Source organism: Streptomyces sp. NPDC047061, assembly GCF_040643955.1.
Lineage (GTDB): Bacteria > Actinomycetota > Actinomycetes > Streptomycetales > Streptomycetaceae > Streptomyces.
Window position 1 is genome coordinate 138943 of sequence record NZ_JBEYVI010000005.1, and the last position, 57671, is coordinate 196613.

The following is a 57671-nucleotide window of genomic DNA, read 5'->3' on the forward strand; positions in this document are numbered from 1 at the left end:
TTTGACCAGGACACTGGGGTCTCCCGCCTTCGCCGCTTCTTGATAGAGGGCTTCGGCCCGCTCGTGGTCCCCGGCCGCCTCCCGCCGACCCGCGAGTTTGACCAGGACACTGGGGTCTCCCGCCTTCGCCGCTTCTTGATAGAGGGCTTCGGCCCGCTCGTGGTCCCCGGCCGCCTCCCGCCGACCCGCGAGGTCGACCAAGGCAACGTCCCTGCCCTCAGCGGCCCGATACCGAAGGTGGTAGGCCCACTGCAAACGACACCGCGTCTCGGCCGCATCGGCCAGGTTGACGAGGTCGTCGCGCTGCGTGAGGTTGCTGTGGGCGGCGTGCCAGAACGACCCAGGAGGGCAAAGGGCTCGGCGAGTACTTCGACCGTGCTGCTCAAGGTAGTCCGCGAGCCGGTACGTCGGCCCGTCGTCTTGGCCAGGGATAGTGGTTTCCAGTGGGCTGCCGGGCGGACGTCGCTGCGGGCGTGAACGAGTGCGGCGGAGAGGAGCATGCTTGCCGTGCACAGGTCTGGCGAGTTCGGAGAAAGCTGCCTCTGCCCAGTCGTCGCTGATCTGGTCGAAGTCGTGCACGCTGAGATAGTCGGTTGCGGCATCGGTGAGAAAGTCCTGCGGCAGATAGACTCCTGCGCCGAGTCGGCGTGCATCCATCGCCGCTTCCAGCACTGCTCTGGCAGCCGGTGTGCTGTGTTCATAGCGGCGCAGCAACTCGGGGGCTCCAGCGAGATCTTGTGTCACTCGTCCATCGGCCGCTGTCCGGTTCAGCGCATCGGCCAGAGCCCTGTCACCCTTGTGACCGAGAGCCTGTGCCTGGCGCAATGCCTCCTGGTCGAAGGTCTCCGGAGTGGTGAGTATCCGTCCGGACAGGAGCTCCCGTACGCGGCTGTGGGGGTCCTCGCCGCCGGGCGACGGAAGGGCCGTGTACTGGTCGACGTACTCGGGCCAGAGTGTTCCGAGCACGAGAACTGGCTGGCGCCCGGAGTCGTTGAGCAGACTCTGCACAGCGGCGGCAACCTGCTCACCCACGCGGGAGTGACCGAGATAATGCTGAGCCTCGTTCAGCCAGACGACCGTCTTCCGTGGCACTCGCGAGAGATCCTCAAGGGCGGCTTCGGCTCGCGTGGGGTCGAAGGGATGCCACAGGTTCCACTCCCGGTCAGCGAGCGGCTGAACAGCTTCCCAGCATGCTCTGGTCTTGCCGGTTGACGATGTGCCGACCAGAACGACGATGCGGCTCCGGCCCTGCGAGGCATCCCGAACGACCTCAGCAAGGACCCGGTCGTGGGCACGTGGTACATAGGTGGGCAATGACGGCTCCAACGCGGTGCCCTGTCCCTGCCCGTCTATCGCAAGACCAGCAGGGTGAACCTCCAAGTCGTGCGGACTCCACTCGCTGATCGGCTTGCCCAGACCGTCTGACCCTGCGGACGGAGCCGACACACCGCATGCCAGCCGCCGTAAGTCCATCAGCTCCATCCCTGGGAGACGGAGAACTCGGGCGAGAGCCGCAACAGTTTCGGCCGACGGAATTGAGGCGCCGGCCTGGAAGGCCTGCTGCACCGTAGTGCGGCCCAGCCCGGCCTGCTTGGCGAGCTGCGTCTTGCTCAGCCGCGCGTGTGCCAGCCCATCGGCCAGCCTCCCGCGCAGTTGGATGAGTGCCTCATCGCGTTGATCCTGCTCGTCGTACACCTATCCGCCCCCGACCCGGTGTGTTCGTCAGTGTTCATCTTCATCCGGCCGAACCCCGCCGAACAGCGTTTCCAGGACCTTGGGGCACGTCAACACCTCACCGCCCTCAGGGAGTTTGTCGTGTCCGTACTAGCTGTCGTTCTGCTCGTTGTCGGGCTGCTGCTTGCTCTGGCCCTGCTGGCTGCCGCCGCGGCGGGCACCCTCGCCCGCATAGATGGCGCCACCTACCCGGCCGCCCTTGCCCGGGCCGCCACCGCATTCCTGGCAGTCCTCACACTGGCGGCCGCTGTGACGGGAGCCCTCGCCTCGGTACTGAGGTGATCGGGTTCCGTAAGCAAGCCGCGGTGAACAAACGGGCACCCCAGGGCAGGCCCTCCCCGGCCCCGCGCAAGCCGCCTGATCAGGAAGCGTCGCTGGTCCGAGACAGCGTCGGCCGCCCTACCGGCCTGACTACCCAGCGCCGGCAGGAGCCGTGACCGGCCCCCTGCCCCGGTCACGGCCTCGCTGGTGTCGAGGTTGGTCATCGGCTGATCGGCAGCAGCCCGCGACCGCGGTCCGCGCCAGGGAGGCGAGACTCCTAGAACGGCGTAAGGTCCCCCAAAGAAGAAAAAACGGTAGTAGATGGGGTACCCGATTGTCATCCTGATCGGGTGGACGGAGCAGAGAACTGGTTGAGCCTGCCCCGGCCCCAGTGGTCGCATCATGAGATCGCCATCTGGGGCGGGGCCAGCGAAGATGATCTCGCCATCGCAAACGGCTACCTGGAGGTAGCCGAGAACGCCGCGCGGCACTGGATCACCCACGGCCCGAACGACTTCTTGCCCATCCCGATCCTCTAGAACTACCGACACAGCATCGAACTGACGCTGAAGTGGCTGATCCGCACTGCGGCACGCTGCGCGGTTCAGGAGGGCTACAGGGGCCCCGAGGACCTGAGCCCCGCCAAGCTGGATGAGCGGCTGCGCACCCACAACATCAGAAAACTGGCGGACTGTCTCAACCGCTACCTTGCGCTCCTAGATCTGCCGAAGCCGGAGCAGCGCATCGACCCGGAGTCCTGGAAACAGCTGAACTGGCTGGACAGCGAGGACGCGACGGGCGAGACCTTCCGCTACGCCGTGGTCGGCCATGGCCCCCACCGTGCTGCGGCCCGCCCTGTTCAGTAGAACGTGAACTTCTACGAGCAGGTGAACGAGCTGCACAAACTGGCCCACCTGCTGTGGGGCGGCTACGCCTCTCACCTCAGCGTCTACGAGTACTGGCAGATGGAGTACATCGAGGAGATGCGCGCTGCCGGGTATGGAACCAGTCGCAGCCGTCGCTACGGCGTCGGCTTCTTGTGGCGGTCGAGCAGTTCAGTGAAGAAGTCGGCAAGGACCTGCGGGCTTTCTGACTGAGTGAGTTCCCAGCCGCCGAAGCGGTAGATCTCGTAGCCGGCCAGTCGCAGGCGGCGGTCCTCGGCGACCATCTCCGAATAGAGCCTGGGCGAGGCGGTGTAGGTGACGCGGCCGTTCTCGTCGGCCGGGTTCTTGGTGCCGTAGTGGTGGGCACCGTCAACCTCGATGACGATCCGGGAGCGGTCGGGAGCCAGCAGGAGGAAGTCCATGCGCTGCCGGTACACGGCACCGCTGTGCTCGCTGCTTCTACGGGTGTAGGGGTCGTAGTGCAAGTAGACCTGAGGGATCAGGGCAGGCAGGTCGAACCCATCGGGTTCGGCGTAGCGGGTGCAGTAGGTACGCAGAAGCGTCTGCTCGGGCAGCGAGTCCAGGGAACGGTACAGTCGTCGGTACAGGGCATCAGCAGCCGTGGGTTCATCGGCGTACGGCTGGTGGTTCGTCACCCACCAGGTGACGATCTGCCGCCAGGTCAGGCCGTGCGCCGGCAACGGGTCGCTGTACACGAGGCAGTTCTCTGCGTTCTGGACGATCTCCACGTCGTTGTTCACGGCGTCCCGCAGCACGATCTTCGGCTTCGGGCCGACCGCTGCGAAGATCAGGTTCTTGAAGGTTCCGCGGGGACCGTTCGTGAAGCGCCGCTCGTATTCGATCTCCTGCAGTTCCTCCAGGGCCTCGCGGGTCGGCCCGAGCAACTCTTCGATGCACTCGCGGCGTGCCTGCCAGCCGCCCCCGCCGGACATGTCGTTCTTGCGCCAGTAGTCGTAGAACCCGCTGTGGTGCCGGAACGGCAACTGCGGAGGCTCCAGTCCCAGGCGACTTAGGACCGCTCGGTGCGCCTTGACGGCAAGGACGACCTCCTCGTCGTTCATTCGCTCGTCGTGGCTGGTGCCCCTGGCGACGAAGTCTTCGTGCAGCAGCCGGGTCAGGGCCACGGCCACATCCAGGTCCGCCTCGGCGGGCAGCGGACCGAAACGTAGGGACTCCATCAGTTCGACATCGAGCCTCCAAAGCTGACACATCCACTCGCCAGGCCGACGCTCGGCCCAGTTCACCGTGTCGTCGGGCTTGGTGCGGAAGAAATCGTCTGTGTGCACGCCTGCGCCTCCCCATACCGCCAGCGATGTGATTGTCTCCGCCTCCACTGACAACGCGAGACCGTTCTCGCCGATGGGCCCTATGTGACGGTGGATCGCTGCCGCTCCGCTGATCCTCGTGCGGCCGGGTCCTACGGGAACAAGCCGATGATCTCTCTGGCGGGACACCCAACCCCGATGAAGATGGCGGAGGGGGGCGGTCCAGTCGCCTGCCGAGCAGGTGCAGGCGTGGCTCGTCCACCACCTAGGATCCCTCGATGACGATGTGGCCGCGTCGCCCTCGGAGTTGGTGCGGCACGAGGTGGGACGGAGCGAGCCGGAAGCCTGTGCACCAGATGATCGTGTCGGTCTCGGCGCGGGCGCCCTCGACCCCTTCGACCGGGGATGAGTCGCGTGAACATCCGACTCACCTTGAGCAGACCGGGCTCTCGGGCCTGGCAAACAGGCGGGACAGCAACGATGCCCTCGATGGAGGCGCGCCCCCGGCGTCGGTGTGTTCCGGGTCGAGAGCGCGGCGGCGGGCAGTCGTCACACCGAGGTGGGGCCCGTCGATGTCGTCAGAGAGGAGGCACGGCGGGCACCGGGTGACCCGGGTCAGGTTTCATCGTCCGGCAGTTCGGGCCAGTCAAGCTCCATGAAGCCGGTGTTCTGATCTGCCCACATGTGCCGAAGGTCTCGCACGAACTCGTCTGGCGTGATCGCCTTTTCCGCATTCAGATCCCCTTCGATTGAGAAGGAGAGGCACTCGCCAGGTTCATTGATAAATGGAGGTGGAGAGCTTAGGTCATTCCAAATGCCGTATCCACCGCGAGCCAAGTCACGAACGAACCAGACCAGGTACTCCGTTGTGGCCCAGCCATCACGGTGAGGGCCAGCGTCGAATACGCGCGCACCCTCCTCGGCAGGGAGAACGCCCCACCCGATTCGCCACCACCCAGAGCGGGGGTGCGAATCATGGACGTCGGGCATTTCGAAGTACAGCGGGACGATACCCGGCAGAACAGCAAAGACAGCTGCGGCGCGGCGCATGGCGTCAGGAACTCGATCTTCGTCTGGGCCTTTCTCTGCCAGGGGACGCCTCCACGCCTCAAGCGGCGGTGGCTCCATTCCTGCGGAACGGTGGATGTACCGAGCCCGGTCTTCCGCCTCCTCGAGCACGGAGAACTCGTCGTCACTGACAGCATTGACGTCGTAGCTGTTCCGGCCTCGGAGGAGAACGCGAGCCTGCATGAGCACATCGCGTGCCCGAAGACCCGGGGCTAGCTGATCCGCCGGCACCTCACAAACCCCAGGGCGCATGAGAATCTCCAACGCGTTCCGAAACAGTTGGCGATCCCGAGCTCGCGACTCAGAGACAGCTGCAGAGACTGCTTTGGCGCTGATGCCTAGCTCAGCAGCGACGGATTCGCCTGTATGCCCAGGCCGCAGCGTCGCTTCGTAGATCGCTTGGCGGCGCACCCGCCCAATGGCACCTTGAACGCTCCGCGCCTGCTCAGCCAAGTCGTCTGCACTTCGAACTCGAGCAATGGGGTCCGCGATGGCCGCCAGCCTTGCCAGAGCGCGCTCCGTACGCAGGCCCTGGGTGTAGTCGTCGACGCCATGCGTGGGCGCGACGTCAAGCGCATCCCTGTCGCGCTGATCGGCCATCCTGAAGCCCACCGTTCCGGTTGAGGTGCCCCGCCCAGGACACACATTACCCCCGCCCTGGACTTTTTTCCAGGGCGGGATCTACCATTTCGACGACGGCAGCGCCACACCCTCCTGGAGCCGAGCCGACCATGACCTGAGGACTGTGACCGATGAGCGACAACGCTGGTGTACGTGTCCTACTGCTCCTAGTAGCAGCCCTGATCAGCCTGGTCGTCGCCTTGGTAACTGGTGCACTTGCCCGCTCGGGTGGAGCGAATATGAGCAATGCGATCCAACGCGCGGGTGTCACCTTCGGAGGCACAGCAACCTTGATCATTCTTGCCATGAACGCCGTCGGCCTGTTCCCCTCTTGAGGGAGACAGGCCGTCTTTGCAGTCATGAAGTTCATGCCGCTACTCGCGGTCCAAGGTGAATAACTGCCATCGATCAACATCGCTACTAGGTTGTGTGCGCGGGAGGATCGTGGGGCTTGGCACGCCAAGGATCGTTGGCTCCGGGGAGACGGCAGTCGAGAACCTTCGCCGCGACAATGGCACCGTACTGGTCGCGCTGTTCCTGGGCGCGTACATCCTGTCCATGCTGCAGGTCACGGATAGTGTGATCCTCTGATGCGTGGTGTCGCTTCCTGCGCATTTCGCGGTTCCAGCGGTCGCAGTCGAAGTAGCCGATGAGGTAGATGCCTGCGGTACCGGGGGTACGCAGGTAGTCGCGGACAAGCTGGTCGGCCAGGGCAGTGGACAAGTCTCGGTGCCAGCATCCTTTGCATTCGATGACTACCGTCAGCGTGCCGTCGCTGCTGCTGGTGGGCGGGGTCGTGGCTTGGATCTGAATGTCGGTACGTCTGCCGGGAAACCCGGAGCGGTCGACTTGGACCTCGCGGTTGATCACGACGCGGTTTCCACCGATGTCCTGGCGCAGGAGAGCTGCGACCATGTCGCTGAAGTCTTCTTCCCAGCACGGCCACCAGTCGGTGTGATCCACTGTCCACTTGTCCCGGTTCCACAGGTTGACCACAAGGCCGTTGGACCCCTGAAGCACAGCCTGGAGGCGGTCGAGGCTGGCCAGCACGATGTCCTGGAGATGCCGTGCGTCGGTGGCGGTGCGCAGATTGGTGTCTGCGGCCAGGCGCCGAAGTTGCTCCGGAACCAGGGGTTGAGCCTGAAGTTCGGCGACCTCGCGGGCCGTGGCCTTAACGTGCCGACGCAGGTCTGCAAGTTCGGGATAGTGAGTCGCGAGACCGGTCAGCTCTCGGACCGCTTCCGGGCTGGTCTTGGAGATCAGCAGGCCCAGCAGCCCTCGGTGCAGGTTGCTGCGAGCGTCGGTGTAAAAGCCACCCTCGAACTCGTAATCCCGGAGACGGGTGATACCGATGTGGTCGGTAACCATGGTGTACAGGTCAGCGAGGTCAGTCTCGGGCAACTGGCCGGTCCCGGACGGCCAGTTGCCCTTGGGGTCGGCGACGATAAGGCGTTCCAGGAAAGCAGCCAGAACGCCGGCGGTATCCAGGGTTGCCCTGATGACGGGCCAGATCTCGGGCAGTTGTGGTTGTCCCATTAGCGCCGCGGCGGCGCGGGTCCATCGCGAGCTGCTCCGCGCGGCGTCTCGTTGAACGTCGGGGTCGGTCACCGCGGCGGACAGGATTTCTTGGGCCGTTCGGTCTCCCGCCAACGCGAGTGAGGTCAGGACGCCGGCCCACTGCAAGTCGGTGCGGCCCGGATCGGTGGCCCAGTCGCGCAAGGTCTGAACCGCATCAGGAACGGCGGTACGGGCGAACGCGGTTGCCAGACTGTTCAGTTCCGGCTCGCTGCAACCGCCTAGCGCCTGGTGGAGCAGGGTCGGCAGTTCGTGGCCGGCCAGCCGGGCGCACTGTGTGATGAGGCTGCGCCGTAGTGCGGAGTCGTCGGAGTCGTGGCAATCGTGGGCCGCCAGTGCCACGGCAGCCACAGCCGCTCGACGGGTATGGTGGTCGAATGCCTCGGCCAGGTGCGAGGCATCAAGCAGGGCCAGCGCGGTCAGAGCAGTGGCTGCCCGGTCCCAGTCTGCTGTGGCTGGAGTGGCCGCTACGCCATTGAGGGCTGCTGAGCGGCGGGCGACGGTAACAGCCGCGTCCAGCAGCAGACGGTGCAGTTCGCTGCCTTCATGTGGGAAAGACGGTGCAGCAGCCACGACGCCCAGCCTGTCCTGCGACGCCTCGCTGCCGTCCGCGGTGCGGTACAGCTCGGTGGTGATGTCTTGCCACAGCCGCTCGGGGGATCCCTCTCCGGCGCTGAGCGCGGTGAGGGCAAGCCGTAGGCGGGCTTCGTTGAATGCCAGGCGGTGGCACTGTTCTTCCTGCTCGCGCTGTTGCCGGGCTTCTTCCTCCGCGCGGGTGTCCCACCGTGCAGTGGCGGCCTTCAGATCCGGGTGACGCTCGCGCAGTTCAAGAGCGGACGGCAGGTCCGGATCCGCTGGATCGGGCCACGCCGTCACCAGCCACTCAGCGTGCCGGCGTGCGTCAGGGCTCAGTGTGGGCCACTGCAGAGTCCAGTACACCGAGTCGTCGGTGGAGAACAGGGCAGGGCTGCCTGACCAGGATAGGAGCCGAGTGACCTGGTGGTCATCACCGCGTTCCAGGACACGCTGGCCCAGCTCTCGGCGGATGCCCGGCCGACTTAGCAGCACCTCGCCCACCGGTTGCGCAAGCTGGTGCCGGTCGTCAAAATCGGCACGTCCCGCCAGGGTGAGCAGAGCATCGGCGACTTCGTCGAGCCGCCTGTTCCGTTGTGCAGAGTCACTGTTGGTGTCGCCTTCGTCGAAGAGCGCGATCGCCTGGGCGAGAATGCGAACCGGCAGCCGCACGGACAACTGCGACTCGCCGGACAGGGTCAGACCGGCCCGGGGGTGCCGCGAACCCAGAGTCCGTGTCGCCCACGCCACGGCTTCGTCAACGTCTTCGGGTCTCAGCAGGTTCGGAGCCTTATGGATCAGGAGCCATGCGGAACGGACCTGCGTGGGGTCCTCGGCAGGCGGGATCAGGTCCAGAAATTCGGGCAGCCGCAGATACTGCGGCCACAACCGCTCCAGCGCGGCCGCCGCCAAGTCCGCATCACCGCGCCAGGCCAGCGCCCTCAGCAAGGCCAGCCGCTCCGGGTCTTGTTCCAGGACCGGCAGCCGGCCCAGGTCCGCATCGTTGTGCTCGGCCAACGCCGTGAGGCGGGCCACATGGTCCGCGTCCAGTTCGTTGCCGAGTGCTTGGACGGCCAGGCGGCGCAGTTTCGGATCGATCCCCTGGGTCTCGGCCACTGTCAGCAACTGGTCGTTGAGCTCCGGTAGTTGGCAGGCTCGCGCGATGCGGAGCACTGTGGAGAGCAGCGGAGGTGCAGCCGCAAGAGACAGGTGAGGACGCAGCTGAGAGGACAGCCCGGGGTGCTTCAGTCGGTGCAGCACCTCTCGGTCCAGTTGGACCGTGTCATCGCTGGACACGAGGCCGAGGAGCCGGTCCACCACGGCCTCGCGCTCCTGATCGCGGAGTGCGGTGAGGTCGGCCAGCAACAGCACTTCGGGGTCGTACCGCAGGACTTCGGCGAACAGCTCTGTATCGTCCACCACCCGCCATGCGGCCACCTCGCGGTGTCGTTCCACAACATGACGGGACGTTCCATCACCGATCCACAGCAACTGCCCCTGCGCGGCGTCGTGCATGTGGTGCCGTGCCAGGAACTGGGCAGCCAGGTACTGCTGGTAGCTGTCATGGGCGAAGGCCCAGCGACGCAGCCCGACCTCGACCATCAGCCCGGAATCCACCAACGCCAGCAGTTCCTGCATCCCGCAGTGGTAGGAGACCCCCGCCGCTCCCGGCTCGTCACCGCCGTCAAGATCAGCCAGTGCCACGTCAGTCTCCATGGCACTCGGGGTGTCGTGGATCGCTGCATAGTGGCCGAACTGCATGGCGGCGGCCACTCGGCTCGCGAGTGCCGTCAGGTGATCGGGGGTCAGCGGATTTCCGTCACGGTGGCCGTGGGAGCTCAACTGTCGGCAGGCAAGCCGGTAGGCGTCAGCTACCGTCGAAGGCAGGCCCCACCCTTCCCGTTCGGCTTCAAGCAAGGGTTTCAAGGTGATCGGAGACCAGGCCAGAGCCACCGCACCCTTCTGCTCCAGCCGCCGAGTGACTCTACGGCCGTCGAGGCCATCCCAGGCGGCGGCCGTCTCCACATCGGAACGCGACAGCGGCGTCACACCAACTACCGAGACCTCCTCAGGCGCCCACAGTGACTGGAGGTGCCCTTCCAGACCGCGGGGCCACCGGCCCGAACGGCAGGCGATACGCAGCCGTAGCTGGCTTCTCCGCTCACGACCGAGCTCTTCCAGACAGCCGACCAGAATGTCATCCAGAACCCCGAGTCGGTCCATCCCCTCGTCGAGGCTGTCTAGCAGGACGTATCCGGGGTCACCCGCGGAAACTCGCTCCAGTACTACGGCCAAACTCTGTCGCGCAATGCTCGCTTCGTAGAACCGTCCCCGCGCACTCAGGTCGACCCGCTCCACGACGTGTCCCTCGGACTGCAGCGCCTCGGCTTCCTCGATGAACAAGTCACTCTTGCCGCATCCGCGCTCGCCCAGGACCACAAGCAGTTTGTCCTCACGTCGACCGGCAAGGGGTACCCCTGCTGTCGCCCACGGCAGGTCTACCAGCCAGCCAAAGCGGTCAACTTGGAGCGCCGAGGTGATCGCATGCACGCGGCGGACCCAGGGGTACCGGCCCCCGCCGTTCCCGACCCCGGCCATACGGCTTGCCCCATCCATGCCCGCAGACATTACGCGCGGTATGACCCCACAGGGGCCAGAAGCACCGGACCGTTCTCCGCACTCGGAGACAGAGCACGCCGCCCATCGCCGCAGTGACCGCCAGAACAGGCCCCGGAGGACATCACAGCGCCGCGCGTATCCGCACTGATGTTCACGGACAGCTACGCCCGCCGCCGCAAAGGCAGGCCATCTCCATCGTTTTCGCAACCTTGTTCGGCGATCGAAAATATAGACATAGGCGACTTATCGCAGCTTCGATGTTCCCAGGATGTTCCCATCCGGGCACGAAAAAGGCCCCTCGCGATCCCCACGAGGGGCCACCACTGCCCTGACCTGCACTTTTAAGAGCCGCTTTCGGGATTCGAACCCGAGACCTACGCATTACGAGTGCGTTGCTCTGGCCATCTGAGCTAAAGCGGCGCGTCGCCCGCACTATGGTGCGATCAGCGACTTCGGTAAGTCTACACAGTTTCCGGGGGTGCTCCGTACACGCCCCGGAGCGGGGTCTCCCGGGCTCGTCGCAGGGGCTATGAGCAGCGCTTTCCCTCCGCCGGTGGGGTGCCGTCGAGGAGGTAGGCGTTGATCGCCGAGTCGATGCACGTGCTGCCCCGGCCGTAGGCGGTGTGGCCGTCGCCGACGTAGGTGAGGAGGCGGGCCGAGGAGAGCTGGCGGGCCAGGGACTGGGCCCAGCGGTAGGGGGTCGCGGGGTCGCGGGTGGTGCCGACCACGACGATGGGGGCGGCGCCCTTCGCCTCGATCCGGTGCGGCTCGCCCGTCGCCTTCACCGGCCAGTACGCGCAGTTCAGCGACGCCCACGCCAGGTTCGGGCCGAACACCGGCGATGCCTTCTCGAACTCGGGCAGCGCCTTCTCGACCTGCTCGGGGCCGGTGAAGGCGGGCGGCAGGTCCAGGCAGTTCACCGCGGCGTTGGCGAACATCAGGTTCGAGTAGCGGCCGTCGGCGTCCCGCTCGTAGTAGCTGTCGGAGAGGGCGAGCAGACCCGCGCCGTCGTTGTCCTTCATCGCCGAGCGCAGGGCGTCGCGCAGCTGCTCCCACTCGGCCTGGTCGTACATCGCCGCGATCACGCCGGTCGTCGCCAGGGACTCGGTCAGCTTGCGGCCGTCCGGGGCGCCGGTCGGGACGGGGTGCGCGTCCACCTTCTGGAAGAACGTGCTCAGGTTGTCCGCGATCTGTGTCGGCGTGCTGCCCTTGGGGCCGAGCGGGCAGTCGGTGCGCTTCGCGCAGTCCCTGGAGAAGGACTGGAACGCCGTCTCGAACCCGGCCGTCTGCTGGAGGTTCAGTTCACGCGCGGACAGGGACGGGTCCATCGCACCGTCCAGGACCATCCGGCCGACCCGCTCCGGGAAGAGGCCCGCGTAGGTCGCGCCGAGGAACGTCCCGTACGACGCCCCCACGTAGTTCAGCTTCGGGTCGCCGAGCACCGCCCGCAGGATGTCCATGTCCCGCGCCGAATCCACGGTGGAGACATGGCGCAGCACCTGCGCCGAATGCGCCCCGCAGGCCTCCGCGAACGTCTTGTACTCCCCGACCAGCTGGTCCGTCTCCTTCTGGTCGTCGGGGGTCATGTCGGTCTCGGTGAACCGGTCCATCTGCGGGCCGTTCAGGCACTCGACGGGCTCGCTGCGGGCGACTCCGCGCGGGTCCACGGCGACCATGTCGTAGCGCGCCCGCACCTCGGCGGGGTAGCCGATGCCCGCGTACTGCTGGAGGTAGTCCACCGCCGAGCCGCCCGGCCCGCCCGGGTTGACCAGCAGCGAACCGAGCGGCTTCGCCTTGCCGGTGGCCTTCTTCCGGGCGACCGCCAGCCGGACGTCACCCGCGCCGGGCCTGGCGTAGTCCAGCGGGGCCTTCATCGTCGCGCACTGGAAACCGGGGACCCCGCAGTCGCGCCAGGTGAGCTTCTGGCCGTAGTACGGCGCCAGCGCGGACGGCGTCGAACGGGGCAGTGCGGCCAGCTGGGCGGTGCCGGCCGAGGTGGCCGCCGACGTCGACGCGTCCCCCGAGGAGGAGCACGCGGAGACGAGCAGCGCGGCGGCCGAGAGCAGGGCGGCTGCCATGGTCCGGGTCTGGGCCCGGTGCCGATTTCGGGTCCGGCGGGGGATTCGCCTGATGTGCATCAATCGAGCGTAACGCCGAGAAATGATCTCTGTGCCGTGCGTGAGGACTGTGGCTCGTACGGGTGACCCCGGTCAACGCCGTGCACACCCGAGCGCCGGACGTCGTCCCACGCCCGAGCCCTGGACGTCGTCAGCCCGCTCTGAGCGCCATCGTCATCGCCTCCACCGCCAGCAGCGGCGCCACATTGCGGTCCAGGGCCTCCCGGCAGGCGCCGATCGCCTCGATCCGGCGCAGCGTGGCCTCGGGCGAGCCGGCCCGGGCCAGCCGCTCCAGGGCGTCCTCGGCGTCCGCGTTGGCGATCGCGACCCTGGATCCCAGCTGGAGGGCGAGGACGTCGCGGTAGAAGCCGGTGAGGTCGGTGAGGGCGACGTCGAGGCTGTCGCGCTGGGTCCTGGTCCGGCGGCGCTTCTGCATGTCCTCCAGGTCCTTGATCACGCCCGCCGTCCCGCGCGGCAGCCGCCCGCCCTGGACCGCGCCGAGCGCCGCCTTCAGCTCCTCGGTCTCCTTGCCGTCCATCTCCTCGGCGAGCTGTTTGGCGTCCTCCGCCGCCGCGTCCACCAGCTCCTGGGCCGCCTTCAGGCAGGCGCCGACCTCGTCCAGCCGCAACGGCAGCTTCAGCACGGCCGCGCGGCGCTCACGGGCGGCCGGGTCGGTGGCCAGCCTGCGGGCCCGGTCGACGTGCCCCTGGGTGGCGCGGGCGGCGGCGGCGGCCACCTGGGGCTCGATGCCCTCACGCCGGACGAGCATGTCGGCGACCGCCTCCACCGAGGGCGTGCGCAGGTTCAGGTGCCGGCAACGGGAACGGATCGTGGGCAGCACGTCCTCCAGGGAGGGCGCGCAGAGCAGCCAGACCGTGCGGGGGGCGGGCTCCTCGACGGCCTTGAGGACGGCGTTGGCCGACTTCTCGTTCAGCCGCTCGGCGTCCTCGACGAGGATGATCTGCCAGCGGCCGGTCGCCGGGGACGTGTACGACTTGCGGACCGTGTCGCGCATGTCCTTGACCAGGATCTCGGCGCCGACGGCGGCGACGGTGGTGACGTCCGCGTGGGTGCCGACCAGTGCGGTGTGGCAGCCGTCGCAGAAGCCGCAGCCGGGGGCGCCGCCCAGGGCCCGGTCGGGGCTCACGCACTGGAGGGCGGCGGCGAAGGCCCGTGCCGTCTGGTTGCGGCCGGCGCCAGGCGGGCCGGTGAACAGCCAGGCGTGCGTCATCTTCGACGACTCCGGCAGCGGCCGGTCGGTCGCGGCGGCGGTGACGAGGGCGTCGGCGTCCCGGGCGGCGGCGGTGAGCACCTCACTCACCCGCTCCTGCCCGACGAGGTCGTCCCACACGGTCATGGGTCACGCCGCCCTTTCGTCATAGGTACCGGTCCCGACAGGCACCGGTTCCGACAGGTACCGGTCCCGGAGCCCACCGGTTCCGTGGTCCGGACTCCATTGTGCGGGTGCCCACTGACAGCGGGGTCCGCGGGCGACCGGGACAGCCGGTTCCCCCGCCCGCCCATGCAACGGCAACGGGGGCGGCACCGGCCGGCAGTCCCGGCCCGCACCGCCCCCGCGCACCGGAGCCTCAGCCGCGCCGACCGCGACCCCGGCGGCCCCGCTCGTCGTCGTGATCCGACTCGTCGTACGACCCCAGCAGCTCGTCCGCCAGCGACGGCAGGTCGTCCAGCGGGGTCTCCTCGGCCCAGTCGGGCCGGGGACGCCGGCGCGGGGCCGGAGCGTCGGTGTCGACCTGCGGCAGCTCACGGGTGCTGCCCTCGGAGCCGTCGGGGTTCCCGCCCGCCCGCTCGTCCCGGAAGAACCCGGGCGGCATCCGGTCCGCCGGGGCGTCGGCGGGAGCGGCGGCATCGCCACGCACGGGAGGCAGTACGGCGGTCTCGTCGGCCGCGCCGGACGGCACCGGCGGCAGTACGGCCGTCTCGCCGGCAGCGCCCACCGAAGGCAGCACCGCCGTCTCGTCCACCGCGCCCGGCTTCACCGGCGACAGCACCGCCGTCTCGTCGGCCGCACCCGCGGGCCGCCCCGGCGGCTGCGGCAGCTCCGCCGTCACCTCGGCGTCGGACTCCCGGGCCGCGGGCGCCGACTCCTCCCGCACCGGGCGCAGCACCTTCGTCTCGTCGTCCCGGGCCTCCGGCGAACGCCGCCCGGCCTCCGACGCACCTCGCCCGGCCTCCGACTCGCCCCGCCCGGCCTCCGACTCGCCCCGCCCGGCCTCCGACTCGCCCCGCCCGGCCTCCGGCCTCACCACCGGCGTCGGCACCGTCATCGCCTCCGGTGTGACACCGGGAGCCGTCGGCGGCCGTACGGCGGACTGCTGGGCGGCCACGTCGGCCGCTGCCGCCGCCTCCGCCGCGGCGCGCCGCGCCTGCTCGGCCTTGAGAAGGGCCTCCTCGGCCTTGCGCTGCTTCTCCAGGCGCCGTTCCTCGGCCTCGGCACGCAGCCGGGCCTCCTCCTCGGCCTGCCTGCGGCGCTGCTCCTCCTCGGCCTTGCGGCGGGCCTCGGCCTCCGCACGGGCCTTCTCCTCGGCGAGCAGCCGGGCCTGTTCCTCCTCGGCCCGCTTACGCGCCTCCTCGGCCCGCAGCCGGGCCTCCTCCGCCTGCCGTTCGGCCTCGCGGCGCTGCGCCTCCTCCAGCTCGCGGCGCTTGCGCTCCTCCTCCTCGGCGCGCAGCTTGGCGAGCTGCTCCTGGCGCTCGCGCTCCAGGCGCTCCTCCTCGGCCTTGCGCGCGGCCTCTTCCTCGGCCTTGCGGCGGGCCTCCTCCTCGGCCTTCCTGCGCGCCTCCTCGGCGGCCTTGATCTCGGCCTCGGAGAGCGGCAGCACGGTGTCGAGCCGGGCCCGGATGACGGTGGTGACCGACTCGGGCTCCTGGCCGGCGTCGACCACCAGGTAGCGGCCGGGGTCGGAGGCGGCCAGCGTCAGGAAGCCGGCCCGTACGCGTGCGTGGAACTCGGCGGGCTCCGACTCCAGCCGGTCGGGCGCCTCGGTGAACCGCTCGCGGGCGGTCTCCGGCTCCACGTCCAGCAGGACGGTCAGGTGCGGGACGAGTCCGGCGGTCGCCCAGCGGTTGATCCGGGCGACCTCGGTCGGGGACAGGTCGCGGCCGGCGCCCTGGTAGGCGACGGAGGAGTCGATGTACCGGTCGGAGATGACGACCGCGCCGCGCTCCAGGGCGGGCCGGACGACGGTGTCGACGTGCTCCGCGCGGTCGGCGGCGTACAGCAGCGCCTCCGCGCGGTGCGAGAGACCGGCGGACGAGACGTCGAGGAGGATCGAGCGCAGTCGCTTGCCGACCGGGGTGGCGCCCGGCTCGCGGGTGAGGACGACCTCGTGGCCCTTGGCCCGGATCCACTCGGCGAGGGCCTCGGCCTGGGTGGACTTCCCGGCGCCGTCGCCGCCCTCCAGGGCGATGAAGAAACCGTTGGCCGTGGGGGCCTGCACCGGGTCGTCGCCGCCCAGCAGCGCGTCCCGCAGGTCGTGGCGGAGCGGTACGCCCGCGCGGTCGTCGACCTTGGCGAGCACCAGGGCGGCCACCGGCAGGAGCAGCGCGCCGACCAGCATCAGCGTGAAGGCGGCGCCGCCGTGCGCGAACACGAACTTGCCGTTCTCCAGCCGGTGCGGCCCGATCAGCGCGGCCACCAGGGGGGCGATCAGCGCGCCGAGCGCTATGGCGACCCGGACCACCGCGTGCAGGTGCTCGGTCGTCCGCGTCCGGCGGAAGTCCTCGGTCTCCTGGTCGAGCAGGGTGTGCCCGGTGTTGGCGGCGACGCCCGCGCCGATGCCGGCCAGCGCGACGATCAGCAGCACGCTGGTGACGTCCGGGACCAGGCCCGCGGCGAGCAGCGCGATGCCGGTGAAGGCGATCGCGAGTGACAGCAGCCGGCGGCGGGAGAGCGTCGGCAGCAGCGAGGGCGCCGTACGGATGCCGACGGCGACCCCGCCGGTCAGGGCGAGCACCAGCAGGCCGTACAGCACCGGGCCGCCGCCCAGGTCCTTGGCGTGCAGCACGGAGACGGCGACGGCGGCGGAGATCGCCCCGGCGACCGCGGCGCAGGCCAGCACCAGGAGCGGGATGGCGCCGGTGCGGCCGGTGTCGGTGCCGGCGGCGGTCTTGGGGCGGCGCAGGCCCTCCAGCGGCGACCGCGCGCGCGGGGTGCGGGTGCCGGGCACCTCCAGGTAGACCAGCACCGAGAGGGACGCGGCGAACAGGCCCGCCGCCACGTACGAGGCGAGGGCCGCCTGGTGCTGGGCGAACCATGCGATGCCCGTGCCCAGCAGGTTGTTGACCAGGGACGCGACGACCAGGGCGGCGGCCGCGAGCGGGATCGCCAGGAACGTCGTCCGCAGCGAAAGGCGGCGCAGGGCGTCCAGGTGGTCGGGCAGCGGTCGTACCGTCGCGCCCTCCGGGGGCGGGGCGGGCAGCAGCGCGGGGGCCGCGCTCTCCCGGCAGACGGTCCAGAAGCGCTCGGCGACTCCGGTGACGAAGGCCGTCACCAGGACGAGCGTCAGGGCGTTCGCCGGGGTCCAGTCGATCCACAGGGGCGCGATGATCAGCAGGACGGTGCGCAGACCGTCGGCGCCGACCATGGTCCAGCGGCGGTCGAGCGGGCCGTCCTGCCCGGTCAGCGTGGTGAGCGGGCCCAGCAGGACCGCGCCGAAGAGCAGGGTGGCCAGAATGCGCACCCCGAAGACGATCGTCACCGCGAGCGCCGCACCGCGGTAACCACCGCCCAAGGAGCCCTGGGCGACGGCCGCCTGGAGCGTGAGCACGACAAGGACCAGCAAGGCCAGGCTGTCGCCGATCCCGCTCACGAGCTGGGCGCTCCACAACCGCCTGAGCTCGGGTCGGCGCAGCAGCGAGCGGACCGCGCGCTCGCGGGAATCCGCTACCAGCGCGTCGTCCGGATCTGTCTGGGGGGCCGTTGGCTGCTCGGCTCGCGTCATGCTTTCAGCCTATCGGCAGCCACGGACAGCCCGCCGCGCCGTCCACAGGTACACACGCCCCGACACCAAGTTGATGCCGGGGCGTGCACAATGCGAAGCCGATGTGAGGGCCGGAGGCCTTTTCAGACCCCTCGGTCCTCGCTCAGCTCGATCCGAACTCAGTCCTCCGCGGACGCCGTCCGGGAAGCCGTCGCCTTCTTGGCCGCCGTCTTCGCCGCGGTCGTCGTCTTCTTCGCGGCGGTCTTCTTGGCGACCGCCTTCTTGGCCGGTGCGGCCTTCTTCGCGGCCGCCGTCTTCTTCGCGGGCGCCTTCTTCGCCGTCTTCTTGGCGGGCGCCTTGGCCCGCTTCTCGGCGAGCAGCTCGTAGCCGCGCTCCGGGGTGATCTCCTCGACGCTGTCGCCGGAGCGCAGGGTCGCATTGGTCTCGCCGTCGGTGACGTACGGGCCGAAGCGGCCGTCCTTCACCACGACCGGCTTCTCGCTGACCGGGTCGGTGCCCAGCTCCTTCAGCGGCGGCTTGGCGGCGGCCCGGCCGCGCTGCTTGGGCTGGGAGTAGATCTGGAGCGCCTCTTCGAGGGTGATCGTGAAGAGCTGGTCCTCGGAGGTGAGCGAGCGCGAGTCCGTGCCCTTCTTCAGGTACGGCCCGTAGCGCCCGTTCTGCGCGGTGATCTCCTGGCCCTCGGCGTCGGCGCCGACGACGCGCGGCAGCGACATCAGCTTGAGCGCGTCCGCCAGGGTGACCGTGTCCAGGGCCATCGACTTGAAGAGCGACGCCGTGCGCGGCTTGACCGCGTTCTTCCCGGTCTTCGGGGTGCCCTCGGGGAGCACCTCGGTGACGTACGGGCCGTAGCGGCCGTCACGGGCGATGATCTGGTGGCCGGTCTCCGGGTCGGCGCCCAGCTCGAAGTCGCCGCTCGGCTTGGCGAGCAGCTCCTCCGCGAGCTCGACGGACAGCTCGTCGGGGGCCAGGTCCTCCGGCACGTCCGCGCGCTGGTGGCCCTCGGAGTCCTTCTCGCCGCGCTCGATGTACGGGCCGTAGCGGCCGACCCGCAGCACGATGTCGTTGCCCACCGGGAACGACGACACCTCGCGCGCGTCGATCGCGCCCAGGTCGGTCACCAGTTCCTTGAGGCCGCCGAGGTGGTCCCCGTCGCCGTTGCCCGCGTCGGCCGCGCCGCCCGTGGGGGTGCCTTCGCCGCCTTCGCCGAAGTAGAAGCGCCGCAGCCACGGCACCGCCTGGGCCTGGCCGGCCGCGATGCGGTCGAGGTCGTCCTCCATCTTGGCGGTGAAGTCGTAGTCGACCAGCCGGCCGAAGTGCTTCTCCAGGAGGTTGACCACGGCGAAGCTCAGGAAGGAGGGCACCAGGGCCGTCCCCTTCTTGAACACGTAACCCCGGTCGAGGATCGTGCCGATGATCGACGCGTACGTCGACGGGCGGCCGATCTCGCGCTCTTCCAGCTCCTTGACGAGCGAAGCCTCGGTGTAGCGGGCCGGGGGCTTGGTGGCGTGCCCGTCGACCGTGATCTCCTCGGCGCTGAGCGCGTCGCCCTCGGCGACCTGGGGCAGCCGGCGCTCGCGGTCGTCCAGCTCGGCGTTCGGGTCGTCGGCACCCTCGACGTAGGCCTTCAGGAAGCCGTGGAAGGTGATCGTCTTGCCGGAGGCGCTGAACTCGACGTCCCGGCCGTCGGCGGCGGTGCCGGCGATCTTCACGGTGACGCTGTTGCCGGTCGCGTCCTTCATCTGGGAGGCGACGGTCCGCTTCCAGATCAGCTCGTAGAGCTTGAACTGGTCGCCGGTGAGGCCGGTCTCCGCGGGGGTGCGGAAACGATCACCCGAGGGGCGGATCGCCTCGTGGGCCTCCTGCGCGTTCTTGACCTTCGCGGCGTACGTCCGCGGCTGGGCCGGCAGGTAGTCGGCGCCGTACAGCTGCGTGACCTGGGCGCGCGCGGCCGCGATCGCGGTGTCGCTCAGCGTCGTGGAGTCCGTACGCATGTACGTGATGTAGCCGTTCTCGTACAGCTTCTGGGCCACCTGCATGGTGGCCTTCGCGCCGAAGCCGAGCTTGCGCGAGGCCTCCTGCTGGAGGGTCGTCGTACGGAACGGGGCGTAGGGCGAGCGGCGGTACGGCTTGGACTCGACCGAGCGGACCGAGAACCGGGTGTTCTCCAGGGCCGCGGCGAGCGCGCGGGCGTTCGCCTCGTCGAGGTGGAGGGTGTTCGCGCTCTTCAGCTGCCCGAGCGAGTCGAAGTCACGGCCCTGGGCGACGCGCTTGCCGTCGACGGCCTGGAGGCGGGCGACCAGGGACGACGGGTCGCTCGGGTCACCGGCCCGGCCGGTCCCGAAGGTGCCGGTCAGGTCCCAGTACTCGGCGGACCGGAAAGCGATGCGCTCGCGTTCCCGCTCCACCACGAGCCGGGTCGCCACGGACTGCACACGGCCGGCCGACAGGCGCGGCATGACCTTCTTCCACAGGACCGGCGAGACCTCGTAGCCGTAGAGGCGGTCGAGGATGCGGCGGGTCTCCTGGGCGTCGACGAGCTTCTGGTTGAGCTGGCGCGGGTTGGCGACGGCGGCCTGGATCGCGGACTTCGTGATCTCGTGGAAGACCATCCGCTTGACCGGGACCTTGGGCTTGAGCACCTCCTGGAGGTGCCAGGCGATCGCCTCGCCCTCGCGGTCCTCATCGGTGGCGAGGTAGAGCTCGTCGGAGTCCTTCAGCAGGTCCTTGAGCTTCTTGACCTGGGCCCGCTTGTCCGCGTTGACCACATAGATCGGCTCGAAGTCGTGCTCGACGTCCACGCCGAGGCGCCGGACCTCGCCGGTGTACTTCTCGGGCACCTCCGCGGCGCCGTTGGGAAGGTCACGGATGTGCCCGACGCTCGCCTCGACGACGTATCCGGGGCCCAGATAGCCCTTGATCGTCTTCGCCTTGGCGGGCGACTCGACGATGACGAGTCGGCGGCCGCCCTGTGCGGTCTCGCTGGTCGGGGACAACTTCGCTCTTCTCTCCGGTCGACGCTGGGGCCTCCCCAGGCCTTGCTCCCGGGGCTGTGGCACGGGCACGGACGCCCGCTCACTTGGTGACGCTGCGGAGTGTGACGGTACATCCCGCCCCCGTGTCAAACGGGAAAAGCTCACAACGGCCACTCGAACGGTAACCCGACTACCGCCATTCCTGCCGCCCGGAGTCCCCGGTCGCTCTTCCGGCCCCGTCCGGAGCGTGACGCTCCGATTACCGACGGGTTGCCCTCAGGGGCGGGTCAGGCAGTACGCCGCGAGGCCCAGCGCGACCACCGCGGCGAGGCTCGCGAGGGTCGCGGATGCGACCTGGCTCACACCCTGGGCGACGGGCTCGCCACGCCGGAGCCGGGCCCCGGTCCACACCAGCAGTGCGCCTCCGAACAGGGCGAACACCACCCCCGCGAAGATCGCCGGTCCGCTCTCCATGACCCGCGCACCCCTTCCCTGCCGCCTGCGACTGCCCAGCGCCCGGAGACTGGCACGTGCGGGCGGCGGGCGGGAGGCCGACGGGCGAAATCGAGGTGAACGGGCAGCCGTAAGTCGCTCGAACATCCGATCGACGGACTAACGATGAGCCGCCCGCCAAACGTTCCGGCCACATTTTTCCGGCCTTTTTCTTGTTCCGGCGTGTCCTACGGGCTTCCCGTGGACCTTCCCGAAAACCTTCCGAGGGCCTCCCCGTGGACCCTCGTACGGATCCACGGGGCACGTCTTCCGGTCCGTCAGGCCGTCGACCCGTCAGACCGCCGGCTCCAGGAACCCCTGCTCCACCAGCAGCCGGATCTGCGCGGGCGTGCGGTCGCGCAGCAACACCGGGTCCTCGCCCATCAGTTGCGCGATGGCGTCGAGAATCCGGCCCGCGCTCAGCGTGCCGTCACACACCCCCGCGAACCCGGCGCCCACCGTGTCCACCTTGGTCGCGCGGCGCATCCCGCGGTGCTGGCGCAGCACCACATGCTCCGGGTCCTCGGCGCCGGGCAGCCCGACCTGCTCCTGGACCACCTCGACGGCGAGCCTGAAGTGGCCTTCGAGGAGATCCGCGTCGTCGTGGTCACGGAGGTAGTCGAGGCGGTCGAAGTGCGCGCGGATCGTCTCGCCGAGCGGCTGTTCGATCGGATGCGGCCACTCCTCCACGGTGACCGAGGGCACCGCGGCGCCCGTCCTCCGCAGCGTGATCCAGCCGAATCCCACCCCCTTCACCTTGCGCGCCTCGAACTCGTCGAGCCACGCGTCGTACTGCGCCTGGTACTCCGCCGGGTCCCCGCGGTGCTCGCCGGAGTCCCTGAGCCACAGCTCGGCGTACTGGTTGACGTCCTGCACCTCGCGCTGCACGATCCACGCGTCGCAGCCGCGCGGCACCCACGACCTGACCCTGTCCTGCCAGTCCTCCCCCGCGATGTGCTGCCAGTTGGCGAGGAACTGCGCGAACCCGCCCTCGTTCAGCCGTTCCCCGGCCTGTTGAACGAGCGAGCGGCACAGATCGTCCCCGCTCATCCCGCCGTCCCGGTACGTCAGCCGGGCGCCGGGGGAAATCACGAACGGCGGGTTGGAGACGACCAGATCGAACGTCTCCCCCTCCTTGACCGGCTCGAACAGCGAGCCCTCGCGCAGGTCGGCCGCCGGTGCGCCGGAGAGCGCCAGCGTGAGCGCCGTGATGTGCAGCGCGCGGGGGTTGAGGTCGGTCGCGATCACGCGCGTGGCGTGCTGGGCGGCGTGCAGCGCCTGGATCCCGGAGCCGGTGCCGAGGTCGAGGGCGGCGGCGACGGGCGTACGGACGGTGATGCCGGCGAGCGTCGTGGACGCGCCGCCGACCCCGAGGACCACACCCTCGTGCCGCTGCCCGATGCCACCGGCGCCGCCGACCGCGCATCCGAGGTCGGACACGATGAACCAGTCCTCGCCGTCGGGCCCGCCGTAGGGCCGTACATCCACGGTGGCCGCGAACTCGTCGCCGCCCACACGGGTCAGCCAGCCGCTGTCCACGAGGTCGTCGAGGGGCAGCACGCCGGCCACGCGCGCGTGCGGCACGGGCTGCTGGAGCAGGAACAGCCGGACGAGCGTCTCCAGGGGCGTGTCCCCGCGGGTCGCCCGCAGCGCGGGCACCGTCTCGCTGCGGGCCAGCGCCGCGTACGCGGGTGCGCCGAGCAGGTCGAGCAGCCCGTCGGCGGTGAAGGAAGCGCCCAGCAGGGCGGTGCGCAGCCGGGCGGCGACGTCGGGGCGGTCGGAGACGGGCAGAGTGGCGAGGCCGGAGTCAGTCACGCCCCCCATTGTGGCCCGCGGCCCCGCCCGGCCGCGGGCTCAGCACACGAGCCCGGACCGCGGAACTCCGGCCTTGACTCCGAGGCTCCGGCCCGAACCGCGGGACCTCAGCCCGAACCGCGGGACCTCAGCCCGGACCGCCGGACTCAGCCCCAGGCCACCGGACTCCGGCCCGGGCCACCGGGCTAAGCCCCGGACCGACGGACTCAGCTCGGCCCGACGGATTCGGCACACGGCTCCGGACCGCCGGAGCGCCGAGGCTCGGTACCCGGCCTCGGCGCACAGCGCCGGCTTCAGCTCCCGGCGCCGCCCGGTCCCGCCCGACCCCACCCCGGCCCCCGGCGCCGACCCCGGCCCCGGAGGCTCGGCAGCCCCTGTCTCAGCCCGCGGTCGACGCCGACGAAGACGACGAGGACGAAGAGGCCGACGAAGAGGCGGGCGAGGACGGCGTCGACCCCGACGCGGGTGTCGACGCCGGATCCGTCGTCGCGGCGACCTTCTTGCAGCTGGCCTGTTCGGCGATGGCGTCCTTGACCTCGCCCTGTTCCAGGGCGTTCAGCGCCGCGGTGCCGCTCTTGCTCTGCGCCTCCAGCTGTGTCGTCTGGGAGGCGATGTCCTGCAGGCCCGAGGCGAACTTCGCCTGGTTCTTGGTGTCGAGCGCGTCGACCTTCTTCTTCAGGTCGGCGTACGACGCGGAAAGACTGTTGAGGGTCGTGACGACGTTCTGCTGCCGCTTGGCGCCCTCCTCGACCCCGGGGGGCGCGCCGGCGCCGCTGATGGCGGAGGCGAGCGCCTTGTAGGCGTCGGACATGTCCTGGAACGCCTGGGAGTCGGTCTTCTGGATGGTCGCGGGCGAGCTCGTGGTGTCCGAGACCGCCGTGGAGATCGCCTCGTTCGCCGCCTTGATCTTCGCGTCCTGCGCCGGCACCGCGTCGCACACGGTCTTGGCCCAGGCGATCAGCTTCGGGTCGGTGCCCTTGTTGCTGCTGCACCCGGACAGCGCCACCACCAGTACCGCACCGCCGGACAGTGCGGCCGCGAGCTTCTTGTTCACCGGATCGGTCCCTTCCATGGCTCTCGGCCCCCGGAATCTACACGGCGGACGGACAGCGCCCTCACGGAAGTACCCACTAAGTACGCTTTTGTGCACCTTTGCACCAAGAGAGAGAAGGCTCACGACGAGACGACGCGCACATCCCCCGCTCCCCGAGCACGCTCCGGCACACCCCGGCGCACGCCGGACGGCGAGCGCCTCGGCATACGAAACGGGCGGACGGCGTGTCAGCACACGCCGTCCGCCCGCTCGTTGACCGGTCCTCCTCGCGAGCACCCTCGCGAAGGCTCCGGTGGGCGTCGTAAGACCGCCTACGAAACCACCGCGGGATCGGCCGACTTGGCCACGTGTTCGGCACTGTCCTCGTCGTCGCCGACGGCGATACCGCGCCGCTTGGAGACGTACACCGCGCCGACGATCACGGCCAGCGCGAGGACCGCGACCAGGATCCGGACGCCGATGCTCTTGTCATGCCCGTAGGAGAACTTGATCACCGCGGGCGCGATGAGCAGGGAGACCAGGTTCATGACCTTGAGCAGCGGGTTGATCGCGGGGCCCGCGGTGTCCTTGAAGGGGTCGCCGACCGTGTCGCCGATGACCGTGGCGGCGTGGGCCTCACTGCCCTTGCCGCCGTGGTGGCCGTCCTCGACGAGTTTCTTGGCGTTGTCCCAGGCACCACCGGAGTTGGCCAGGAAGACGGCCATCAGGGTGCCCGCGCCGATCGCGCCCGCGAGGTAGGAACCGAGGGCGCCGACACCGAGCGTGAACCCGATGAAGATGGGCGCCATCACGGCGAGCAGTCCCGGCGTGGCCAGCTCGCGCAGGGCGTCCTTGGTGCAGATGTCGACGACCTTGCCGTACTCGGGCTGCTCCGTGTAGTCCATGATCCCGGGGTGCTCGCGGAACTGCCGCCGCACCTCGTAGACCACCGAACCCGCCGACCTCGACACCGCGTTGATGGCGAGTCCGGAGAAGAGGAACACGACCGCCGCGCCGGCGATGAGGCCGACGAGGTTGTTGGGCTGCGAGATGTCCATGGACAGGGTCAACGGGGAGCCCGCACCACTGAGTTTCGCGCCCACGTCCTGCACGTTCGTGGTGATCGCGTCCCGGTACGACCCGAAGAGCGCCGACGCCGCGAGGACGGCGGTGGCGATGGCGATGCCCTTGGTGATGGCCTTGGTGGTGTTGCCGACGGCGTCCAGGTTGGTGAGCACCTGCGCGCCCGCGCCCTCGACGTCGCCGGACATCTCGGCGATGCCCTGGGCGTTGTCGGAGACCGGCCCGAAGGTGTCCATGGCGACGATGACGCCGACCGTGGTGAGCAGACCGGTGCCGGCCAGCGCCACCGCGAACAGCGCGAGCATGATCGACGTACCGCCGAGCAGGAACGCGCCGTAGACGCCGAGGCCGATCAGCAGCGCGGTGTAGACGGCCGATTCCAGACCGACCGAGATACCGGCGAGGACGACGGTGGCCGGGCCGGTCAGCGAGGTCTTGCCGATGTCCATGACCGGACGCCGGTTGGTCTCGGTGAAGTAGCCGGTCAGCTGCTGGATGACCGCCGCGAGCAGGATGCCGATGGCGACCGCGACGAGCGCGAGGATCCGCGGGTCGCCGTCCTTGGCTTGGATGGCCGCGTCGGAGATTCCGTCGAGGTCGGAGTACTTCCCGGGGAGATAGACGAAGACCGCGATCGCGACCAGCACCAGCGAGATCACCGCGGAGATGAAGAAGCCGCGATTGATGGCGCTCATGCCGCTGCGGTCGCTGCGGCGCGGGGCGACCGCGAAGATGCCGACCATCGCGGTGAGCACGCCGATCGCCGGCACCAGGAGCGGGAAGGCCAGACCGGAGTCGCCGAACGCCGCCTTGCCGAGGATCAGCGCGGCGACCAGGGTCACGGCGTACGACTCGAAGAGGTCGGCCGCCATGCCGGCGCAGTCGCCGACGTTGTCGCCCACGTTGTCGGCGATGGTCGCGGCATTGCGCGGGTCGTCCTCCGGAATGCCCTGCTCGACCTTGCCGACCAGGTCGGCGCCGACGTCGGCGGCCTTGGTGAAGATGCCGCCGCCGACACGCATGAACATGGCGATCAGGGCGGCCCCGAGGCCGAAGCCTTCGAGCACCTTCGGCGCGTCGGCCGCGTACACCAGCACCACACAGGAGGCGCCGAGCAGGCCGAGCCCCACCGTGAACATGCCGACGACGCCGCCCGTGCGGAAAGCGATCTTCATGGCCTTGTGCGAGACGGCGGTGAGATCCTTTTCGGGTTCGCCCGCCGCCGGGGTGGCTTCGCGGGCCGCCGCGGCGACGCGCACATTGCTGCGTACGGCGAGCCACATGCCGATATAACCGGTGGTCGCCGAGAAGGCCGCGCCGATCAAGAAGAAGATCGACCGTCCAGCGCGCTGATTCCAGTCGTCCGCGGGCAGCAGCAGGAGCAGGAAGAACACCACGACGGCGAATACGCCGAGCGTGCGCAGCTGCCGGCCCAGATAGGCGTTCGCGCCTTCCTGGACCGCCGCCGCGATCTTCTTCATGCTGTCGGTGCCCTCGCCGGCCGCGAGCACCTGGCGCACCAGGATCCAGGCGACCACGAGCGCGGCCAGCGCCACGGCGGCGATGACCGCCACCAGGACCCGGTTGTCGTCGGTCAGGACTGCGGCCGCGAGGGTTGTGGGATGGCCCAACTGATGAGGGGTAGAAAGCCCCGCCATTCGTCCTCCTTGACGCTTGGGCTGAGCTCAAGATGTGGACGGATTCTAGGTACCCGCGAGTGATCTAAACAGGGGACGGTAAACGGAATTGGCCTTCTCGTGCTCTTCAGCAAATGATCGAGGTCGCTCCGACGAACCCGAAAGCGGTAATGCCCTAAAAGCATTGACGGCGGCGTTTACTTGATCGAATTATCGCCTGATTGATCGTGAATGAATTCACTAAATCCATCGCACCAGATCACTGTACGACCGGCACGACCGGCACGGCAGGCGCGACCGGTACGGCGGGTGCGGCAGGCGCGACCGGTACAGCGCGGCGGGTGTGGCCGACGCGGCCGGCGCGACCAGGCGGAGGCGGCGCGGACATGCCGAAGGGCCCCACTCGGTGGGGCCCTTCGGTACGCGAAACGGGGTGGCGCTCAGGTGAGCGCGACTCCGGGCGGGGTGGTCGGCCAGGTCATGCGGATCAGCCCGCCGTGCTCCCCGGCGGTGACCTCCACGTCGTCGACGAGGCCGCTGATGACCGCGAGGCCCATCTCGTCCTCCTCGGTCTCCACGTCCACGTCCGCCGCGCCGCCGGACGCCCGGTCACCGGGAGCCGAACGGGGTGCCTCGTCGCCGACCTCGATGGAGAACTGTTTCTCCTCCTCGATCAGCGCCACCCGTACCGGCTCGGTGATGCCGGCGGCCTGGTGCAGACCCACCGCGCGGGAACAGGCCTCGCCGACGGCCAGCCGGACCTCGTCCAGGACGGCCTCGTCCACTCCGGCCCTGCGAGCCACCGCCGCCGCCACCAGTCGGGCGGTGCGGACGTGCTCGGGCAGCGCGCTGAAGCGGAGTTCAACGGTGGCCATACGTCCCCCTCGGAACTACGGGCGTGCGGTAGGGGGCCGGGTCGCCGAAGAACCCGGGCCCCCCGATGAATTGCGTGCGCCTCGGGCTCTGCGGACCGTGCGCGGCTACCGGCACGGGCATGCAGGCCCGAACGGGCGGGGGTGACACAGGCGTCCGTACAACGCGTACGAGCCTGTGCCGAGAGCCGGCCGGACGGCACGGACCGATCGGCGGTCCGGGGTACGTCGGCCGACTCGGGGTCAGTCGGTGGCCGCCACCGCTTCCTCGACCGAGGTGTGGATCGGGAACACCTTGGTGAGGCCGGTGATACGGAAGATCTTCAGAATGCGCTCCTGGTTGCAGACCAGGCGCAGCGAGCCCTCATGGGCACGCACCCGCTTCAGGCCGCCGACCAGCACGCCGAGCCCGGTGGAGTCGAGGAAGTCCACGCCCTCCATGTCGACGACGAGGTGGAAATTGCCGTCGTTCACCAGCTCGACCAGCTGCTCGCGCAGCTTGGGCGCGGTATATACGTCGATTTCGCCACCGACCTCGACGACCGTACGATCGCCGACGGTACGGGTCGACAGGGACAGGTCCACGGATCCTCCAGCACCTTGCTATCGAGCGGTCGCCCCTCGGGACACCTCGGCTTGCAGTCCCAGGGACGGTTCGCCAGCCGCGATGGCATTCAATCACTTACCGGCAGGCGTGCACGACGCCTTGGCCCCATTGTCCGTCACTCCAGTGACACACTCGGTCCCGATGGCCATAAATCACCGATCCGATCGGCCCTCGGTTCCGGCCGCGTCCGGGTTCTCCCCGGGCACGGTCCTGGACCGGCTCGCCTCCGGGCCGAGCCGGGCTTCGCGCATCACTCATACGGAGCACTTGCCCCCGCGTGCGGGTCGGCATGCCGTCTGGCCTGACCGGATTCGTTCGGAGGTCGTGGCGGCCGTGCAGGCCTGCGGCATCGAGCATCCCTGGGAGCACCAGGCGCTGGCCGCGGAGCACGCCCTGGACGGCGATTCGGTCGTCGTCGCCACCGGCACCGCCTCCGGCAAGTCGCTGGCCTACCTCGTACCGGTCCTGTCCACCCTCCTGGACGGCTCCGAGGCCGCCAACGGGCGCGGCGCCACCGCCCTCTACCTGGCGCCCACCAAGGCGCTGGCGGCGGACCAGTGCCGTTCGGTGAAGGAACTTTCACAACCGCTGGGCAACGCCGTACGCCCGGCCGTGTACGACGGCGACACCCCGTACGAGGAACGCGAGTGGATCCGCCAGTACGCCAACTACGTGCTCACCAACCCGGACATGCTGCACCGCGGGATCCTGCCCGGGCACGCCCGCTGGTCCTCCTTCCTGAAGTCGCTGAAGTACGTCGTCGTCGACGAGTGCCACACCTACCGGGGCGTCTTCGGCTCGCACGTCGCCCAGGTGCTGCGCCGGCTGCGCCGCCTGTGCGCCCGCTACGGCGCCTCCCCGGTCTTCCTGCTGGCCTCCGCCACCGCCGCCGAGCCCGCCGTGGCCGCCGGCCGCCTCACCGGCCTGCCGGTCGTGGAGATCGCCGACGACGCCTCCCCGCGCGGCGAGCTGGTCTTCGCCCTCTGGGAGCCGCCGCTGACCGAGCTGCACGGCGAGAAGGGCGCCCCCGTCCGCCGCACCGCCACCGCCGAGACCGCCGACCTGCTGACCGACCTCGCCGTGCAGGGCGTGCGCTCGGTCGCCTTCGTGCGCTCCAGACGCGGGGCGGAGCTGATCTCCGTCATCAGCCAGGAACGGCTGGCCGAGGTGGACCGTTCCCTCGCCCGGCGTGTCGCGGCCTATCGCGGCGGCTACCTCCCCGAGGAGCGCCGCGCCCTGGAACGCGCGCTGCACTCCGGGGAACTCCTCGGACTTGCCGCCACGACGGCCCTGGAGCTGGGCGTGGACGTCTCCGGGCTGGATGCCGTACTGATCGCCGGGTACCCCGGTACGAGGGCCTCTGTGTGGCAGCAGGCGGGCCGCGCGGGCCGTGCCGGACAGGGCGCCCTCGCGGTCCTGGTCGCCCGCGACGACCCGCTGGACACCTTCCTCGTCCATCATCCCGAGGCCCTGTTCGACCAACCGGTGGAATCGACCGTCCTCGACCCCGACAACCCCTACGTCCTCGCCCCGCACCTGTGCGCCGCCGCGGCCGAGATTCCGCTCACCGACGACGACCTCGACCTCTTCGGCCCCGCCTGCAAGGAGCTGCTCCCGCAGCTGGAGGCCGCGAAGCTGCTGCGCCGCCGGACGAAGGCCTGGCACTGGACCCGCCGGGAGCGGGCCGCCGAGCTGACCGACATCCGCGGCGAGGGCGGGCGCCCGGTGCAGATCGTCGAGGCGGGCACAGGACGCCTGCTCGGCACGGTGGACGCGAGCGCCGCCCACTCCACGGTCCACGAGGGCGCGGTCCACCTCCACCAGGGCCGCACCTACCTCGTACGCTCCCTCGACCTGGAGGACTCGGTGGCCCTGGTCGAGCAGGCCGAGCCGCCGTACTCCACGGTCGCCCGCGACACCACGGCCATCTCCGTGCTGGAGACCGACACCGAGGTCCCCTGGGGCGACGGCCGCCTCTGCTACGGCTCCGTCGAGGTCACCAACCAGGTGGTCTCCTTCCTGCGCCGCCGGCTCATCACCGGCGAGGTCCTGGGCGAGTCGAAGCTCGACCTCCCGCCTCGTACGCTGCGCACCCGCGCGGTGTGGTGGACCGTCACCGAGGACCAGCTCGACGAGGCCCGGATCAACCCGGAGATCCTCGGCGGCGCCCTGCACGCCGCCGAACACGCCTCCATCGGCCTGCTCCCGCTCTTCGCGACCTGCGACCGCTGGGACATCGGCGGCGTGTCGATCCCGCTGCACCCCGACACGCTCCTGCCGACGGTCTTCGTCTACGACGGCCACCCCGGCGGCGCGGGCTTCGCCGAGCGCGCCTTCCACACGGCCCGCACGTGGCTGACGGCGACCCGGGAGGCGATCGCCGCGTGCGAGTGCGACGCCGGGTGCCCCTCGTGCATCCAGTCCCCCAAGTGCGGGAACGGGAACGAGCCGTTGCACAAGCGGGGGGCGGTGCGACTCCTCACGGTGCTGTTGAAGGGGGCGCCGACGGGGTAGCGGGGTAGTCGTTCGGCTGCGGGCCGGTGGGGGCTGGTCGCGCCCACGCGGCGGAGCCGCAAATGTCACAGCCCCGCGCCCCTTTGGGGCGCGGTGTCGGGGGCGCGTGGTCAGGGGCGCGGTGTAGCGGGGCCGGCTCTGGCCCTGACCTCCGCCGCGAACGGCCCGGCACCGGACGCCGCCGAGACATCCGAGATGTCACCGACGATCACGCATCTCGTCAGCCGCGTGGCCTGTGCCCGCGCCACTCGGTCAGCCTGGGCGCAGGCCGCCGCAGTGCCCTCGGCCCAGTGGTCCGCCGCCGCGAGGGCTGCCATGTCGGCGCCACCGGCCGCGCGATGCCGGACAACTACAGCGTGCCCCAGCCCCAGCACCACCCCGAACACCACACACAGCACGGCAATCGCCCCGACGCTCCAGACAGTGGCAGAGCCTCGATCACGCACCCCGCTGCAACGCGCCCCGAAGGGGCGCGGGGAACTGCGCGACCAGCCCCCACGCACCCGCAGCCACCCGACCACCGCACGCCCCCGCACGGCACGCCCCCTCACGGCCCGGCCTCCGTCGCCCCCTCCGCCAGGGCGACCGCCGACTCCCGCACCTCGAACGGCAGCGCACCCAGCACCGGCGGCCTCGCCACCACCGTCACCCGTACCTCGTCGCCCTCCCGGCCGACCGTCACCGTCGCCCCGGCCGGCGCCGCCTCCTTCGTCACCGCGATCACCGCGTCCTCGGCGTCCTGCCGCGCGGCGGCCCGCGCCCCGGTGCGGGCGGCGTCCACGCACCGGATCTGGGCGGCCACCACGAGCAGCCCCCACACCAGCGCCATCGCGAACGCCACCAGCACCGGCAGCACCACGGCCGCCTCCGCCGTCACGAACCCCCGGTCCGCCCCGCGCCGCCGCTCACATCCGCGCACTGAGGGCTCGTTTCACGATGGCCTGGAGCTCCGCACTGACCTGCCCGCTCGTCACCACCGCGTAGAGGACCGCCGCGAACCCGACCGCGGCGATGATCCCCATCGCGTACTCGGACGTGACCATTCCCGCGTCCCGGCGCACCAGCTTCCACATCTTCCAGCACATCTCACGCATCTCGACTCCCTTGAACTCGCTCGGAATTGACTTCAGTTCCTGCTGACGCCCTTGCTGTCGGCCTTGCTGTCGCGCCCTTCATCCACCACCCCCTCCCCCTCGGAGCACCCCACCCGCGAGTCCGATCACGACGGGGAGCACGCCCAGCGCGATGAACGCGGGCAGAAAGCACAGCCCCACGGGCGCCGAGATCAGTACGGCCGCCCGCCGCGCCCGCACGGTCGCGCTCCGTGCCCACTCGGCGCGGGCGTCCGAGGCGAGCCGGGCGACGGGCGCGGCCGCCGGCAGCCCGGACTCGTCCGCTCGCTCCAGCAGCCGGGCCAGGGCCGCGGCTCCCGGCAGTCCCGCCAACCGCCGCCAGGCAGCCGCCGGTTCACCGCCCAGCCGCACCTCCGCGGCGCCCCTCGCCAGCCCTTCGCCGACAGGCCCGCCGAGGGCCTCCCCGACGGCCTGGGCGGCCACCACCGGACCGGCTCCGGCGGCGATACAGGCCGCCAGGAGATCGGCGGCGAGCGGGAGTTGACGTGCGGCTTCGGCCGCCTCCGCCTCGGCCGTCCGGCCTCCGTCGCCCGCCCTGCCCCGCCATCGCCACAGGCCCACCGCGACGCCCAGCCCGAGCAGCGCTCCGGCGACCCCGCCGACCAGCACCCAGCCGCCGCACATCACACCGGCGACCGGCAGCCACCGTCGGACGGCTCCGCCGATGTCGGAGTGCCGCTCCGCCCGCTCCAGGCCGAGCAGTTCGGCCACTTTCCGCCGGGCCCAGCGCCTGCGCCTGACCCGCTCCAGCCACCATGCCGACCAGCCCAGGGCCGCCAGCACCGCGAGCGTCACCCCCAGCCTGTGGACAACTTCCGCGCTCATGCCGCCTCAGCTCCCCGCACGATCCGGGCCGCCCACCACATCCCGGCGCCCTCGAACACCGCGCCGACCAGCAGGCAGCCCAGGCCGGCTCCGGTGTGCAGCAGGACCCTCAGCGGGTCGGCGCCCATGGCCGAGCCGAGCAGGAGGCCGAGGGCGGGCAGGGCGGCGAGCATCACCGCGGTGGACCGGGCGCCCGACAACTGGGCACGCAGGTCGGCACGCTGGTCCCGTTCGGCGCGCAGGGCGGCGTCCAAGCGGTCGAGGCCGGCCGCGAGACCGGCGCCCTGGTCGACGGCCACCCGCCAGCAGGCCGCGAGCCCCAACAGGCCGTCGGCGCCCGGCTGCCGCGCCGCCACCGCCAGCGCGCCCGGCACGTCGCCGCCGAAGCGTGCCGCCGCGACCACGGCCGGCCGGGCCTCGCCGAGGCCGCCGGAGTCCCGCGCGGCCCGCAACAGCGCCTCGCCCGGCTGCCGTCCCGCGCGCACCTCGCCTGCGAGCGCTCCGCACAGCGTGATCACCGCGTCGGCGCGCGTCTGTCGGGTCCGCCGGGCCTGCCGGGCCAGCCGCACCCGGCGCAGCACCGGCACCCCGGCCGCCCCCGCGAGGACCGGCAGGAGCGAGGCGGCAAGGAGGGCGAGCGCGACACCGGCGGCCACGGCCCACCACTCACCCCGCCAACGGCCGCGCAGCCGCCGCAGTTCCCCGAGTGCCTGCTCCCAGGAGGGCGGCCCGGTGGCCACCACTCCGCCCCCGGCGAGCAGCAGCCGCGTCCGCCGTACCTCGCGCTGCCGCTCGGCCAGGAGCCAGGCCATGACCCCACCGCACACCACGGCCGCGCCGACCGTCGTCTCACCCATCACACACACCTCTTTCAACTCATGGATCACTGAAGTCACTTCGGACCGGAATCGGTCAGCCGCCCGGGAGCTCACAGTTCACGGCCCACAGTTCACGGCCCACCCACGTCACTCCGGGCTCCGGAGCAGCCCCCGCAGCCGCTCCCACCCCGGCTCCCGGGCGAACGCCGTCGCCTCCCAGCGCAGTGCGGGCACCGTCCGCACCAGCCCGGAAGGGTCCCGCTCGAGGACATGCACCTCGGCGATCCGTCGCCGGCCCGCGGGGTCCCGTACGAGGTGCAGCACCACCGACAGCGCGGCCGCCAGCTGGCTGTGCAGGGCGGCCCGGTCGAGCCCGGCGGCCGTGCCGAGGGCTTCCAGGCGGGCCGGTACGTCCGCGGCCGCGTTGGCGTGCACGGTGCCGCAGCCGCCCTCGTGGCCGGTGTTGAGCGCGGCCAGCAGGTGGACCACCTCGGGCCCGCGGACCTCGCCGACGACGAGCCGGTCGGGCCGCATCCGCAGGGCCTGCCGGACCAGGTCCTCCAGGGTGACGAGGCCGGCGCCCTCCTGGTTGGCGGGTCTGGTCTCCAGGCGTACGACATGCGGGTGTTCGGGCCTGAGCTCCGCGGAGTCCTCGGCGAGGACGATCCGTTCCCCCGGTCCGACCAGGCCGAGCAGGGCGCTCAGCAGGGTCGTCTTGCCGGTGCCGGTGCCGCCGCTGACCAGGAAGGAGAGCCGGGCCGCGATGAGCGCCCGCAGGATCCGGTCGCCGCCCGGGGGCACGGTCCCGGCCGCGACCAGTTCGCCGAGAGTGAACGCCCGGGGCCGGACGACCCGCAGGGACAGGCAGGTGCAGCCGATGGCCACCGGGGGCAGGACGGCGTGCAGGCGGGTGCCGTCGGGCAGCCGGGCGTCCGCCCAGGGCCGCGCGTCGTCCAGGCGCCGGCCGGCCACCGCGGCCAGCCGCTGCGCGAGGCGTCGTACCGCCGCCGCGTCCGGGAAGGCGATCCGGGTGAGTTCCAGGCCCCCGCCGCGGTCCACCCAGACCCGGTCGGGGGCGGTCACCAGGACGTCGGTGACCGTGGGGTCGGCGAGGAGGGGCTCCAGGGGGCCGCTGCCGACCAGTTCGGAGCGCAGTCGCTCGGCCGCGCCGAGGACTTCGGCGTCACCGAGGACCCGGCCCTGTGCGCGCAGCGCCTGTGCCACCCGCGCGGGTGTCGGTTCGGCGCCGCTCTCGGCGAGCCAGCGCCGTACCCCGTCGAGCAGGGCCGGGGCCTCCGCACCCGCGGTGCCGGGCCTCATACGCCGCCCCCCGCCTCGACCAGCGTGCGCTCCCAGAAGCCCTTGCAGAAGCGGGCCAGCGGTCCGCGCGCGGCGGACCCCGGCGGTTTCCGGCCCGGACGGGACAGGCCGGGTTCGGCGGGTACCTCGCCGGCCAGCGGCAGGCCGAGCAGCCGGGCCACCTCGCGGTCGTCAAGGCCCGGCGCGTACGGCCCCCGTACCGCCACCCTGAGATCGCGTACGACCATGCCGACGGTGGCTGCCACCCGTCCGGCCGCAGCGACGGCGCGGAGTTCGGCGGGGACCACCAGGACGGCCAGGTCGAGCTGGGTGAGGACCTCGGCGACCTCGTCGTCCAGGCGGCGCGGCAGGTCGACGACGACCGTGCCGCCGCGTCGCCGGGCGGCCGCGAGCACCGCGCGGACGGCGGGCGGCGGGATCGCCACGCAGTCGCCGCGGTCCCAGCTGAGGATCCGCAGCGAGTGCAGTTCGGGCAGCGACTCCTCCAGGGCGCCGCTGCCCAGCCGGCCTCGTGAGGCGGCGAAGGCGGGCCAGCGCAGGCCCTCGGCCGTCTCGCCGCCGAGGAGTACGTCGATTCCGCCGCCCAGCGGATCCGCGTCCACGAGCAGGGTGCGCAGTCCCTCCCGCGCGGAGGTGACGGCGAGCGCGCAGGCAAGCGTGGAGGCGCCGGCCCCGCCCCGGCCGCCGATGACACCGACGGTGAGGGCCGGGCGGCCCACACCCTCGACGACGTCGGCGATCCGGTCCACGAGCCACTGCTCGCCGTCGGGCAGCATCAGGACGTGGTCCGCGCCGATCTCGACGGCCCGTTTCCACACGTCGGGGTCGTCCTGGTCGAGGCCGACCAGCACCACTCCGCGCCGACGCGCGGCGCCGCGCACCCGCCGTGCGGCGTCGTCGCCGACCAGGACCAGCGGGGCGGACTCCCAGCCTCCGCCGCGTTCCGGCGGGCGGTGGTGGACCTCCGGTTTGGCGCCGGCCGCCGCGCACAGGCGCAACAGGTCGTCGAGGAGTTCGGCGTCCTCGGTGACGATCATCGGGCGTCCGGGCCGTCCCGAGGCGGCGGACGGCGGGTCCTGGGTGACAGTTCCGGCCACGTGGCTTCCCCCTTGGCTGCGTTCTCCCGCATGGCCCCTGCGGCCACACGATTCCCAAACGTGCGAAGAACCGGCGAGCGGCCTCCATATGCACGGCCGACAGAAACCGGCCATTGGCGCCCGACAAACGGAACCGGCCATGAACTCGCCGCCGCCGGAGCGCGCTGGAATCACGGTGCAGCGAACCCGGAAATCGTGTGGATCTTGATCCGAAACTGTGGACAACCCGATGGTTGTGAATATCGCCGTCACCCATACCGGCGAGGCCCGTTCCGAGGTCTGCGCGACTTCCACAGCGCAGCGCTGCGACTACCCAACGTGACGGATCATGGGCATACGAAAGAGGCGGCCGAAGCCGCCCGATCACGGCCTCACGGCCCGCGAGAGAGGAGAAAAACCCACCCGGACATGCGACGACCCCCACCGGGGGGGAGAGTGGGGGTCGTCTCCACGGCCGACTCGGGGGGGGAGGAGCCGGACCGGGTTAGCACGGTCGCGAACGATCCGTGACTTCCATGGTGTACCCGAGAGCCCTCTCAGGCAAACCCACGCGCCCCACCTTACGCCGAATGGTGGGCGCCTATGCTCGGGGTCGTGGAAAACCACTCCTTGCCCCGCACAGCGGCCTTCTTTGACCTGGACAAGACGGTCATTGCGAAGTCGAGCACGCTCACCTTCAGCAAGTCGTTCTACCAAGGCGGTCTGATCAACCGCCGGGCGGCGCTGCGCAACGCGTACTCCCAGTTCGTGTTCCTGGTCGGCGGTATGGACCACGACCAGATGGAGCGCACGCGCGCCTACCTGTCCGGCCTCGTCCGTGGCTGGAATGTCCAGCAGGTCAAGGAGATCGTCGCCGAGACCCTGCACGACCTGATCGACCCGATCATCTACGACGAGGCCGCCTCCCTCATCGAGGAGCACCACCGGGCGGGCCGGGACGTCGTCATTGTCTCCACCTCGGGCGCCGAGGTGGTCGAGCCGATCGGCGAACTCCTCGGGGCGGACCGGGTGGTGGCCACCCGCATGGTCGTCGGCGACGACGGCTGCTACACCGGCGAGGTGGAGTACTACGCGTACGGCCCGACCAAGGCCGAGGCCGTCCGGGAGCTGGCCGCCTCCGAGGGGTACGACCTGGACCGCTGCTACGCCTACAGCGACTCGGCGACCGACGTGCCGATGCTCCAGGTCGTCGGGCACCCGCACGCCGTGAACCCGGACCGCGCACTGCGCCGCGAGGCGCTCGCCCGCGGCTGGCCGATCCTGGACTTCCACCGGCCGGTACGGCTCAAGCAGCGGATCTCCACACCCCCGCGCCCGGCCCTGGTCGCCGCGGCGGCGATAGGAGCGGCGGCGGCCACCGCAGGCCTGGTCTGGTACGCGAGCCGGCGCCGGAGCACGGTCGCTTGAACCGACGCCCCTTTCGTGCGTCTTTGAACCTGAAAGTAAAGAACTGCAGGCAGGGGTTCCGCTTGCTCCGGGCTTGCAGTACAAAGGGGTTAGCGGCCCGCGAGACCAAAGGACATCCGAGAGGATCACCTTTAAAACGCATTTGGCCCCACGGACCCAGCATGGACACTGGGCACCCACGCGACGTCGACCCGTCGATTACGGGCCAGCCGCACCAGGTGACGGGCAAAGTACCCGACCTGATGGGCGACATATCGAGGACGCTTGGTAACCCGGCGACCATGCCAGCGGCGGTACGAGAACTCGTACCGCCGCAACCCTTTTCCGAAGCGCCGCGTGGCCGTCCGCCCGGGCCCTGAGCCGCCCACTGCACCGCTCTCCCCTACGCCGCCCCGCGCTGCAGCGCCTCGCACACCGCCGTCGACTCACGCACGCCGAGCTCCACCGCGCGCCCGCAGTGCGCGATCCAGGCCGCCATCCCTTCCGGGGTGCCGGACACGTAGCCGTCCAGGGCCGCCAGATAAGAGGCTCGGCCCAGTTCGGCGTGACCGACCTCGGCGGGGCAGATCGCCTTGGGGTCGAGGCCGCTGCCGATCAGCACGATCCGCTCGGCCGCGCGCGCGACCAGCCCGTTGCACGAAGTGAAGGGCCGCAGCGCGAGCAGCTCGCCGTGCACCACGGCGGCCGTCACCAGCGCGGGCGCCTCGCTCCCCGCGACGATCAGCTCGGCGAGCCCCTCCAGGCGCGCCGATACCTCGTCGGCGCCCGGCAGCTCCAGTTCCACCAGCGGCTCGTCGACACCCTCGCCGGCCCGGCGCGGCCGGCCGACCTCGTCATCGTTCGTCGCGGCCGCCACCAGGTGCAGCCGGGCCAGCACGCGCAGCGGCGACTGCCGCCAGATGGACAGCAGTTGGCCCGCCTCCGCGGTCAGCCGCAGGGCCGCGCCCACCACACGCGCGTCGTCGTCCACACCGAAGTCGGAACGCCGCCGCACCTCCTCCAGCGCCCAGTCGGCACCGGACAGCGCGGCGCTGCCCCGGGCGGCGCGCAGCGCGGCCTCCGAGGTGACGGCGTTGCTGCGGCGCCGCATGATCCGGTGCCCGTAGACCCGGTCCACGGCCTTGCGCACGGACTCCACGGACTCGGCCACCCCGGGCAGCGAACCCAGGGCCGCGAGCGGATCAGCGGTCGCACCTGTCGTACTCATGAGTACGACAGTACGCACCCCGCCCGGGGACTCCACGAAGGAGTGGTCTTCTTCACTTCACATGACACGTACAGCTATCACCCGACTACCCTTCGTGAACATGAAAATTGCTTTCGTCGGAAAGGGCGGCAGCGGCAAGACCACGCTCTCCTCCCTGTTCATCCGCCATCTTGCGGCCGCCGGCGCGCCGGTCGTCGCCGTCGACGCCGACATCAACCAGCACCTGGGCCCCGCGCTCGGTCTCGACGAGACGGAGGCGGAGGCGCTGCCCGCGATGGGCGAGCGGCTCTCCCTGATCAAGGACTACCTGCGCGGCAACAACCCGCGCATCGCCTCCGCCGCGACGATGATCAAGACCACCCCGCCCGGCGAGGGCTCGCGGCTGGTCCGGGTGCGGGAACCCAACCCGGTGTACGACGCCTGTGCGCGGCCGGTGGAACTCGACGGCGGCGCCGTCCGTTTGATGGTCACCGGGCCCTTCACGGACGCCGACCTGGGGGTCTCCTGCTACCACTCCAAGACAGGAGCGGTGGAGCTGTTCCTGAACCACCTCGTCGACGGCCCCGACGAGTACGTCGTGGTCGACATGACGGCGGGTTCGGACTCCTTCGCCTCCGGCATGTTCACCCGCTTCGACATCACGTTCCTCGTCGCCGAGCCGACCCGGAAGGGGGTCTCCGTCTACCGCCAGTACAAGGAGTACGCCCGGGACTTCGGCGTCGTGCTGAAGGTCGTCGGCAACAAGGTGCAGGGGCAGGAGGACATCGACTTCCTGCGCTCGGAGGTCGGGGACGACCTGCTGGTCACGGTCGGGCACTCGGACTGGGTGCGCGCCATGGAGAAGGGCCGCCCGCCCCGGTTCGAGCTCCTGGAGAACCCCAACTCCCGCGCCCTGCGCACCCTCAAGGTGGCCACCGACGCGACGTACGACTTGCGCGACTGGGAGCGCTACACCCGGCAGATGGTCCACTTCCACCTGAAGAACGCCCTGTCGTGGGGCAACGAGCGCACCGGGGCCGACCTGGCCGCGCAGATCGACCCCGGCTTCGTGCTCGGCGAGGGAGTGGCCGCCCCCGCCTGACGGGCGGCCGACCCCGCTTCCGTGCTACTGCCTGACCGCCGGCGCCCCGGGCACCCCCTTCGGTGCCGGGGCGGAATGCCCGGACAGGAAGGACTCCCAGCCCTGCCGCGGGGCCTCGCCCACGTTCAGGGTGCGCAGCCTTGCCAGGACCTGCGGATCCTGGGCGTCCAGCCAGTCCGCCAGCTGACGGAAGGAGACACAGCGCACCTCGGGCTTGTTGCAGACGTCCCCGACGACCTCGTCGAGGGCGCGCATGTAGGTGCCGCCGTTCCACGACTCGAAGTGGTTGCCGATGACGAGCGGTGCGCGGTTGCCGTTGTAGGCCCGGTTGAAGCCCTGGAGCAGCCCGTCGCGCATCTGGTCGCCCCAGTAGTCGTACATGTCGGGGTCACCCTGCGTCGACGTGCCGGACTGGTTGACCATGAAATTGTAGTCCATGGTCAACTGCTCGTAGGAGTGGCCGGGGAAGGGGACGAGCTGCATCGACAGGTCCCACAGCCCTTCCCTCTTCCTGGGCCAGACCTGGTCGTTGACACCGCTGGTGTCGTAGCGGAAGCCCAGCTCGCTCGCCGCCTTCACGAAGTTCTTCTGCCCCTCCAGGCAGGGGGTCCGGGCGCCGATGAGCTCCTTGTCGTAGTCGAAGGGCAGCGGTGCGGCGTTCTTCATGCCGGTGTTGGTCTTCCAGGTCTTCACGAACTGCTTGGCCTGGGCGATCTCGCTCTTCCACTCGGCCACCGACCACTCGCCGACCCCTCCGTCGGGGCCGCAGAAGTGCCCGTTGAAGTGGGTGCCGATCTCGTTGCCCTCCAGCCAGGCCAGCCGTAGCTGGTCGACGGTGTCGGCGATGCCCCGCTCGTCGTTGAAGCCGATCTCGGAGCTGCCGGGCGAGTGCTGCGGGGGCCGGTAGAGGTCACGCTTCTCGTCGGGCAGCATGTAGACGCCGCTGAGGAAGTACGTCATGTTCGCGTGGTTCTCCTTGGCGACCTTGCGGAAGTGCGAGAACAGCTTCTGGCTGTCCTCGCCCGCGCCGTCCCAGGAGAACACCACGAACTGCGGTGGCTTCTCACCGGCCTTGAGCCGCTCGGGCCGGGGCAGATGCGGCTGCGCCCCGGTGTACGCGGTGGATCCGTCGCCGATCAGACGGACCACGCTCTGGGGCGCCGGTGCTCCTTTCTGCGGCCCGGACGCCCCTTGTTCGGAGTTGGTACCGGTCGCGCAACCGGCGACCGACGCGGCACAGGCCGCGGCGGCCACGGCGCCGACGGCAATCCTCTGGGTGGCGGCCAATTCCGCTCACCTTCTTCCTTCTCTCGGCGAACGCCGGTGACGGCGTTTTATGGCGATGTGCCGGGTATCTGCCGACAGCGCGGCCAAGGTCGCATAGGACCGAGAGAGGGATTAATACGACAAGCCGATGAACTGCTCAGTTCACCCATGGAGGTGAACGAGTGCCCCATTTGCGCAATAAGTCCATGCTTGACCTTTACCTTGCATTACGATTCATTTACTGAATGTTGGTTCATCCCGCCCAGATCCGCGACCGCGCTGCCCCGGAGGAGACGGGAAACATGTCATCAGCCTGCGTACCCACCCACCCCGAGAGCCTCGGCCTCGCCCGGGCCACAACTCCCAAGACCGACACCGGCACTGACCGGCCGCAGCCCCCGTCCACACCCCCGCGCCGCCGCTTCCCCGTCGCGGGCGCCGACCTGTCGGCGTCCGTCGCGGTGTTCCTGATCGCCCTGCCGCTGTCCCTCGGCATCGCCCTCGCCACCGGCGCCCCGCTCCAGGCCGGCCTGGTCGCGGCGGCCGTCGGCGGGCTGGTCGCCGGCCGGCTCGGCGGCTGCCCGCTCCAGGTCAGCGGCCCCGCCGCGGGGCTCACCGTGGTGACCGCCGATCTGATCCACCGGTACGGCTGGCGGGCCACCTGCGGCATCACCGTCCTCGCCGGACTGGCCCAACTGGGCCTGGGCTGCCTGCGCGTGGCCCGCACCGCACTCGCCGTCAGCCCGGCCGTGGTGCACGGCATGCTCGCCGGCATCGGCATCACCATCGCCGTCGCCCAGCTGCACATCGTCCTCGGCGGCAACCCGCAGAGTTCGGTCCTCGCCAACGTCCGAGCGCTGCCCGCCCAGTTGGCCAACCTGCACCCGGCCGCCGTGACGATGAGCGCACTGACCCTGGCCCTGCTGTTCGGCTGGCCCCGGATCCCGGGCAGAGCGGGCCGTCCGCTGCGCACGGTCCCGGCCGCCCTGGTCGCCGTCGCCGGTGCCACCGCGACCGCCACGCTCACCGGGCTGACCCTGCCCCGGGTCGACCTGCCGTCCTGGAGCAGTCACGCCCTGGCGGGGCTGCCCGAGGGGCCGGTGCTCGGCATCGTCGCCGCCGTGCTCACCACCACGCTGGTGTGCAGCGTGCAGTCGCTGCTGGGCGCGGTCGCCGTGGACAAGCTGGTGGCCGGCCGCACCGGGCCCCAGTCCGGCCTCGGCCGCTCCGACCTGGACCGGGAGCTGCTCGGTCAGGGCGCGGCCAACATCGTGTCGGGGGCGCTCGGCGGACTGCCGGTCGCAGGGGTCGCGGTGCGCAGTTCGGCGAATGTGCGATCCGGTGCCGTGAGCCGGAACTCCACGATGCTGCACGGCGTTTTCGTAGTAGCCGCCGCGCTGCTGATGGTCCCGGCCCTGGATCTCATCCCGCTCGCCTCGCTCGCCGCCCTGGTGATGGCCGTCGGCATCCAGATGGTGTCCCTGCACCACATCCGCACCGTGACCCGCCACCGCGAAGTGCTGGTGTACGCCGTCACCACGCTCGGGGTGGTTCTCCTCGGCGTCCTGGAGGGCGTGGTCCTCGGGGTCGCCGTGGCCGTCGCCGTCGCCCTGCACCGCCTCGCCCGCACCCGCATCACCCACGAAGAGAAGGGAGGAGTCCATCACGTACACGTAAGAGGACAGCTCACGTTCCTCGCGGTCCCCCGGCTCAGCAGAGTCCTGCATCTCGTGCCCCAGGGCGCGCACGCCGTGGTGGAGCTGGCCGGTTCGTTCATGGACCACGCGGCGTACGAGTCACTGCGGGACTGGCGCAGGGCCCACACCGCCCAGGGCGGCTCCGCCGAACTGACCGGCTGCCGCGCGGGCGTCCGCTCACCGGAGTACGGCCACGGACCGGAGGTCCGTCAGGCACCGGAGCACGGCCAGGCACCGGGGTACGGCCACGCGCAGCGACACGGTCGCGGACCGGCACGCGGTCCCGGAGACCGGTTCGGGAGACCGGACGGGGCGGCAGGTCATGAACTCGCCCGCGGGATCAGTGCGTTCCAGCGCGACACCGCGCCCCTGGTCAGGGAGGAGCTGGCCCGGCTGGCGCGCGAGGGGCAGCGGCCGTCGCAGCTCTTCCTCACCTGCGCCGACTCCCGGCTCGTCACCTCGATGATCACCTCCAGTGGTCCGGGTGACCTGTTCGTGGTCCGCAATGTCGGCAACCTGGTCCCTCTTCCGGGTGAGGAGAACGGGGACGACTCGGTGGCGGCCGCGATCGAGTACGCGGTGGACGTGCTGAAGGTGCGGTCGATCACGGTGTGCGGGCACTCCGGGTGCGGGGCGATGCAGGCGCTGCTCGGCTCCGGGACCCGGGGCGCGGCGACCCCGCTCGGGCGGTGGCTGCGGCACGGCCTGCCGAGCCTGGCCCGGCTGGCCGACGAGGGCCGTACGGGGGTCCGGCTGGCCGGGCGGGCGCCGGCGGACAAGGTGGAGCGGTTGTGCCTGACCAACGTGGTCCAGCAGTTGGAGCATCTGGGGGCGCACGACTCGGTGGCGCGGGCGCTGACCGCGGGTGAGCTGGAGCTGCAGGGGATGTACTTCCACGTGGGCGAGGCGCAGGCGTATCTGCTGAGCCGGGGCGGTGCGGACGCGGCGGGAGAGGGAGGGGTGTTCCAGGGGGTACCCGGCGCCGAGGAGTTGCCCAGCCCGGCATGAGCGGAAGGGCGGGCCCGGTGCGCCGCACCAAGCCCGGCACTGGCAGGCTCGGCACGCCCGACGGTGACACAGCGGTGGCACGGCGATGGCACGGCGGACGGTGACACGCCCGACCGTGGCCCACCCCGCCACACCTGATAGGTCTACACCAATTTTTCGGCGGCCCTTGTCACCGGGGCCCCAGGTCTGATGAGCTGTGGCCTGGGACACAACGGACACCCTTCGAAAGGGAGATGTCGTGAGCAACGAAAGCCTGGCCAACCTCTTGAGGGAGGAGCGACGCTTCGCGCCGCCCGCTGACCTGGCCGAGAACGCCAATGTCACGGCCGAGGCGTACGAGCAGGCCAAGGCTGACAGGCTCGGCTTCTGGGCCGCGCAGGCCCGTCGGCTGACCTGGGCCAAGGAGCCGACCGAGACGCTGGACTGGTCGAACCCGCCGTTCGCCAAGTGGTTCAAGGACGGCGCGCTCAACGTCGCGTACAACTGCGTGGACCGGCACGTGGAGGCCGGGCACGGCGACCGGGTCGCCATCCACTTCGAGGGCGAGCCCGGCGACAGCCGCGCGATCACCTACGCCGAGCTGAAGGACGAGGTCTCCAAGGCGGCCAACGCCCTGCTGGAGCTCGGAGTTCAGAAGGGCGACCGAGTCGCGGTCTACATGCCGATGATCCCGGAGACGGCGGTCGCGATGCTCGCCTGCGCCCGGATCGGCGCCGCGCACTCCGTGGTCTTCGGCGGTTTCTCCGCGGACGCGCTCGCCACCCGCATCCAGGACGCGGACGCCAAGGTCGTCATCACCTCCGACGGCGGCTACCGGCGCGGCAAGCCGTCCGCGCTCAAGCCGGCCGTGGACGAGGCGATCGGCAAGGTGGACAACGTCGAGCACGTGCTGGTCGTCCGCCGCACCGGGCAGGAAGTGGCCTGGGACGACGCGCGGGACGTGTGGTGGCACGAGATCGTCGAGCGGCAGCCGGCCGAGCACACACCGGAGGCGTTCGACGCCGAGCACCCGCTGTTCATCCTCTACACGTCCGGTACGACGGGTAAGCCGAAGGGCATCCTGCACACCTCGGGCGGCTACCTCACCCAGGCGTCGTACACCCACTGGGCGGTGTTCGACCTCAAGCCGGAGACGGACGTGTACTGGTGCACGGCCGACGTCGGCTGGGTGACCGGCCACTCGTACATCGTGTACGGACCGCTGTCCAACGGCGCGACGCAGGTGATGTACGAGGGCACCCCGGACACCCCGCACCAGGGCCGGTTCTGGGAGATCGTGCAGAAGTACGGGGTGACGATCCTGTACACGGCGCCCACCGCGATCCGCACGTTCATGAAGTGGGGCGACGACATCCCCGCGAAGTTCGACCTGAGCAGCCTGCGGGTGCTGGGGTCGGTGGGCGAGCCCATCAATCCCGAGGCCTGGATCTGGTACCGCAAGCACATCGGCGCCGACAAGACGCCGATCGTGGACACCTGGTGGCAGACCGAGACCGGCGCGATGATGATCTCGCCGCTGCCGGGCGTCACCGCGACCAAGCCCGGTTCCGCGCAGACCCCGCTGCCCGGCATCTCGGCGACGGTCGTCGACGACGAGGCGCACGAGGTGCCCAACGGCGGTGGCGGCTACCTGGTGCTGACCGAGCCGTGGCCGTCGATGCTGCGCACCATCTGGGGCGACGACCAGCGGTTCCTGGACACGTACTGGTCCCGCTTCGAGGGCAAGTACTTCGCCGGTGACGGCGCGAAGAAGGACGACGACGGCGACATCTGGCTGCTCGGCCGGGTGGACGACGTCATGCTCGTCTCCGGGCACAACATCTCCACCACCGAGGTGGAGTCGGCGCTGGTGTCCCACCCGTCGGTCGCCGAGGCGGCCGTGGTCGGCGCGGCGGACGAGACGACCGGTCAGGCGATCGTCGCCTTCGTGATCCTGCGCGGCACGGCGAACGCCGAGGACGAGGGCCTGGTCAACGACCTGCGCAACCACGTCGGCGCCACGCTCGGCCCGATCGCCAAGCCCAAGCGGGTGCTGCCGGTGGCGGAGCTGCCGAAGACCCGCTCCGGCAAGATCATGCGCCGGCTGCTCCGCGACGTCGCCGAGAACCGCCAGCTCGGTGACGTGACGACGCTGACCGACTCGACGGTCATGGACCTCATCCAGGCGAAGCTCCCGGCGGCGCCCAGCGAGGACTGAGCCGCCACCGAGCCCTGTAGGGCGCCCGGCGCGAAACGCGCCGGGCGCCCTTTTTGCACCTACCGTGAATCTCACCTGGCATCTCCCGCCACATCTTAGGTAAACTAAACAAAGTAGCGTGATCGCAAACGCGATCCCCAAGGTGTGCCGGGAAGTCTGGTCGGCAAGTAGTCCTGCCCTGCCCACCGACCGGAGGTCCCCCGTGTCCGCGCCCCGCACCGCCCCCGTCCGGAAGGTTCTCGGTCGCCTCTCGCTGCCCGAGCGGACCATCGTGGCGGACGCGCTGCGGACCGAGACCGTCGGCGGTGTGCTGCTGCTCGTCGCCGCGGTGGCCGCGCTGGTCTGGGCGAACATCCCCGCGCTCCACCACAGCTACGAGAGCGTCGCCGACTTCCACTTCGGCCCTCGCGCCCTCGGCCTGGACCTCTCCGTCGCCCACTGGGCCGCCGACGGTCTGCTCGCGATCTTCTTCTTCGTGGCCGGCATCGAGCTCAAGCGCGAACTGGTCGCCGGTGACCTGCGAGAGCCGAAGGCGGCCGTCCTCCCAGTGGCCGCCGCGCTGTGCGGGATGGCCGTACCGGCACTCGTCTACACCCTCACCAACCTCACCGGCGGCGGCTCCACACAGGGCTGGGCGGTCCCCACGGCCACCGACATCGCCTTCGCGCTGGCCGTGCTGGCCGTGATCGGCACCTCCCTGCCGGGCGCCCTGCGCGCCTTCCTGCTCACTCTCGCGGTCGTCGACGACCTGTTCGCCATCCTCATCATCGCGATCTTCTTCACCGACCGGATCGACTTCGCCGCGCTCGGCGGCGCGGTCCTCGGCCTCGCCGTCTTCTGGCTGCTGCTGCGCAGGGGCGTGCGCGGCTGGTACGTGTACGTGCCGCTCGCCGTCGTCATCTGGGCGCTGATGTACAACAGCGGCGTGCACGCGACCATCGCCGGTGTCGCCATGGGCCTGATGCTGCGCTGCACCACCCGTGAGGGTGAGGAGCACTCCCCCGGGGAACACGTCGAGCATCTGGTACGGCCGCTGTCGGCGGGGCTGGCCGTGCCCCTGTTCGCGCTCTTCAGCGCCGGTGTGAAGGTGTCCGGAGGGGCACTCGGGGACGTCTTCACCAAGCCGGAGACGCTCGGGGTCGTCCTCGGCCTGGTCGTCGGCAAGGCGGCCGGGATCTTCGGCGGGACCTGGCTCACCGCCCGCTTCACCCGGGCCTCCCTCAGCGAGGACCTCGAATGGGCCGACGTCTTCGCGGTGGCCACGCTCGCCGGCATCGGCTTCACCGTCTCGCTGCTCATCGACGAACTCGCCTTCGCCGGCGACACCGTACTCACCGACGAGGTCAAGGCCGCCGTACTCACCGGCTCGCTCATCGCGGCCCTGTGCGCCACGGTGCTGCTGAAGATACGCAACACCCGCTACCGCAGGCTGGTCGAGGCCGAGGAGCGGGACGACGACCTCGACGGCATTCCGGACGTCTACGAGGAGGACAACCCGGCGTACCACCTGCGGATGGCGGAGATCTACGAGCGGAAGGCCGCCGAACACCGCAGGATCGCCAAGGAGAAGGCCGCCTCTTGAGGGGCCGGCGGGCGTGACGCGCCCGCCGAAGTACCGGGCGGGGCAGGCGGGCAGGGCGACCGTCCGGCATGATCTGACGAGACGGTACAAAAAAGACCGGCACAAAGGGACCGGTGCCAGAGGACCGGTACCAGAAGATCGGTGCCAGAAGATCGGTGCCAGAAGATCGGTGCCAGAAGATCGGTGCCAGAGGACCGGCACGCGAAGACGATGACGAAGACGCAGAGGGAGACCGCGATGAGCGCACCCGACGGCAGCCCGGTCGGTGCCGAACGCAGCATCGGCCAGCTGTTCGCCTCGGCCACGGCCGAGATGTCGGAGCTGGTGCACGACGAGATCGCGCTGGCCAAGGCCCAGCTGAAGCAGGACGTCAAGCGGGGCGCGGTGAGCGGCGGCGCGTTCTCGGTGGCGGGTGTGCTGCTGCTGTTCTCCCTGCCGATGCTCAACTTCGCGCTGGCGTACGGTATTCGGACCTGGAGCCACTGGAATCTCGCGCTCTGCTTCCTGCTCTCCTTCGCGGCGAACGTCCTGGTGGCCGTCGCCCTCGCGCTGATCGGCGTGGTGTTCGCGAAGAAGGCCAAGAAGAGCAAGGGCCCGCAGAAGGTGGCCGCGTCGGTGAAGGAGACGGCGGGCGTGCTGCAGAACGCCAAGCCGCATCCGCGCCCGGAGCTCCCCCGGGACGAGGTGCCGGCCATCGAGGCTGTGGCACGCTCGGCGTCATGACGGATCCCGCTCCCTCGGCCGTACGGCCGGAGGGCCCCTGGACGCACCGGGACGTCGCCGCGAACGGCGCCCGGTTCCACATCGCCGAGCTCGGCGACGGACCGCTGGTCATGCTGGTGCACGGCTTCCCGCAGTTCTGGTGGACCTGGCGGCACCAGCTGGTCGCGCTCGCCGACGCGGGCTTCCGGGCCGTCGCCATGGACCTGCGGGGCGTCGGCGGCAGCGACCGCACCCCGCGCGGCTACGACCCGGCGAACCTCGCGCTCGACATCACGGGCGTGATCCGTTCCCTCGGCGAGCCCGACGCCGCGCTGGTCGGCCACGATCTGGGCGGCTACCTGGCGTGGACGGCGGCCGCGATGCGCCCCAAGCTGGTACGACGACTCGCGGTGGTGTCCATGCCGCACCCGCGGCGCTGGCGCTCGGCGATGCTCCGGGACCGCCGGCAGACCGCCGCCGCCTCCTACATCTGGGGCTTCCAGCGGCCCTGGATCCCGGAGCGGCAGCTCACCGCCGACGACGGCGCGCTGGTCGGCCGGCTGATCCGGGACTGGTCCGGGCCGCGGCTGCCGGACGACGAGGCGGTTCAGACGTACCAGCGGGCCATGTGCATCCCGTCCACCGCGCACTGCTCGATCGAGCCGTACCGCTGGCTGGTGCGCTCGCTGGCGCGCCCGGACGGCATCCAGTTCAACCGCAGGATGAAACGCCCGGTGCGCGTCCCGACGCTGCATCTGCACGGCTCCCTGGACCCGGTGACCCGCACCCGCAGCGCGGCTGGCTCCGGCGAGTACGTCGAAGCGCCGTACCGCTGGCGGCTGTTCGACGGGCTCGGACACTTCCCGCACGAGGAGGACCCGGTCGCGTTCTCCACCGAACTGGTCAACTGGCTCAAGGATCCGGAGCCCGACCGTTGAGAAGGCGCCGCCCCCGAACCGGCCGGGGGTCCGGGGGTTGTCCCCCGGGACAGCACAGTCCGCACGAGGAGGACCCGGTCGCGTTCTCCACCGAACTGGTCAACTGGCTGAAAGACCCCGAACCCGATCGGTGACCGCGCCGATGCGCCCGGTATCCGGACCTGTACACCTGTTCTACGAACGGCCACATGCCCGGCGCATAGGCCGATTCAGGGGCGCGCGGGAGGTTATCGACCTTGGGGCAGGGGCAGACGTCGGGGTATGGGCTGGACGCACGACTACAGTGACGCACCCCGCAACCGCCGTACGACAGGCGGCCCGAACCCTCATCGAGGAGGTGCCCCGCAACTGCCGGGGGCAGACCTCAGGGTGGGGATTCCGCACATCCTGCGCCGCCGGGCCCGCTGGGTCTCGGTACGTCTGCGCCACACCCGAGGCTGACACCGCGAAGGACCCCCGACAGCCCCCCGATGGACCCCGAAGCACCCCGAGGGGGCTCCTAGAGGGCGCAGCTGTCGGTGCCCACCTGCTGGCTCGCGGTACGGCCCCGGGCGATGTCCGCCTGGATCTCGTCGGCCGTGAGGGCGTACCCGGTGTCGGCGTCGTCCAGTGACTTCGCGAAGACGACCCCGTACACCCGGCCCTGAGGGGTGAGCAGCGGGCCGCCGGAGTTGCCCTGGCGGACGGTCGCGTACAGCGAGTAGACGTCACGGCGGACGGTGCCGCGGTGGTAGATGTCCGGGCCGTTGGCCGTGATCCGGCCGCGCACCCGGGCGGGACGGACGTCGTACGACCCGTTCTCCGGGAACCCGGCGACGATCGCGCTGTCCGTCGTGTCGGCGTCCGCCGCGGAGAACTTCAGGGCCTTGGCCCGCAGGTCCGGCACGTCCAGTACGGCGATGTCGCGCTGCCAGTCGTAGAGGACGACCTTGGCGTCGTACTTGCGGCCCTCGCCGCCGATCTGGACGGTGGGCTCGTCGACGCCGCCGACCACGTGGGCGTTGGTCATGACGCGGCGGTCGGCGAAGACGAAGCCGGTGCCCTCCAGGATCTTGCCGCAGCTCTGCGCGGTGCCCGTCACCTTGACGATGGACTGCTTGGCGGTGGTGGCCACCACGCTGTTCGCGAGGGCCGGGTCGGGCGGCGACACGTCGGTGATCGGCTCGTTCGCGAACGGGCTGAAGACCTGCGGGAAGCCGTTCTGCGCGAGGACCGCGGAGAAGTCCGCGAACCAGGTGTCGGCCTGGTTGGGCAGCGCTCTGGACACCCCGAGCAGCACCTTGGAGTTGCGCACCTCCTTGCCGAGCGTCGGCAAGGTGGTGCCCGCGAGGGCGGAGCCGATCAGCCAGGCGACCAGCAGCATCGCCAGCACGTTGACGAGGGCGCCGCCGGTGGCGTCCAGGGCGCGCGCCGGGGACCAGGTGATGTACCGGCGCAGCTTGTTGCCCAGGTGGGTGGTGAGGGCCTGGCCGACCGAGGCGCAGACGATGACCACGACCACGGCGACGACCGCGGCGGTGGTGCCCACCTCGGCGTTGTCGGTCACCGCGTCCCAGATCACCGGAAGGACGTAGACGGCGACGAGTCCGCCGCCCAGGAAGCCGATCACCGACAGGATGCCGACGACGAACCCCTGGCGGTAGCCGACGATCGCGAACCACACGGCGGCGACCAGCAACAGGATGTCCAGCACATTCACGAACGACACCCTGTCATGACCGCCAGTCGAGCGGGACCAGCTTCTCGCGGTCCCAGGAGCGCTCCCATCCCGCGTAGTGCAGCAGACGGTCGATCACCCCGGCCGTGAACCCCCACACCAGGGTCGATTCGACCAGGAATGCCGGACCGCGGTGCCCGCTGGGGTGCACGGTGGTGGCCCGGTTGGCCGGATTCGTGAGATCCGCCACGGGAACGGTGAAGACCCGCGCCGTCTCGTTCGGATCCACCACCCCCACCGGGCTCGGCTCGCGCCACCAGCCCAGCACCGGGGTGACCACGAACTTGCTCACCGGGATGTACAGCCTGGGCAGCACCCCGAACAGCTGGACGCCGGCCGGATCCAGCCCGGTCTCCTCCTCGGCCTCACGGAGAGCGGCCCGCAGCGGCCCGTCGGCCTTCGGGTCGCCGTCCTCGGGGTCGAGGGCACCGCCGGGGAAGGAGGGCTGCCCGGCGTGCGAGCGCAGCGAACCGGCCCGCTCCATCAACAGCAGCTCCGGCCCCTGCTTCCCCTCGCCGAACAGGATCAGCACGGCCGACTGCCGCCCCGCACCGTTCTCCGGCGGCAGGAAGCGGCTCAGCTGGAGCGGCTGGATCGTCTCGGCGGCCCGCACCACCGGGTCGAGCCACTCCGGCAGGCCCTCCTTGCCGAGCGCCACGCCCGCGCGCGCATCGCCCGTCTGCTCCTTGCTGCTGTGTGTCACGGCATCCCCCGTCCTGCCCTGCTCCCCCGTCCTGCCCGTTCCAACGCCCGAAGACTCCTTGATCGTTCCGTTCCCCGTCCCTGAGAAGACCCTTGGGTCATGTTCCTGATACGCCGCCCAGCGGCGGCGCCGGGCGGCCGCCCGCGTCCAGATACGCCTGCGGCGGGTTGAGCCGCTGGCCGGGGAAGCCGCCCTTCTCGTACTTGAGCAGCTTCCTCGCCTTCTCCGGGTCGGTCTCGCCCTCGCCGTAGGCCGGACAGAGCGGGGCGATGGGGCAGACCCCGCAGGCGGGCTTGCGGGCGTGGCACATCCGGCGGCCGTGCCAGATCACGTGGTGCGAGAGGTCGGTCCAGTCACTCTTGGGGAACAGCGCGCCGACGGCCGCCTCGATCTTGTCGGGGTCGGTCTCCTCGGTCCACCGCCAGCGGCGGACCAGGCGCTGGAAGTGGGTGTCCACGGTGATGCCGGGGCGCCCGAAGGCGTTGCCCAGGACGACGAACGCGGTCTTGCGGCCGACGCCGGGCAGCTTGACGAGGTCTTCCAGCCGACCGGGGACCTCGCCGCCGAACTCCTCCACCAGCCCCTTGGAGAGCCCTATCACCGACTTGGTCTTGGCCCGGAAGAACCCGCACGGCCGCAGGATCTCCTCGACCTCCTCGGGGTTGGCGACGGCCAGGTCCTCGGGGGTGGGGTACTTCGCGAACAGCGTCGGGGTGGTCTGGTTGACACGCAGGTCGGTGGTCTGGGCGGACAGCACCGTGGCGACCAGGAGCTGGAAGGGGTTCTCGAAGTCCAGCTCGGGGTGGGCGTACGGGTACACCTCGGCGAGCTCGCGGTCGATCCGGCGGGCCCGGCGGACGAGCGAGGTCTGCGACTCGGGCTTACCGGCCGGCGCCGCCTTCGCCGCCGACGCCGCCTTCGCCGGTGCCGCCTTCTTCACGGTCGCCGTCTTCTTCGCGGTCGCCGCCTTCGCCGATGCCGCCTTCTTCACGGCCGTCTTCTTCGCGGTCTCCGTCTTCGCCGCCGTCTTCTTCACCGGCGCCTTCTTCACGGCCTTCGCCACCTTTGTCGCGCTTTTCGGCTCACCGGAGGCGGCATCGGACCCTTGTTCGCCCACAGCGGAATCACCTCGTACAACCACCCGCCCAGCCCCCTTGTCCTGTGCTCTCACCGGCGATTTGGACACCCGGCCAGCCTAAAGCCCGGCACCGACATCCGCCCCGGACCCGGAAGATCAGCCCCCGATTGGACCCCTGCCGCTTACCTCGGCACACCTGTGCGGCATCCTTGTGACAGATCACACTGTTTGGACCGTCCGGCAAAATGGGGAGCACGGTCCCCTGGTACCAAGGGGGAGCAAGATCCCCTGAGCAGGTCGACAAGGAGAGAACTCGTGGACGACGTTCTGCGGCGCAACCCGCTTTTCGCGGCGCTCGATGACGAGCAGTCCGCGGAGCTGCGTGCCTCCATGAGTGAGGTGACCCTCGCGCGTGGCGACTCCCTGTTCCACGAGGGCGACCCGGGCGACCGGCTCTACGTCGTCACCGAGGGCAAGGTCAAGCTCCACCGCACCTCCCCCGACGGCCGCGAGAACATGCTCGCCGTGGTCGGCCCCGGCGAGCTGATCGGCGAGCTGTCGCTGTTCGACCCGGGCCCGCGCACGGCGACCGCGACCGCGCTGACCGAGGTCAAGCTGCTGGGCCTCGGCCACGGCGACCTCCAGCCCTGGCTGAACGTGCGCCCCGAGGTGGCCACCGCCCTGCTGCGCGCCGTCGCCCGCCGGCTGCGCAAGACCAACGACGCCATGTCCGACCTGGTCTTCTCCGACGTGCCGGGCCGGGTCGCACGCGCCCTGCTGGACCTCTCGCGCCGCTTCGGCGTGCAGTCCGAGGAGGGCATCCACGTCGTCCACGACCTCACGCAGGAGGAGCTGGCCCAGCTGGTCGGCGCGTCCCGCGAGACCGTGAACAAGGCCCTGGCGGACTTCGCCCAGCGTGGCTGGCTGCGGCTGGAAGCGCGGGCCGTGATCCTGCTGGACGTCGAACGTCTGGCGAAGCGGTCCCGGTAGGCCCCGGTTTCCGGGGGCCACCGCCCCCGGACCCCCCGGCCCCCCCGCATCATCGGCCTTCGGCCTCGTCCTCGAACGCCGGACGGGCTGGTATGTGGTTCCCCATGTCTGAAACAGTCGCGTCCCGGGGCCTCGACCCACTGGGCTTCATAGAGCGCGAAGGCTCGCACGCGCGCGTGCAGCGCGTCTTCCGTCCCGTGGTCGCCGCCGCCCGGAACCGGCTCCTGGAGGTCTTCGGGGCCCGCCTGGACAGCGCCTACCTCTACGGTTCGATCCCGCGCGGCACCGCGCGCGTGGGGCGCAGCGACCTGGACCTGGTGGTCGTGCTGGGCGAGGAGCCGACCGGCGCCGACCGGGACGCGGCCCGTGCCCTCGGCGCGGCGGTCGACAAGGAGTTCCCGGAGATCGACGGGGTCGGGACCCTGCTCTACTCCCGCGCGCGGGTGCTCAGCGAGCTGGAGCGGTACGACATCGGCTGGTTCGTGGCCTGCCTGTGCACCCCGCTGCTCGGCGAGGACCTCGCCGAGTTCCTGCCCCGCTACCGCCCCGACTCGCTGCTGGCCCGCGAGACCAACGGCGACCTGGCCCGGTACCTGCCGCGCTGGCGGGAGCGGATCGCGGCCGCGGACGACACCGAGGAGGCCCTGCGGCCCCTGGTGCGCTTCATGTCACGGAACCTCGTCCGCACCGGCTTCACCCTCGTCATGCCCCGCTGGAACGGCTGGACCAGCGAGCTGCGGGAGATGGCGGAGGCGTTCGCCGGCTACTACCCGGAGCGCGCCGACCAGCTGCGCCGGGCGGCCGGATACGGGGTCGAGCCGGTCGGCGACCGCGCCGTACTGCGGTCGTACGTGGACGACCTGGGCCCGTGGCTCGCCGACGAGTACGCGCGCGTGCACGGCGTGAAGACGCCCCGGCCGGACGGCTGGGACTAGAGCTCGGACCAGATCTCCGGCTGGATCAGGCCGTGCTCGGTCAGGTAGTCCAGCTGGGCCCGTACCGACAGTTCCGCCGCCGGCCACAGGGAGCGGTCCACGTCGGCGTAGACGTGGGCGACGACCTCGGCGGGGGCACGGTGGCCGTTCTCGACGGCCGTCTCGACCTGGGCGAGCCGGTGGGCGCGGTGGGCCAGGTAGAACTCGACGGCGCCCTGGGCGTCCTCCAGGACGGGCCCGTGACCCGGCAGGACGGTGTGGACACCGTCGTCGACCGTCAGCGAGCGCAGCCGTCGCAGCGAGTCCAGGTAGTCGCCGAGACGGCCGTCCGGGTGCGCCACGACCGTCGTACCGCGCCCCAGGATGGTGTCGCCGGTCAGGACCGCGCGGTCGGCCGGGAGGTGGAAGCACAGGGAGTCGGCGGTGTGGCCCGGCGTCGGTACGACGCGCAGCTCCAGCCCGCCGGTGGTGATCACGTCGCCGGCGGCCAGGCCCTCGTCGCCGAGGCGCAGCGCCGGATCGAGGGCACGCACGCGCGTGCCGGTCAGTTCCGCGAAGCGTACGGCGCCCTCGGCGTGGTCCGGGTGGCCGTGGGTCAGGAGGGTGAGCGCGATCCGCTTGCCAGCCTTCTCTGCCGTGTCGACGACGTTCTTGAGGTGGCCGTCGTCCAGCGGGCCCGGGTCGATCACCACGGCCAGGTCGGAGTCGGGCTCGGCGACGATCCAGGTGTTGGTGCCGTCCAGGGTCATCGCGGAGGCGTTGGGCGCCAGCACGTTGACGGCCCGCGCGGTGGCGGGACCCGAGAGGACTCCGCCGCGCGGCTGGCCGGGCAGGGCTGCTGCGTCCGTCATGGTCAGGCTCCACCGGTCGTCAGGTCGGTCGCTGCGTGCGTCGGTATGTGCTTGGTGAACTCGTCGTGGCCGGGCCAGGTCAGGACGATCTCGCCGGCCTCCAGGCGGGCGCGGGCCAGCACCGGCGTCATGTCCCGCGCGGGCGCCGCCGCGAGCGTCTCCGCGGCCGTGGTGTACGGCAGGAGCTGGCGCAGGGTGGCGATGGTGGGCGGCATCATCAGCAGCTCGCCCTTGTCGTAGCCGGCGGCCGCGTCCGCCGGGCGGATCCACACCGTGCGGTCGGCCTCCGTGGAGGCGTTGCGGGTGCGCTGGCCCGCCGGGAGGGCGGCGACGAAGAACCAGGTGTCGTAGCGGCGGCTCTCGAACTCCGGGGTGATCCAGCGCGTCCAGGCGCCCAGCAGGTCCGAACGGAGGACCAGGCCGCGCCGGTCCAGGAACTGGGCGAACGACAGGTCACGGGCGACCAGGGCGGCGCGGTCGGTCTCCCAGTCGTCCCCGGTCGTGTCCCCGACCACGGCGTCCGCGGCGGGACCGGCGAGCAGGACACCCGCCTCCTCGTACGTCTCCCGCACGGCCGCGCAGACGATCGCCTGGGCGACCGCCTCGTCGACGCCGAGCCGCTCGGCCCACCACGCGCGCGTGGGGCCCGCCCAGCGGACCTGGTGGTCGTCGTCGCGCGGGTCGACACCGCCGCCCGGATACGCGTACGCGCCTCCGGCGAAGGCCATGGAGGCGCGTCTGCGCAGCATGTGGACGACGGGACCGTCCGGGGTGTCCTTCAGGAGCAGCACGGTGGCCGCGCGCTTCGGGGTCACCGGCACGAGGGTGCCCTCCGCGTGTGCGCGGATCCGGTCCGGCCACTCAGGGGGATACCACTGTCCATCGGCCATTACCGGAGGCTATCCCGTGGGGAGCGATTGTTCGAGAGGGGCTCGGACGGACCGCCCCTCCGGCTCCGGTCGGCTACGGCTCCAGCTCGACCTGGACCTCGACCTCGACCGGCGCGTCCAGCGGCAGCACAGCGACGCCCACCGCGCTGCGCGCGTGCACGCCCTTGTCGCCGAGGACCTCGCCGAGCAGCTCGCTGGCACCGTTGATCACACCCGGCTGACCGGTGAAGTCGGTCGCGGAGGCGACGAAGCCGACGACCTTCACCACGCGTGCGACGCGGTCCAGGTCACCGGCGACGGACTTCACGGCAGCCAGTGCGTTCAGCGCGCAGATGCGGGCCAGCTCCTTGGCCTCCTCCGCGGTGACCTCGGCGCCGACCTTGCCGGTGACCGGAAGCTTGCCGTCCACCATCGGCAGCTGGCCGGAGGTGTAGACGTACCCGCCGGTCCGCACGGCCGGCTGGTAGGCGGCGAGCGGCGGGACGACCGCCGGCAGCGTGAGACCGAGTTCGGCCAGCTTGGCCTCGACGGCGCTCATTACGGCTTCTCCCGCTTCAGGTAGGCCACGAGCTGCTCGGGGTTGTTGGGCCCGGGCACGACCTGGACGAGCTCCCAGCCGTCCTCGCCCCAGGTGTCCAGAATCTGCTTCGTGGCATGGACGAGCAGCGGCACGGTTGCGTATTCCCACTTGGTCATGTGGCCGACTGTATCCGCTGTGACGCACGGGACACGTGGCCCACCGCACGCACGGTTATCCACAGCCTCCCGCGTGAGTGTCGGGCCGACTGGTTAGTCTCGAAGGCGTGAGCAGGCTCCAGGTCGTCAGCGGCAAGGGCGGGACCGGAAAGACGACGGTCGCCGCCGCACTCGCGCTGGCCCTCGCGACCCAGGGGAAGCGGACGCTTCTCGTGGAGGTCGAGGGTCGGCAGGGCATCGCCCAGCTCTTCGAGACGGAGGCGTTGCCCTACGAGGAGCGGAAGATCGCCGTAGCACCGGGCGGCGGTGAGGTCTACGCCCTCGCCATCGACCCCGAACTGGCCCTTCTGGACTACCTCCAGATGTTCTACAAGCTCGGCGGGGCCGGCCGGGCGCTGAAGAAGCTCGGCGCGATCGACTTCGCCACCACCGTCGCGCCCGGCCTCAGGGACGTCCTCCTGACCGGCAAGGCGTGCGAGGCGGTGCGCAGGAAGGACAAGGCGGGCCGGTTCGTGTACGACTACGTCGTCATGGACGCCCCGCCGACCGGCCGCGTCACCCGCTTCCTGAACGTCAACGACGAGGTGGCCGGGCTCGCCAAGATCGGCCCGATACACAACCAGGCGCAGGCCGTGATGCGGGTGCTGAAGTCCAAGGAGACGGCCGTGCACCTGGTCACGCTCCTGGAAGAGATGCCGGTCCAGGAGACCGCCGACGGCATCGCCGAACTGCGGTCCGCGCGGCTGCCAGTGGGCCGGGTCATCGTGAACATGGTCCGGCCGGAGATTCTGGACGCGGCCGACCTGGAA

At 70.7% G+C, this 57671-nt stretch carries 45 protein-coding genes and 1 tRNA gene (1 of these 46 running past the window's edge); 15 read left to right on the plus strand and 31 right to left on the minus strand.

What is annotated here, in order from left to right; translation table 11 throughout:
• Positions 1 to 1695: helix-turn-helix transcriptional regulator (locus tag ABZ887_RS11165; RefSeq protein WP_361286097.1), on the minus strand; the 1695-nt coding region annotated here is incomplete at its 3' end.
• A gap of 120 nt (positions 1696 to 1815) precedes the next feature.
• Here ABZ887_RS11165 and ABZ887_RS11170 point away from each other — a divergent pair.
• Together ABZ887_RS11170 and ABZ887_RS11175 are read left to right on the plus strand one after the other, a co-directional pair.
• Positions 1816 to 2016, plus strand: coding sequence for a hypothetical protein (locus tag ABZ887_RS11170; protein ID WP_361286100.1), 201 nt, complete (start codon positions 1816 to 1818; stop codon positions 2014 to 2016).
• 329 nt (positions 2017 to 2345) lie between these two features.
• A complete protein-coding gene (locus ABZ887_RS11175; RefSeq protein ID WP_361286103.1) occupies positions 2346 to 2534 on the plus strand; it encodes a hypothetical protein in 189 nt (62 codons plus the stop codon).
• 482 nt (positions 2535 to 3016) lie between these two features.
• Here ABZ887_RS11175 and ABZ887_RS11180 read toward each other — a convergent pair whose 3' ends face one another.
• Positions 3017 to 4234: a hypothetical protein gene (locus tag ABZ887_RS11180; RefSeq protein ID WP_361286703.1), complete on the minus strand. Its 1218-nt coding sequence runs from the start codon at positions 4232 to 4234 to the stop codon at positions 3017 to 3019.
• A gap of 546 nt (positions 4235 to 4780) precedes the next feature.
• Positions 4781 to 5833 carry a hypothetical protein gene (locus tag ABZ887_RS11185; RefSeq protein WP_361286106.1) on the minus strand — a complete coding sequence of 351 codons (1053 nt, stop codon included), beginning with the start codon at positions 5831 to 5833 and terminating at the stop codon, positions 4781 to 4783.
• Positions 5834 to 5985: 152 nt separating this feature from the next.
• Between ABZ887_RS11185 and ABZ887_RS11190 the strand changes: the two genes are divergently transcribed.
• Positions 5986 to 6189, plus strand: coding sequence for a hypothetical protein (locus ABZ887_RS11190; protein WP_361286109.1), 204 nt, complete (start codon positions 5986 to 5988; stop codon positions 6187 to 6189).
• Positions 6190 to 6274: 85 nt separating this feature from the next.
• On the opposite strand, the gene ABZ887_RS11195 is transcribed toward ABZ887_RS11190, so the two are convergent.
• The 12 genes from ABZ887_RS11195 to bldG all read right to left on the minus strand — a co-directional run bounded on the left by ABZ887_RS11195 (position 6275) and on the right by bldG (position 28188).
• Positions 6275 to 10552: a hypothetical protein gene (locus tag ABZ887_RS11195; RefSeq protein ID WP_361286113.1), complete on the minus strand. Its 4278-nt coding sequence runs from the start codon at positions 10550 to 10552 to the stop codon at positions 6275 to 6277.
• Between the two features lie 415 nt (positions 10553 to 10967).
• A tRNA-Thr gene (locus tag ABZ887_RS11200) sits at positions 10968 to 11041 on the minus strand.
• Between the two features lie 107 nt (positions 11042 to 11148).
• Positions 11149 to 12699, minus strand: coding sequence for an alpha/beta hydrolase (locus ABZ887_RS11205; protein WP_361286116.1), 1551 nt, complete (start codon positions 12697 to 12699; stop codon positions 11149 to 11151).
• 190 nt (positions 12700 to 12889) lie between these two features.
• A complete protein-coding gene (locus ABZ887_RS11210; protein ID WP_361286122.1) occupies positions 12890 to 14095 on the minus strand; it encodes a DNA polymerase III subunit delta' in 1206 nt (401 codons plus the stop codon).
• Positions 14096 to 14327: 232 nt separating this feature from the next.
• Positions 14328 to 17699: a dTMP kinase gene (tmk, locus tag ABZ887_RS11215; protein WP_361286126.1), complete on the minus strand. Its 3372-nt coding sequence runs from the start codon at positions 17697 to 17699 to the stop codon at positions 14328 to 14330.
• Positions 17700 to 17857: 158 nt separating this feature from the next.
• Entirely contained in the window at positions 17858 to 20692 is a 2835-nt protein-coding gene (gene topA / locus ABZ887_RS11220) for a type I DNA topoisomerase (protein ID WP_361286129.1), read from the minus strand.
• 255 nt (positions 20693 to 20947) lie between these two features.
• Positions 20948 to 21145, minus strand: a complete 198-nt coding sequence (locus ABZ887_RS11225; RefSeq protein ID WP_361286132.1) for a hypothetical protein — start codon at positions 21143 to 21145, stop codon at positions 20948 to 20950.
• 312 nt (positions 21146 to 21457) lie between these two features.
• Positions 21458 to 22987: a class I SAM-dependent methyltransferase gene (locus ABZ887_RS11230; protein ID WP_361286135.1), complete on the minus strand. Its 1530-nt coding sequence runs from the start codon at positions 22985 to 22987 to the stop codon at positions 21458 to 21460.
• Between the two features lie 370 nt (positions 22988 to 23357).
• Positions 23358 to 24032 carry a small secreted protein gene (locus tag ABZ887_RS11235; RefSeq protein ID WP_361286138.1) on the minus strand — a complete coding sequence of 225 codons (675 nt, stop codon included), beginning with the start codon at positions 24030 to 24032 and terminating at the stop codon, positions 23358 to 23360.
• A 311-nt stretch (positions 24033 to 24343) separates the two neighbouring features.
• A complete protein-coding gene (locus tag ABZ887_RS11240; RefSeq protein ID WP_361286141.1) occupies positions 24344 to 26752 on the minus strand; it encodes a sodium-translocating pyrophosphatase in 2409 nt (802 codons plus the stop codon).
• A gap of 419 nt (positions 26753 to 27171) precedes the next feature.
• A complete protein-coding gene (locus tag ABZ887_RS11245; protein WP_361286144.1) occupies positions 27172 to 27606 on the minus strand; it encodes an ATP-binding protein in 435 nt (144 codons plus the stop codon).
• A 240-nt stretch (positions 27607 to 27846) separates the two neighbouring features.
• Complete coding sequence (gene bldG / locus ABZ887_RS11250; RefSeq protein WP_010986038.1) at positions 27847 to 28188, minus strand: anti-sigma factor antagonist BldG; 342 nt, start codon at positions 28186 to 28188, stop codon at positions 27847 to 27849.
• A gap of 82 nt (positions 28189 to 28270) precedes the next feature.
• Here bldG and ABZ887_RS11255 point away from each other — a divergent pair, with 82 nt between their 5' ends.
• Entirely contained in the window at positions 28271 to 30724 is a 2454-nt protein-coding gene (locus tag ABZ887_RS11255; protein WP_361286147.1) for a DEAD/DEAH box helicase, read from the plus strand.
• 110 nt (positions 30725 to 30834) lie between these two features.
• Here ABZ887_RS11255 and ABZ887_RS11260 read toward each other — a convergent pair whose 3' ends face one another.
• The 7 genes from ABZ887_RS11260 to ssd all read right to left on the minus strand — a co-directional run bounded on the left by ABZ887_RS11260 (position 30835) and on the right by ssd (position 35917).
• Positions 30835 to 31170, minus strand: a complete 336-nt coding sequence (locus ABZ887_RS11260; protein ID WP_361286151.1) for an Rv3654c family TadE-like protein — start codon at positions 31168 to 31170, stop codon at positions 30835 to 30837.
• Between the two features lie 101 nt (positions 31171 to 31271).
• Positions 31272 to 31643, minus strand: a complete 372-nt coding sequence (locus ABZ887_RS11265) for a TadE family type IV pilus minor pilin (RefSeq protein WP_361286154.1) — start codon at positions 31641 to 31643, stop codon at positions 31272 to 31274.
• Positions 31630 to 31818, minus strand: coding sequence for a DUF4244 domain-containing protein (locus ABZ887_RS11270; RefSeq protein ID WP_361286157.1), 189 nt, complete (start codon positions 31816 to 31818; stop codon positions 31630 to 31632). Before ABZ887_RS11270 ends, ABZ887_RS11265 begins: the two co-directional genes overlap by 14 nt.
• Positions 31819 to 31896: 78 nt before the next feature.
• Entirely contained in the window at positions 31897 to 32682 is a 786-nt protein-coding gene (locus ABZ887_RS11275; RefSeq protein WP_361286160.1) for a type II secretion system F family protein, read from the minus strand.
• The gene (locus ABZ887_RS11280) at positions 32679 to 33539 is read right to left on the minus strand and encodes a type II secretion system F family protein (protein ID WP_361286163.1); all 861 of its coding nucleotides are present in this window, start codon (positions 33537 to 33539) and stop codon (positions 32679 to 32681) included. The genes ABZ887_RS11275 and ABZ887_RS11280 overlap by 4 nt, the downstream gene beginning before the upstream one ends.
• 108 nt (positions 33540 to 33647) lie before the next feature.
• Positions 33648 to 34820, minus strand: a complete 1173-nt coding sequence (locus tag ABZ887_RS11285; protein WP_361286166.1) for a TadA family conjugal transfer-associated ATPase — start codon at positions 34818 to 34820, stop codon at positions 33648 to 33650.
• Complete coding sequence (gene ssd / locus ABZ887_RS11290) at positions 34817 to 35917, minus strand: septum site-determining protein Ssd (protein WP_361286169.1); 1101 nt, start codon at positions 35915 to 35917, stop codon at positions 34817 to 34819. The genes ABZ887_RS11285 and ssd overlap by 4 nt, the downstream gene beginning before the upstream one ends.
• Before the next feature lie 582 nt (positions 35918 to 36499).
• On the opposite strand from ssd, the gene ABZ887_RS11295 reads away from it, so the two are divergent.
• The gene (locus ABZ887_RS11295) at positions 36500 to 37324 is read left to right on the plus strand and encodes an HAD family hydrolase (RefSeq protein ID WP_361286172.1); all 825 of its coding nucleotides are present in this window, start codon (positions 36500 to 36502) and stop codon (positions 37322 to 37324) included.
• Between the two features lie 382 nt (positions 37325 to 37706).
• Here the strand turns inward: ABZ887_RS11295 and ABZ887_RS11300 are convergent, their stop codons facing one another.
• Positions 37707 to 38531: an oxidoreductase gene (locus ABZ887_RS11300; RefSeq protein WP_361286175.1), complete on the minus strand. Its 825-nt coding sequence runs from the start codon at positions 38529 to 38531 to the stop codon at positions 37707 to 37709.
• 100 nt (positions 38532 to 38631) lie between these two features.
• On the opposite strand from ABZ887_RS11300, the gene ABZ887_RS11305 reads away from it, so the two are divergent.
• A complete protein-coding gene (locus ABZ887_RS11305; protein WP_361286178.1) occupies positions 38632 to 39612 on the plus strand; it encodes an ATP-binding protein in 981 nt (326 codons plus the stop codon).
• A gap of 24 nt (positions 39613 to 39636) precedes the next feature.
• Here ABZ887_RS11305 and ABZ887_RS11310 read toward each other — a convergent pair whose 3' ends face one another.
• A complete protein-coding gene (locus tag ABZ887_RS11310) occupies positions 39637 to 40899 on the minus strand; it encodes a hypothetical protein (protein WP_361286181.1) in 1263 nt (420 codons plus the stop codon).
• A gap of 281 nt (positions 40900 to 41180) precedes the next feature.
• Between ABZ887_RS11310 and ABZ887_RS11315 the strand changes: the two genes are divergently transcribed.
• The 6 genes from ABZ887_RS11315 (at position 41181) to ABZ887_RS11340 (ending at position 49443) form a co-directional block, all read left to right on the plus strand.
• Entirely contained in the window at positions 41181 to 43583 is a 2403-nt protein-coding gene (locus ABZ887_RS11315; RefSeq protein WP_361286184.1) for a SulP family inorganic anion transporter, read from the plus strand.
• Positions 43584 to 43821: 238 nt separating this feature from the next.
• Positions 43822 to 45780: an acetate--CoA ligase gene (acs, locus tag ABZ887_RS11320; RefSeq protein ID WP_361286187.1), complete on the plus strand. Its 1959-nt coding sequence runs from the start codon at positions 43822 to 43824 to the stop codon at positions 45778 to 45780.
• Positions 45781 to 45982: 202 nt separating this feature from the next.
• Positions 45983 to 47362 carry a Na+/H+ antiporter NhaA gene (gene nhaA, locus ABZ887_RS11325; RefSeq protein WP_361286190.1) on the plus strand — a complete coding sequence of 460 codons (1380 nt, stop codon included), beginning with the start codon at positions 45983 to 45985 and terminating at the stop codon, positions 47360 to 47362.
• Positions 47363 to 47599: 237 nt separating this feature from the next.
• Positions 47600 to 48085, plus strand: coding sequence for a phage holin family protein (locus tag ABZ887_RS11330; RefSeq protein WP_361286193.1), 486 nt, complete (start codon positions 47600 to 47602; stop codon positions 48083 to 48085).
• Complete coding sequence (locus ABZ887_RS11335) at positions 48082 to 49002, plus strand: alpha/beta hydrolase (RefSeq protein ID WP_361286196.1); 921 nt, start codon at positions 48082 to 48084, stop codon at positions 49000 to 49002. The genes ABZ887_RS11330 and ABZ887_RS11335 overlap by 4 nt, the downstream gene beginning before the upstream one ends.
• A 261-nt stretch (positions 49003 to 49263) precedes the next feature.
• Positions 49264 to 49443: a hypothetical protein gene (locus ABZ887_RS11340; protein WP_361286199.1), complete on the plus strand. Its 180-nt coding sequence runs from the start codon at positions 49264 to 49266 to the stop codon at positions 49441 to 49443.
• Between the two features lie 58 nt (positions 49444 to 49501).
• Here ABZ887_RS11340 and ABZ887_RS11345 read toward each other — a convergent pair whose 3' ends face one another.
• The 3 genes from ABZ887_RS11345 to nth form a co-directional block, all read right to left on the minus strand.
• Positions 49502 to 50701: a MarP family serine protease gene (locus ABZ887_RS11345; protein ID WP_361286202.1), complete on the minus strand. Its 1200-nt coding sequence runs from the start codon at positions 50699 to 50701 to the stop codon at positions 49502 to 49504.
• A 13-nt stretch (positions 50702 to 50714) separates the two neighbouring features.
• A complete protein-coding gene (locus tag ABZ887_RS11350) occupies positions 50715 to 51377 on the minus strand; it encodes a CoA pyrophosphatase (RefSeq protein ID WP_361286706.1) in 663 nt (220 codons plus the stop codon).
• Between the two features lie 142 nt (positions 51378 to 51519).
• Positions 51520 to 52473, minus strand: a complete 954-nt coding sequence (gene nth, locus ABZ887_RS11355; RefSeq protein WP_361286206.1) for an endonuclease III — start codon at positions 52471 to 52473, stop codon at positions 51520 to 51522.
• Positions 52474 to 52815: 342 nt separating this feature from the next.
• Between nth and ABZ887_RS11360 the strand changes: the two genes are divergently transcribed.
• Together ABZ887_RS11360 and ABZ887_RS11365 are read left to right on the plus strand one after the other, a co-directional pair.
• Positions 52816 to 53490 carry a Crp/Fnr family transcriptional regulator gene (locus ABZ887_RS11360; protein ID WP_030422469.1) on the plus strand — a complete coding sequence of 225 codons (675 nt, stop codon included), beginning with the start codon at positions 52816 to 52818 and terminating at the stop codon, positions 53488 to 53490.
• Between the two features lie 104 nt (positions 53491 to 53594).
• Entirely contained in the window at positions 53595 to 54425 is an 831-nt protein-coding gene (locus ABZ887_RS11365) for a nucleotidyltransferase domain-containing protein (RefSeq protein WP_361286211.1), read from the plus strand.
• Here ABZ887_RS11365 and ABZ887_RS11370 read toward each other — a convergent pair.
• From ABZ887_RS11370 to ABZ887_RS11385, 4 genes are all read right to left on the minus strand, one after another.
• Complete coding sequence (locus ABZ887_RS11370; protein ID WP_361286214.1) at positions 54422 to 55276, minus strand: MBL fold metallo-hydrolase; 855 nt, start codon at positions 55274 to 55276, stop codon at positions 54422 to 54424. The two genes, ABZ887_RS11365 and ABZ887_RS11370, sit on opposite strands and share 4 nt — an antisense overlap.
• A gap of 2 nt (positions 55277 to 55278) precedes the next feature.
• Positions 55279 to 56166, minus strand: coding sequence for an NUDIX hydrolase (locus ABZ887_RS11375; protein WP_361286217.1), 888 nt, complete (start codon positions 56164 to 56166; stop codon positions 55279 to 55281).
• Between the two features lie 73 nt (positions 56167 to 56239).
• Positions 56240 to 56704 carry a RidA family protein gene (locus tag ABZ887_RS11380; RefSeq protein ID WP_361286220.1) on the minus strand — a complete coding sequence of 155 codons (465 nt, stop codon included), beginning with the start codon at positions 56702 to 56704 and terminating at the stop codon, positions 56240 to 56242.
• Positions 56704 to 56862, minus strand: coding sequence for a DUF4177 domain-containing protein (locus ABZ887_RS11385; protein WP_019992579.1), 159 nt, complete (start codon positions 56860 to 56862; stop codon positions 56704 to 56706). Before ABZ887_RS11385 ends, ABZ887_RS11380 begins: the two co-directional genes overlap by 1 nt.
• 107 nt (positions 56863 to 56969) lie before the next feature.
• On the opposite strand from ABZ887_RS11385, the gene ABZ887_RS11390 reads away from it, so the two are divergent.
• Positions 56970 to 57671: the 5' portion of an ArsA-related P-loop ATPase gene (locus ABZ887_RS11390; protein WP_361286224.1), read on the plus strand. It continues 276 nt past the right edge of the window; 702 of the gene's 978 nt are visible here — the first part of the coding sequence; it begins with the start codon at positions 56970 to 56972; its stop codon lies off the right edge, out of view.

Bases quoted from the DNA above. Each gene is read 5' to 3' on its own strand.
- ABZ887_RS11245 (WP_361286144.1), bottom strand. From the start codon at position 27,606: ATGGCCACCGTTGAACTCCGCTTCAGCGCGCTGCCCGAGCACGTCCGC.
- ABZ887_RS11270 (WP_361286157.1), bottom strand. From the start codon at position 31,818: ATGCGTGAGATGTGCTGGAAGATGTGGAAGCTGGTGCGCCGGGACGCG.
- ABZ887_RS11340 (WP_361286199.1), top strand. From the start codon at position 49,264: ATGGGCTGGACGCACGACTACAGTGACGCACCCCGCAACCGCCGTACG.
- ABZ887_RS11230 (WP_361286135.1), bottom strand. From the start codon at position 22,987: ATGGGGGGCGTGACTGACTCCGGCCTCGCCACTCTGCCCGTCTCCGAC.
- ABZ887_RS11225 (WP_361286132.1), bottom strand. From the start codon at position 21,145: ATGGAGAGCGGACCGGCGATCTTCGCGGGGGTGGTGTTCGCCCTGTTC.
- ABZ887_RS11380 (WP_361286220.1), bottom strand. From the start codon at position 56,704: ATGAGCGCCGTCGAGGCCAAGCTGGCCGAACTCGGTCTCACGCTGCCG.
- ABZ887_RS11205 (WP_361286116.1), bottom strand. From the start codon at position 12,699: ATGGCAGCCGCCCTGCTCTCGGCCGCCGCGCTGCTCGTCTCCGCGTGC.
- ABZ887_RS11370 (WP_361286214.1), bottom strand. From the start codon at position 55,276: ATGACGGACGCAGCAGCCCTGCCCGGCCAGCCGCGCGGCGGAGTCCTC.
- ABZ887_RS11210 (WP_361286122.1), bottom strand. From the start codon at position 14,095: ATGACCGTGTGGGACGACCTCGTCGGGCAGGAGCGGGTGAGTGAGGTG.
- ABZ887_RS11335 (WP_361286196.1), top strand. From the start codon at position 48,082: ATGACGGATCCCGCTCCCTCGGCCGTACGGCCGGAGGGCCCCTGGACG.
- ABZ887_RS11330 (WP_361286193.1), top strand. From the start codon at position 47,600: ATGAGCGCACCCGACGGCAGCCCGGTCGGTGCCGAACGCAGCATCGGC.
- ABZ887_RS11295 (WP_361286172.1), top strand. From the start codon at position 36,500: ATGCTCGGGGTCGTGGAAAACCACTCCTTGCCCCGCACAGCGGCCTTC.
- ABZ887_RS11240 (WP_361286141.1), bottom strand. From the start codon at position 26,752: ATGGCGGGGCTTTCTACCCCTCATCAGTTGGGCCATCCCACAACCCTC.
- ABZ887_RS11185 (WP_361286106.1), bottom strand. From the start codon at position 5,833: ATGGCCGATCAGCGCGACAGGGATGCGCTTGACGTCGCGCCCACGCAT.
- ABZ887_RS11190 (WP_361286109.1), top strand. From the start codon at position 5,986: ATGAGCGACAACGCTGGTGTACGTGTCCTACTGCTCCTAGTAGCAGCC.
- tmk (WP_361286126.1), bottom strand. From the start codon at position 17,699: ATGACGCGAGCCGAGCAGCCAACGGCCCCCCAGACAGATCCGGACGAC.
- ABZ887_RS11305 (WP_361286178.1), top strand. From the start codon at position 38,632: ATGAAAATTGCTTTCGTCGGAAAGGGCGGCAGCGGCAAGACCACGCTC.
- ABZ887_RS11300 (WP_361286175.1), bottom strand. From the start codon at position 38,531: ATGAGTACGACAGGTGCGACCGCTGATCCGCTCGCGGCCCTGGGTTCG.
- ABZ887_RS11375 (WP_361286217.1), bottom strand. From the start codon at position 56,166: ATGGCCGATGGACAGTGGTATCCCCCTGAGTGGCCGGACCGGATCCGC.
- ABZ887_RS11365 (WP_361286211.1), top strand. From the start codon at position 53,595: ATGTCTGAAACAGTCGCGTCCCGGGGCCTCGACCCACTGGGCTTCATA.
- ABZ887_RS11385 (WP_019992579.1), bottom strand. From the start codon at position 56,862: ATGACCAAGTGGGAATACGCAACCGTGCCGCTGCTCGTCCATGCCACG.
- ABZ887_RS11255 (WP_361286147.1), top strand. From the start codon at position 28,271: ATGGCATTCAATCACTTACCGGCAGGCGTGCACGACGCCTTGGCCCCA.
- ABZ887_RS11280 (WP_361286163.1), bottom strand. From the start codon at position 33,539: ATGGGTGAGACGACGGTCGGCGCGGCCGTGGTGTGCGGTGGGGTCATG.
- ABZ887_RS11285 (WP_361286166.1), bottom strand. From the start codon at position 34,820: ATGAGGCCCGGCACCGCGGGTGCGGAGGCCCCGGCCCTGCTCGACGGG.
- ABZ887_RS11315 (WP_361286184.1), top strand. From the start codon at position 41,181: ATGTCATCAGCCTGCGTACCCACCCACCCCGAGAGCCTCGGCCTCGCC.
- ABZ887_RS11275 (WP_361286160.1), bottom strand. From the start codon at position 32,682: ATGAGCGCGGAAGTTGTCCACAGGCTGGGGGTGACGCTCGCGGTGCTG.